Genomic DNA, 57,280 nt, shown 5'->3' on the forward strand with positions numbered 1-57,280 from the left:
TATCCCAACCAAAAAGGAATCCATCAAAACAGCCGAAACCGTTTCGACGGGGTTATGCATGGTATTTCATGCACTGGCTTTTAACACACTGTTGAGTTCTCAAGAAACGGACGCGTACACCGTCACCGTAATCTTTGCGATCCCGGCTTGGGGGCGTTCATTTCGTTCTGCGTTCTTTCGTTGTGTCTTAATTCTTTCAGCCGTTCAAGTCTCTGTCAAATTGACCGGACTTGCTCGACCTGCGGGAATTAAGCTCTGTCCTGTTTCCGGGACAACCCCTCTAACTTACCAGCCGATCCGAGTGCACGCGCACGTTCACCGAATCTTTGGTGTCTGGAGGTCGTCCCCGAGTGAGACCGGCGATGATCGCCGTCCTCGCGGGACTGGTGAACTCTATGTACGGCTCCGGGAACCGTCAAATCGATGGTTCTCCCGTCCCCTCGGGGTACGTACGGGGCGTGCGAGATCAACAGTTCCCCAGGGCACTCATCATCCTGGTGGGCATCGCCGGCGCGGTGATCGCCCTGTTCGGACTCCGCGAGGTGGCCTCCATCGCCGGGCCCGTCGTGCTGGCTCTGGTGCTGGTCATCGCCGTCTCCCCGGTGCGCAGCTGGCTCGACGCCAGGCGCGCGCCCGTCTGGCTCCAGGTCGCGGTGCCGTTCTTCATCGTGCTGCTCGTGCTGCTGAGCATGGCCGGCATCCTGACCATCTCGGCCACCCAGCTCGCCTCGCTGCTGCCCACGTACACCAGTCAGTTCGACCAGCTGATCGACGACTCTCAGCATTGGGCCACCACGCACGGCGTCAGCAACGACATGTTGAGCAAGGCGTTGCAGGCGTTCGACCCCGGCAAGATCCTCGGGCTGGCGCAGAGTCTGCTCGGGAGTTTGATCGGGGTGCTCTCCGGGCTGTTTCTCATCGTGGTGCTGCTGCTGGCCATGTGCCTCGACGCGCCGGTGACGTCCAGAATTCTCACCAGCGGTGAAGGGAGCAGGCCGCAACTGGTGACGGCGCTGGCCACGTTCGCGCACAAGACGCGGCGCTATCTCATCGTCTCGACCGTCTTCGGGCTGATGAACGCGATTCTCGACGTGATCGCCCTTTCGCTTTTGGACGTGCCGCTGCCGTTGCTCTGGGGCGTGCTCGCGCTCATCGCCAACTACATTCCGAACATCGGCTTCGTCATCGCCCTTCTGCCGCCCGCCATGCTCGCGCTGCTGGACGGCGGTGTGCAGACGATGGTGCTGGTCATCGCCGCGTACATCGTGATCAATGTCGTCACGCAATCGTTCATTCTTCCCAAGTTCTTGGGGGACGCGGTCGGGCTCTCGACGACGATGACGTTCATCTCGCTGATCGTCTGGACTTTTGTGCTCGGCCCGCTGGGCGCCATTCTCGCCATTCCGCTCAGCCTGCTGACGCGGGCATTGCTGATCGACAGCGACCCGAGCGCCACATGGGCGCAGGCGCTCGTGTCGGGCAAGCGCTCAAACGGGTGAGACGAGCCGGCGCAGCGACACCCCGCTCAGTCGTTTGACGTCGTGTGACAGGTGCGCCTGGTCGGTGTAGCCGGCGGTGACCGCCACCTCGGCCAGCGGGACCCCGGCGCGGGCCAGCCTGAGTGCGCGCTGGAAGCGGACGATGCGCTGGAGGGTCTTCGGCGCGTAGCCGAACGCCGTCACGCTGCGGCGCTGGAGCTGGCGTTCGCTGAGGCCGAGGGACCAGGCCACGTCGGCGACCGTGCGGCCCTTGCGCAACGCGGTGGCGATGGCGGGGGCGGCGGGGTCGAGGGGGGCCGATCGCATCAGGCGTCCTTGGATGGCGGATCGCATGACGTCGAGACGGGATTGGATGACGTTCTCCAGGCGGGCGGAGGCATCTTCTTCCATGACGCGGTCTGGGCCCATGATCCGGCCTGGGGCTGTTATCCGGCCTGGGGCCGTGATCCGCGTGGCTTCTATGCGCCGGCCGGTGCCAGGGTCTGCCGAGGTCAGGCGCATGCCCCCCGAGCTCACGTCAGCGCTGCTGCCGCCCTCCGGGCTCACGCGAGCGTCGCCGGGACCAGCGGTCGCGCGAGTGCGCCCGGGGGCAGCGGCCTCGGGGACAGCGATCACGGGAGCGCCTCCGGGGGCAGCGCTCGCCTGGCTGCCTCCGGTGGCAACGGTCTCGCCTTCGCCGCCGGGGGCGAAGCTCGCGTGAGTGCCGCCCGGGACAGCGCTCGCCTGGCTGCTTCCGGGAGCAGCGCCCGCATGCGTGCTGCTCATCGTCCCGCTCAGGTGAGGGGCCGCTGTGGGCGGGCGGGTTTGGGCGGCCCTTGTGGCTGCGCTCGCGGTATGGCGGGGGGCGGCGGACGTGGCTGACGCGAGGTCAGGGACGGCAAGGCCGGCGAGCTCCAGGCCGGAAGGTGACAGATCCCTATGGTCCGGGCTGGAACGGGTCAGGTCGGGGAGGGTTAGGTCGTGGAAGGTCAGGGCGGAGAGGGGCACGTCGCTGAGGGCCGAGGCTGGTTGGTCGAGGTCCAGGTCGGGGAAGGAGGCGTGCAGGTCTGGGAGGGCGAAGAGCGGGGCGCGCTGGTCGCGTAGCTCCTCCACCGGCACCCCCAGGAGGTCTCCCACCGCACCCGGTCTGAAGCGGATCCCCACGAACAGGTCTCCGGCCGCCATCGGCGTCGGCATGGGCCCGGTGTCGGGACCGGCCACGAACAGGCCGTCGGGGCCCCAGATGAGGTCGACGCAGGCGTCGGGCACCACGAGCTGGCTGCTGGCCGTCTCGCTCACCTGGTGCCACACGCAGGTGACGCGGCCCGCGAGGTCGGGGTCGGGCGGTCGTTCCGCGTACATGCCTCCAACGTACGCGACCCCGCCGACAGAACCCCGCTGACAGAACCCCGCCGGCAGGACTACGTCACCCTGGCAGGCGCCCGTACGCGCGCAGTGTCTTGAGGCGCGCCACGGTGAGGTAGCCGCCCCATTCGTGCGCCACCACCGGCGTCCAGACCGTCCAGTTGGGCCCCCATCCGCCGTCCTCCGACTGCGTGGCCAGGACCGCGTCGAGATGGCGATCCAGCACGTCCTGCGTGAACAGCGGCAGCCGCAGCGGCTCGGCCGCGAAGTCCAGCGGGAAGTGCACGGGCCCGCTCTCGTACGGATCGAAGGTGACCGTCGCCAGGATCGCCTCCCGCAGCCGGGCGAACTCCGCCTCCGCCCGCTCCCGGTCGGGCACCAGGTCCAGGAACGTCACCACCGCCCGCGCCTCGTACGGGCTGGTCTCCTCCAGCGCGGCGATGCGCGACCAGCAGAAGTTCGTGGCGGCGGCCAGCCAGGGATGCGTGCTGCCGTTCTTGTGCAGCAGCCCCGCGAGCGACGCCGTGGGGACGAGGTTGCCCGGCGGGTCGTCGACCGTCTCCCACCAGGGCGCCCTGGGCGTGTCCCGGACGGAGGGCAGCACGAACGGCACGCCGCCGCCGGGAGCGCTGACCCGGGCCAGGTAGTCGCACGCGGCCGGCACCATCGGCGAGTCGAAGGCGCCGAACTCGTCCAGGATCCAGAACGCCACCTCGACCGGCTCCGGCTGACTGCCCGCGCCGCGCAGGTCCGGTTCGAGCGCGTTGCCGAAGCCTCCGTCCGAGGGGTTCTGGTACGGACGCAGCGCGTCGAGCACCCGGTCCCGCGAGCCGCCCTTGAAGAGGGCCTCGAAGCGGAGCCTGTCGATCAGCCGTCCGTTGCGCCAAAGGTAGTCTTCCGCCCGGTCGAGCACGTCCATGTCGGTCAAGCCTCTCGGAGAGCCGGTTGTCACGGCGAAGCTATCCCCTTCCGCGCGCCCGGTTCTTGTAGGAATCGGACGCGCGGCGAGCACGGATGCGTCGGCAGAGCCGGTCAGGGTGTGGCCAGGGCCTCCGTGGGTGACATCCGGGCCGCGCGCAGCGCCGGGTAGAAGCCGGCCAGGCCGCCGATCACCAGGGTGGCGAGCACACCGCCGAGCATGGCCCAGACGGGCACGATCGCGGGCCAGCTCTGGAAGCTGGCGTACGTCGCGGTGACGCCGATCCCGAGCAGCACGCCGCCGATGCCGCCGATGGCCGACAGCAGCAGCGACTCGGCCAGGAACTGAACGCGGATCTGCCCCCGCGTGGCCCCCAGCGAGCGGCGCAGGCCGATCTCCGCCCGGCGCTCCAGGACCGAGATGACCATCGTGTTGGCCACGCCCACGCCGCCGACCAGCAGCGCGACGCCGCCGAGGCCGAGCAGGAGCGCGTTCAGCGTGGCGTCGGTGGCCTGTTTGGCGGCCAGCACGTCCGACGGCCTGGAGACCTCGACCTCGTTGGGCTTCTCCGGGTTCGCGGTGGCGGCGAGCACATCGCGTACGGCGACGACCGACGCCTCCTGCGCCCTGGCGTAGATCGTGGTCGCGTAGCCGTCGAAGCCGAGCCGCTCTTCTGCGACCGGCCAGCCGACCAGGGCGGCCGTGTCCAGCTCAGGCGCCAGCGGCGCGGCGGCGAGCACGCCCACGACGGTGAACCACTGCCCGCCCAGCCAGACCCGCTGCTCGGGGCCCGCCTCGACGACGCCGAGCCGGTCGGCCGCCTTGGCGCCGAGCACGGTGGCCGGGTAGCGGTGGGTGGCCTCGTTCAGCCAGGTGCCGCTGACGACGGTGGCGCCGACGTCCTTCGGCAGGTCGAGGCGGGCGGCCGTGACGGAGACGCTGCTGGTCTCGGCGGCCGGGATGTGGTCGTTGCGGTAGATCTTGGCGGGGGTGGTGCCGGTCGCGGTGACCGCGGTGACGGGGCCGACCTCACCGATCATGCCTTCCGACTCGGCGGGCAGGTGCGAGGACTCCCCGAACAGAGTCTGGCCGGGCGACACGGTGAGCAGGTTCGTGCCGAGCGCTTCGAGCTGCCGGTTGAGGTCCTCCTGGCTGGAGGCGGAGATGCCGACGACGCCGAGCATCGCGGCGATGCCGATGGCGATCCCGAGCGCCGACAGGAACACCCGTAGCGGCCTGGCTCGCAGGCCCGATCCGCCGACCCTGACCACGTCGCGGGGGCGCATCCGGGCGGAGGCCAGGGCCGGGGTCTGGCCTGGACGGGCGGCGGCGCGCTGCTCGCCGCCGGGGTCGCGGCTGGGGTCACGGCCAGGAGTCGGGCCGGGAGTCAGGACTTTCGTCATGGCCACACCACCTCATCCGTCTTCGCAGCGCGACCACCGTCCGTCTTCGCAGCGCGACCACCGTCCCTCTCTGAAGCGCGACCACCGTCCGTCTCCGGCGCCTGCCCGCTGCTCGCCTCCGGAAGGACGCGGCCGTCGAGCATGTCGATCTGCCTGGGCAGCGAGGCGGCGATGTCGCGGTCGTGGGTGATGACGACCACGGTCGTGCCGGCCGCGTTGAGCTCGCGCAGCAGCTCCATCACCCCTGCCCCCGAGCGGGAGTCCAGGTTGCCCGTCGGCTCGTCGGCCAGCAGCAGCCGCGGGCCGCCGACCACGGCGCGGGCGATGGCGACCCGCTGCCGCTCGCCGCCCGACAGCTCGTGCGGCCGGTGGCCGAGCCGGTGCCCGAGCCCCACCCGTTCCAGGGCGTCGTACGCGCGCAGCCGCCGCTCGCGCAGCGACGGGCCCGCGTACAGGAGGCCGTCGGCCACGTTGTCCAGCGCGGGCACCCCACCGGCCAGGTGGAACTGCTGGAAGACGAAGCCGATGAGGTTCGCGCGCAGGGCGGAGAGCTGCCGGTCGGTGAGCGAGAGCACGTCGTGCCCCGCGATGCGGACGGTGCCGCCGGAGGGCCGGTCGAGGGTGCCGATCATGTTGAGCATGGTCGACTTGCCCGACCCGGACGGCCCGACGATGCCGACGAGCTCGCCCGCGTCGATGCTCGTCGTGACCCCGCGGAGCGCGGCGACCTCGCCGTACTCCTTGCTGACGTCGCGCAGTTCGACGATCACTTGGGCACCGCCACGGTCGTGCCTTCCTGAACGCCGGTGACCTCGACCTGGCCGTCGGCGAACATGCCGGTCTCGACCGCGGCGTAGCGGGTGGCGCCGCCCTCCACGACCTGGACGCCGTAGCCGCCCTCGGCCAGCGCGAACAACGCTCCGACGGGTACGGCCAGCACGTCCTTGCGCTGCTCGGACACGATCGTGACGTCCACGGGCGCGGCGTCGAACGACTTCTTCAGCCCGCTCACCGACACCGCGACCTCGACCGTGGTGGCGGTGTCGCTGCCGCTGGTGGTCTCGGTGGCGACCTTGCCGACGCGCGTCACCTTGCCGTTCACGGTGCTGCCGTCGGGCAGCTCGACGGTGGCCTTCATCCCCTTCTTCACCAGGTGCTCGTCGGCCACGTCGAGGTTGACCAGCACCTCGCGGGTGGTCCCGGTGGCGGTGAGCACGGCGCCGGTCGCGGAGTCGCCGAGCGCCTTCTTGAGCTCGGCGACGCGGATGCGGCCGTCGTTGACCACGACGTCGCCGGGCTGGACCTTGCCGGTGACGTCGAGGCCGAGGTCCTCCTGCCAGTCCTCGACCGCTTCCCTGGTGGCCCAGGTGAACTCGTCGTCCACGTCGAAGCCGGTGTAGCCGAGCTGGTCCAGGTTGCGTTCGAGCAGCTTGACGTCCTTGCCGGAGACGCCGTCCTCAAGGGTGCGGTAGAGGGGCATGGTGCCGTACAGGAGGGGGCGGCGGTCGGCGTCCACGCTGTAGACGCCGTGCCCCCTGGTGATGGTGGCGCCCTCGCTGGGGAGCCAGGTGATGGTGCCCTGGGTCTTGCCGGCGACGGTCAGGGGGGCGCCGTAGCCGAGCGTGCCGTCCACGGTCTTGGTCTCGGTGAGGGTCGTCCTGGTCACTTTGGCGGTGGCCGGGGGTGTGCGGGTGGCGGCGGCCGTACCGGTGCCGTCGCCGCCGAAGCCGACGGCGGCGGCCGCGACCGCGGCGGCGAGCAGCGCGGCGCCGCCCGTCCAGGCCAGGATCCGCAGCTTGCCGCGGCGGCGTGGCGGCAGGGGTCGCAGGGCTCGCTCGTCCCGTTCCTTGAGTTGCGTCACCTCGCGGCTCCCGACTTGGGGTACTTCTTGCCGCAGATCTCGATCGCCTTCTTGAACTGGGGGTCGTCGCGGCTGAAGTTCCGGGCGGTGCCGCTGGGGAAGGAGCCGTCGGGGTTCGGGTCGGGCATGTCGACGCCGTTCTCGCGCATGCACTGGGCGAGCAGGCGCATTTGCTCGATGTCCTCCGGCTTGAAGTCCTTGCGCTCCTTGAACGGCGCGTAGGCGCGGCAGGCGTCCATCGCCTTGCCGACCTTGTCCTTGTCGAGGTCCTTGCCGATCGCTTTGAGTCCGCCGCCGCCGCTGGGGTCGGGGTCCTCCATGGGCACGCCGTGCTCGCGCATGCACTTGGCGAATTTCCTGCCCTGCTCCTGCGGGTCCGCGGTGGACGTCGCGGTAGGTGTGGCGCTCACCGAGGGCGGGGCCGAGCTGAGCGCCGCGGAGGCGACGCCGGTGCCGCTCTGCTGGGCGCCGCAGCCGGACAGCGCGGCCAGGCCGGTGAGCAGGGCCGAGGCGATGAGTGTTCTTCTCATGCTCCCGACTGTGGTCGGCGCGCTTCAAGGGGAGCTGGGAGCCGCCTCGACATCAGGTAGGAGTACGCGGAAGGTGGCGCCCTGGCCGGGCGCGGTGTCCAGCTCGACGCGTCCGTCGTGGGCGCGGACGATGGCGGAGACGATGGCCAGGCCGAGCCCGGCCCCTCCGACGGCCCTGGACCTGCCCTCGCTGGCCCGGTAGAGGCGGTCGAACAGGTACGGGATGTGCTCGGCCGGCACCCCGGGACCCGTGTCCGACACCTCCAGCACGGCCAGGTCGCCGCTCCTGCCGACCTTGACCGTGACGGCGGTGTCGGGAGGCGTGTGGACGAGCGCGTTGCCGACGAGGTTCGCGGCCACCTGCCGGAGCCGGGCCTCGTCGCCGACGACGGAGACGGGCGCGAGCCTGCCGTCCAGCCCGGCCACTTTGACCTGCCGGTCCGGCACGCGTACGCGGGCGTCGCGGATCGTGTCGGCGGCCACCTCCAGCAGGTCCACGGGCGCGCGGTCGAGCGGGCGTTCCTCGTCGAGCTGGGCCAGCGTGAGCAGGTCGTTGACGAGCACGCCCATCCTGGCCGCCTCGTCCTCGATCCTGCGCATCATCTCGCCGGTATCGCCGCCGCCTCTGCGGTGCAGCTCGGCGAAGCCGCGTACGGAGGTGAGCGGGGTGCGCAGCTCGTGCGAGGCGTCGGCGAGGAAGCGCCGCATGCGGGCCTCCGAGTCGGTCCTGGCGGCGATCTCGGACTGGAGGCGGTCGAGCATCACGTTCATGGCCTTGGCCAGGCGGCCGGCCTCGGTGTGCGGGTCGGGTCCCGTCACCCGCCGGGCGAAGTCGCCGCGGGTGATCCGGCCGGCCGTGGCCTCCATCCTGGTCAGGGGGCGCAGGCCGAGCCGTACGGCGGCGTCGGCGGCCAGGCCGAGCAGGAGCAGCACGAACGCGCTCACGGCGGCGGCGATGGCGATCGCGGAGTTCTGGGTCTGTTCGAGCTCGGCGAGGGACTGGGCGAACACCCAGGTGGTGCCCTTGGGCCGCTCGATGGCGCGGATCCGCCACGAGGCCCCGGTGGTGCCCGGCACGGTGTAGGACACGCCGATCCTGGGCTCGCCGACGTCCGGGCCCGGCTGGCTCTTGTCGGTGCTCTTGAACTGCAGCGATCCGCTCGCGTCGTAGATCATGACCTGCTGGATGGCGGCCAGCCGCTTGGTGATCAAGTCGGAGATGTCTCCGGTGCGCTGGGGTTTGACGGTGAAGTCCTGGAGGCTCTTGAGGGTGGCGATGTTGGTGATCTGGGCGAGCTGGGTGTCCACGCGCCCCATCAGGTTGTCGCGCAGCAGCATGACGCCGACGACGTTGGAGAGCACGAGCGCGAGCGTGGTGAGCCCGAGTATGGCCATGACCAGCCGGGTGCGCAGGGTCCAGGTGGCGGGCTTCACCGCGGGGTCCGCAGCGTGTAGCCGACGCCGCGCACGGTGTGGATGAGCTGCGGCTGCCACTTGTCGATCTTCTTGCGTAAGTAGTAGACGTACGACTCGACGATGCTGGAGTCGCCGTCGAAGTCGTAGCGCCACACGCTGTCGAGGATCTGCGCCTTGCTCACCACGCGGCCCGCGTTCGTCAGCAGGTATTCGAGCAGGTTGAACTCGGTGGGCGACAGATCGACCGGCACCCCGGCCCTGCGCACCTCATGGGCGTGCACGTCCAGCTCCAGGTCGGCGTAGCGCAGGACGCCGGAACCCTGGGCGTCGGTGCGGCTGCGGCGCAGGATGGCGCGGATGCGCAGGACGACCTCCTCCAGGCTGAACGGCTTGGCCACGTAGTCGTCGGCGCCGAGCGTCAGCCCCTGCACGCGGTCCTCGACGCGGTCGCGGGCGGTCAGGAACAGCACCGGGATGCGCTCCTCCAGCCGCCTGGCGACCTCGAAGCCGTCGAAGTCCTCCAGCATCACGTCGAGCACCACGATGTCGGGCCGGAACTCGCGCGCGGCCGTCACCGCCTCCGCGCCGGTCTGCGCGGTCCTGACCTCGAACGAGACCAGTCGAAGCGTCTGCGAGAGCAGGGCGCGGATGTTCGGCTCGTCGTCCACGACGAGCACCCTGGCCGGTCGGTCCATGATTAATGGTCTACCTGAGCCACCTCAAAGCCGCCTCAAAGCCCCGCGCCGGATATTCGATTGCTCCGCCGATCGGCGCTGACCTACAGTGACCGGCATGTCATGCATGTTCACCTGCCAGGTCTTCATCCGCATCCGCCACAGCCGGGCTCTGGCCCGCTAGCGGACGCGCACACCTGAGGCTGAGCGTCCGCAGGCGCGCCCAGGGCCCTTCGAGACTCATTCATCTCGAGGACCCGAAAGGGCAGTGCTGTGGCGCAGAATTTCGCGCACGGAAACTATTCACACACCCAGAAGAACGCCAGGAACAGCGGCGGCGGTCGCACGCCCAGAGACCGGGCCAGACGCACGCTCTCGCAGAATTTCCTGGCCGACAGCCATGCCGTCGACCTGATGGTGAAGGCCGCCGCTCCGGCTGGGCTCGTGCTGGAGCCCGGCTCCGGCGCGGGCGTGCTCACCTTGGCGCTGGCCGAGGCGGGCGCGCAGGTCGTGGGCTACGAGGTCGATCCGCGGCTGGCCGGCCTGCTGGCCTCGCGCACGCGCAGCGATCCCCGCATCGACGTGGTCAGAGGCGACTTCACGGCCGCGCGGGCGCCGCGTGAGCCGTTCGCGGTCGTGGGCAACATCCCCTACTCGATCACGTCGAAGATCGTGGACTGGTGCCTGCGGGCGCCGGCCCTGACCTCGGCGACGCTGCTCACGCAGCGGGAGTACGCCCGCAAGCGCGCGGGCGACTACGGCCGCTGGAGCCTGGTCACGGTGGAGTCGTGGCCGTGGTTCCACTGGCGGCTCGGCGACACGATCGGCAGGGAGAGCTTCCGGCCCGTCCCGTCCGTCGACTCGGCCATCCTGCGCGTCCAGCGCAGGCCGGAGCCGCTCGTGGACGACCGCCGCTCCTACCAGGAGCTGGTGGAGCTGGGCTTCGGCGGGGTGGGCGGCACGGTGCGCGCCTCGCTGAGGAAGCGCTACGACGGGGTGGACGCCGCGCTGGCGGCGGCCGGGATCGACCGCGACACCGTCGTCGGCTACGTCCACCCCGACCAGTGGATCACGTTGTGGCGGCGCCTATGCCGGTGACGCGGCCCTGACTTTCTCCGCCGATCCCACGGAGGGGGCCAGTCCTGGGGCGGTCGCGAGGCGGCGGCCCCAGGGCATGGCCAGCGCCAGGATCGGCAGCAGCACGATGGAGGCCCGCGACCAGTCGGAGTGCAGGCCCCACCAGGTGTTGGTGTCGAACTGCGTCATGTAGAGGTAGCCGTAGCCCGCCCAGAGCGACACGGCCACGATGGCCGGCCAGGCGAACCTGGTGGGCCTGGCGATCAGGAACGGCATGAACCACAGCAGGTATTGGGCGCCGAGCCGCGGCGTCATGACCATGAAGACGAGCAGGATGGCCGTGGTCATGTCGATCGGGTCGGCGCGCCGCCACCAGAGGATGACGGCCACGACGCTGACGTAGATCAGGTTGGTGCCGAACGAGGCCAGGTCGGGCCGCAGGGCCCAGTCGCCGCCGGTGAACCAGGGTGTCCAGCCGTATTCGCCGACGATCGGCCTGATGTCCTGGATGGTGTGGATGACCTGCGGGATCTGCTCCAGCGACGTGCCCGCGAAGACCGGCAGCGTGACGAGGAAGAAGACCGGCACCAGGCCGGTGAGGAACATCGCGGCGACTCTCGACCGCAGGTTGGGCAGGAGCAGCAGCATGCCGGGGATGAGCCAGATGGGCCAGCTCTTCGCGCACAGCGCAAGGCCCATCAGCAGCCCGGTCAGCGCGCCGCGCTTGAGGTCGGCCCGGTCGCCGGGGCCGGGCAGCAGGGCTCTGTGCAGCATGCCGCCGGGGCCGAGCACGCGCTTGACCGAGGTCTGCAGCCCGTACGCGGCCACGCCCCTGCGCACCTTGGCGACCACCTCGGTCGTCATCCCGGCCCGGTCGGGCCGGCCGGGGCCCCTGGCGACGACGAACGCCGCCACGCCGAACACGAGCGCGACCGGCTCGACCTGGCCATGGACGCAGGCGATCAGCACGGCGAGCGGGCTGAGCGCGTACTGCAGGGCGCGCAGCGACGCCTTCGGCCCGCCGGCCAGCTTGGCGACCAGCGGGATCAGCACGATGTCGGCGACCACGGTCACGAGGCGCCCGGCGTATTCCCACGGGATGCCCAGCCAGAGCAGGATGCCGTAGACGTAGGGGATGGTCGGCAGGAAGTGCCAGCCGCCCTCGCTGGCCAGCACCGGGTCCTGGCCACGGAGCACGGCCTCGCCCGCGGGCTTGAAGCTCTCCATGAAGTCGACGGGCTGCCACGAGTCGATGGCCGAGGTGTACATGATCAACACCCGGACGACCACGCCGACGAGAATGGCGACTATGAGCGGAGGCCGCCAATCGCGCCATTGGGCGATGAGAGCGAACACGACACCGGCGACGAGGACTATCCCCGTGAGAACTGCGTAATCCATGGCGGCCCCTAGCCTGCCGTACCAGTGAGACTGCCGCCACCTGGGCTTCCAATTCTTATCCCCGACATGCCGACACGTATCCCCATACGAGATCACCGTCTGTGTTGAACTTTTTCCATGGGGGGATCGCAGGTCAACCAGGCACTGGTCAGGCTCTACTTCGAGGTGAGAGATGGGCTGCGCGACCCGGTCGCGGCATGGGCGAAACTCACAGGCAACTCACAGCAATATCGCCATGCCAGAGGGGAGCGGCGGGTGCCGCTCGACGACGTCACGGCGGCCGAGCTGACGGCGGCCGCGATCGTGCACACCGCTTCCGCGCACGGCGCGGAACGGGTGGCGGCGCTGTCCACCTCGCCGCTGGCGCGGCTCGTCGGCGAGCTCGGCGGCGCGGTGCTGACCGAGCATCCGTGCGCGCCCGAGCAGGTGCTGGGGCCGCGGTTCGCCGGTCCTGGGGCCGACGACTGGGCGCGGGCGGCCTACGTGCTGCTGTGGGGTGAGAACAACCGGCTGGTACGCACGGCGGACACGCCCTGGGTGATCGCCGGTCGCTACAAGGGTCAGAAGGTGGTCGCGATCGGCACCCACCCCACCCGGCTGTCGGACGAGACGCTGGTCGTGCGGCCGGGCACGGACGGGGCGCTGGCCATGGCCATGGGGCACGTGCTGCTCAAAGAGTTCTTCCTGGACAGGACGCCGTTCACGGAGCACGCCGTGGCGCGTACGGACCTGCCGTTCCTGGTGCGGCTGCGGCCGCGGGAGGAGGCGTACGTGCCCGGCGGGCTGCTGGGGCGGGTCAGCGATCGGCTGAGCGTGTACGGCGGCGAGGCGGTCGAGGTGCTGCTGCCGCGCTTCGACTTCGGGCCGGGGGTGCTGCGGCGGGGCGTGCCCGTGCTGCGTGACGGCGACGAGCTGGTGACGACCGTGTTCGACCTGCTCCTGGCCGTCTATGGGGTGGGCAGGCCGGGGCTGCCCGGCGTCTGGCCCACCGGGTACGAGGATCGGCAGGCGCCGTACACGCCGGCCTGGCAGGAGTCGTACACCGGGGTGGCCGCGTCGCGCACGCTGAAGATCGCCAGGGAGCTGGGCGTGACGGCCGAGAAGACCGGCGGGCGCTGCGTGATCGTCCCCGGCCGGTTGGAGACGCCGCACGCCGACACCGCCTACCGGGCCATGCTGGCGCTGCTGGTGCTCACCGGGTGCGGCAGCGGGTGGGCGCAGGCGGTCGGCGCGGGGGTGCCGCTGGTGCCGTACCTGTGCCTGCACGCGTGCGGCGAGGATCGCTCGGACGTGGGCGCGCTGAGCTGGGCGCTGTCGGAGGGGCTGTTCGAGCGCAGGACGGCCCGCTCGGTGCTGCTGGAGGCGGTGCGCGACGGGTGGCCGATGGCGCCGTCGCCGCGCGTGCTCGCCCTGCCGCGGCCGATCTACCCGCTGCCGCCCGAGGTGGACCTGCTGATCGGCCCGGACGAGCACTGCGACCTGTCGCCGCCCGACACCGAGCTGGTGGCGCAGGCGGTCGCGCGGCTGGCCGGGCCCGCCGCCCCGGTGGCGGCGGGCGGCGGGCTCGGCGACGAGCGGATGCGGCTGCTGGTGGACCACGCCTGGATGCACGAGTACGGCGAGGCGCTGCCCACCTACCGGCCGCCGGGCCTCGGCATCCCGATCAAGCCCACCCAGCTCGTCAGGTTCACGTGAGCGCGTTCAGGTAGGCCCGATGGCTCCTGGAGAACTCCGATCCGTTGAACCTGTCCCAGTTGATCGACCAGGTCATGAGCCCGCGCAGGTTCGGGTAGACGCCCCGCGGCCGGTACGTCCCGCAGTTGGTCCCCTTGGCCAGGCAGTCGAAGGCCTTCTGCACCTCGGCCACGGTGGTGAAGCCGTTGCCCGCGTTGGGCGAGGCGGGCAGGCCGATGGCCACCTGGTCCTGGCGGAGCGCAGGGAACACGTTGGCCGGATTGCCCATGATCGGGAAGCCGGCGAGCAGCATGTCCGTCATGGCCACGTGGAAGTCGTGCCCGCCCATCGTGTGGTACTGGTTGTCCAGCCCCGTGATCGGTCCCGAGTTGTAGTCCTGCACGTGGAGCAGGGTCAGGTCGTCGCGCATGGCGTGGATGACCGGCAGGTAGGAGGCGCTCCTGCTGTCGGCGGCGCCGTTCGGGCCCGGGCCGTAGAACTGGTAGCCGAGCTGGACGAAGAACGTCTCCGGAGCCATGGTGAGCACGAACTTGGCGCCGTACCGGCTCTTGAGGGTCTTGAGCGCCGAGATCAGGTTCACGATGACGGGCGTGGTCGGGGCGGCGAGGTTGGTGTCGCCCGGGTTGAGGTAGAGCGAATGACCCTCGAAGTCCACGTCCAGGCCGTCGAGGCCGTACCTGTCGATGATCGCGGCGACCGACGTGACGAACGTGTCGCGCGCCGCCGTGGTGGTGAGCTGCACCTGGCCGTTCTGGCCGCCGATCGAGATCAGCACCTTCTTGCCCTGGGCCTGCTTGGCCCTGATGGCGGCGATGAAGTCGGCCTCCGGCTCCACGTTGGGGCATTCCGCGGCCGGGCACTGGCGGAAGCGGATGTCGCCGGAGGTGACCGAGGTCGGCTCGCCGAAGGCCAGGTTGATGACGTCCCATTCGCCCGGCACGTCGGCCATCCGGATGTAGCCGGACCCGTTGGCGAACGAGGCGTGCAGGTAGCCGACCAGCACCCGCTTGGGCAGCTGGCCGCCGCCCCCGCCGCCGCCGGTGGTCGTGGTGCCGCTCGCCTCGGCGGAGTAGGCCGAGCAGTTGTTGGCGGCGTCGCAGGCGCGGACCTTGAAGCGGTACGTGGTGGCCGCGCTCAGCCCGGTCGCCTGGTGGGACGTCCCGGTGACGGTGACCGGGGAGCCGCCGTCGCGGGAGACCTCGTACCTGGTGACGCCCACGTTGTCGGTGGCGGCCGGCCAGGTCACGGTGAGCGAGCCGGAGGTCGCGCCGCCGGTGGACGGGGTGCCCGGCACGGCCGGGGCCTGGGTGTCGGGGGTGCCGCCAGGGCCGTCCAGCGCCACGTCGTCGGCCAGGTAGGCGCCCTGGCCGTACCAGCCGTTGACGTGCACGGTCACCGACGTGGTGGCGGCGCCGGTGGTGAAGGAGGTCTTGAGCTGGGCCCACTGGCTGCCAGGGGAGCCCCAGGTGCTGGCGCTGACGCCCGTGCCGGTGGCGCCGAGGAAGACGTAGCCGCCCTGCACCCAGGCGGAGAGCTGGTAGGCGGTGCCGGGCTGGACGGTGATGGTCTGCTGGCACCTGGCGTAGTCGCCGCCCTGCGGGGTGGCCCGCAGGGCGCTCGCGCCGCCGTGCACGGGGGACGACACGGCCTGGGCTCCCGACGTCGCGCTGCACGTCCAGCCGCTCAGGCCGGTCTCGAAGCCGGGGTTGGCCAGGATGTTCGCGGCGGCTGCCGGGGCGGCCTGGAATGCGGTGAGTCCTAGGGCGAGCACGGCCGTGGCCGCGAGTCCTCGGAGGTTCATGGGGTTCCTCACGCTCATGCCGAGGGGGCCCGCCCCGGATCGGGGCGGGCCGCCTTTCACGATGGGGTCAGAAGCCGGCGGTGGTCCTGGTGAACTCCCAGTCGGTCTGGGCGATGCCGCTGCAGTTCGACACCACGCCGCCGCCCGGGCAGGGGCGGTCACGGTTGACGGCCCAGTACGCGAGCCTGGTCAGGCCGTGGGAGTTGGCCCAGTCGCGGATCTGGGTCCAGGTCGCGGGCGAGGTCAGCTCCTGCTGGTCGGACAGGCCGTTCATGCCCGAGATGCCCATGTGCGCGTACGCCTGGGCGTCGGTCCAGCCGAAGGCGCTCTTCAGCGCGTTCTTCAGGCCCTCGGAGGCGTTGACCGTGTCCTGGTACATGTTGGTGCCGCCGAAGTCGAACGGCATGATCGTGTAGTTGTCGATCGGCACGGCGAGCGCCTTGGACTGGTTGATGAGCCGGATGCCGGCGGCGGTCGGGCCGGTCTTGGAGGTGCCGAACGTGACGACGACCTTGACGTTCGGGTTGTTCTGCTTGACGATCTTGAGGCCGTTCAGGATGCGGTCCTGGACGGTGTAGTTCTCGAACTCGTCGGTGTTCTCGATGTCGAAGTCCACGACGGCGGGGCCGACGGCGTTGATGACCTGCTGCACCGCGGTGGCGAACGCCTGCGGCGTGGCGCAGTTGGGGCCGAGCTTGTTGCCCGACCAGCCGCCGAAGGAGATCTGGACGCTGCCGCCCTTGGACTTGATCGTGTTGATCGCCTGCTGGTCGGCGCCGCCGGTCAGCGCGCGGCTCCCGTCCCAGGCCGGGTTGCAGCCGCCACTGGCCAGGATGAACGCCATCGTGAACGAGCGCACGCCGGTGGCGTCCATGACCGTGCCCGGGTTGGGCGGGTTGCCCCAGCCCATGTAGAGGTAGGGGGCTCCGGGCATCTTGGTGGGGTTGCTGCAGCCGGTCGTGGTCGCGGTGGCGTCCCGTCCCGCCGACTCACCCACCGAGTTGTACGCCTTCACCGTGTAGGTGTGCGTCGTGCACGCGCCGAGCCCCGAGACGGTGGCGCTGGTGCCGGTGACCTGGGCGCGCTGCGTCGAGCCCTCGTACACGCGGTAGCCGGTCACCGTGCCCGACGACGCGCCCCAGCTCAGCGCGATGCTGGAGCTCGTCACCGAGGTGGTCGCCGTGCCGGGCTGGCCGGGGGCGCCGGTGCCGCCGGAGGTGGTGGCGGTGACGGAGTTGCTCACGCCGGAGAGGTTGCCGGCCGCGTCGCGGGCGCGGACCGTGTAGGTGTAGGCGGTCGAGGCGGCCCGGCCGGTGTCGGTGTAGGTGGTGCCGGTCACGGTGGTGACCAGCGTGCCGCCACGGTAGACGTCGTAGCCGGAGGCGCCCACGTTGTCGGTCGAGGCGTTCCAGGCCAGCGCGACGCTGCTGGCGGTGACGCCGGTCGAGCGGAGGTTGCCGGGCACGGAGGGCGCCGTGGTGTCGGTGCCGCCGCCCGAGCCGGCCTTCCAGAGCGCGGGCACGTTCGGCGGCGCCCAGTCGGGCTGGGAGGTGTGGGCCTGGAGGCACACGTAGTCGACGCCGTTGTAGGTGACGACCGCGCCGGTGGCGTAGGCCGTCCATGGGGCCCAGGCGGCGGCGAGCTGGAGCTGGGGCGTTTCGCCGAACGCGGCGGGTGCGCCGGAGGCGAGCCCGGCTCCGGTCAGGGTGAGGGCCAGTGCCGCCGTCAAGGCGGTTAATCTGCTGCGAAATTTCATGGCATTCCCTGGAGGTGGGGCTTGACGGTCTTGGAGAACGACCAGTTGTTGCTGGCGTCCCAGTTGATGGACCAGGTCATCGCGCCCCTGATGTCGGGGTAGGCGCGCGGTGGCACGAAGGTCCCGCAGCTGGTCCGTTTGGCCAGGCAGTCGAGGGCCTGGTTGACGAGGGCGGGTGAGACGACGCCGCCGCCCGCGGCTCCCGGTCCCGCGGGCAGGCCCAGCGCCACCTGGTCGGGGCGCAGGCCGTTCTCGAGCTGGATGCAGGCCAGCGCGGTCATGAAGTTGACCGAGCCCTGCCCGTAGGCCTGGGCCTGGTCGCAGCCGAGCATGGAGCCGGAGTTGTAGAACTGCGTGTGGACGACGGTGAGGATGTCCTTGATGCTCAGGGCGAGTTTGAAGTACTCCATCCCGGTCGACTGCATGTCGATGGTCTGCGGGGCCATGGTGATGATCAGCCCGGAGCCGGCCTTCGAGCGCAGCGACCGCAGCGCCTGGGCCATGTAGGTGGCGTTGAGGCCGTTCTCCAGGTCGATGTCCACGCCGTCGAAGCCGTAGCTCTGCATGAGCGCGTACACCGTGTCGGCGAACTTGGTCGCCGCCGTCGTGCTGGCGACCTGGACCCGTCCCGCCTCGCCGCCGACCGACAGGATGACCTTCTTGCCGCGCTGGTGCAGGGCCTGTACGTCGGCCTTGAACTGGGCGTCGGTGTAGCCGCCCACCGCCGTGGCCAGGCCGGGGTCGAGGGTGAAGACGACCTCGCCCGCGGTGGCGGTGGCCTCGCCGAAGGCGATGGCGATCAGGTCGTACTCGCTGGGCACGGCCGACAGCTTCAGCTCGACGGCGGGGTTGACGAAGTTGTGCCAGTAGCCCGTGAGGAAGTGCTTGGGCAGGGTCCCGCCCGTGCACCCCGACGTGGTGAACGCGAACGGGTCGCTGGCGGGGCCGTCGCCCGCGGCGTTCGAGGCGGTGATCGTGACCGTGTAGGAGGTGCAGGCGGTCAGGCCGGTGAGGGTGTGGGCGGTGCCGGTGACGGTGGCGGTGAGCGTCCCGTTCAGCCGGACCTTGTACGACGTGGCGCCGGCCACGGCGGGCCAGCTCAGCGTGGCGCCGGTCGAGGTCGAGGAGGTCAGGCCGATCGAGGTGACCTTGCCGGGCACGCCCGTGCCGCAGCCGGTGGTGGTGGCCGTCACCGGGTCGCCGGCGGCCGACTCGCCCGCCGGGTTGTACGCCTTGACCGTGTAGGTGTGGCTCTCACAGGTGCCGAGCCCGCCGATCGTGGCCGCGGCGGCCGTGACCGTGGCCTTGACAGCGGTGCCCTCGTAGACGCGGTAACCGGTCACCGTGCCGGAGGAGGCGCCCCAGGACAGGGTGATGGCGTTGCTCGTCGTGGTGGCGGTGGCGGCGCCCGGCCGGCCGGGGAGCTCGACGGCCGAGCCGCCGCAGGAGGCCCCGTTGAGCGTGCAGCCGGTGATGCCGGGGAAGTTGCCCGGGCTGCCGTTGAAGCCGAAGCTCGCACTCGCTCCCGCCGCGAGCGTGGAGGCCCAGCCCGGGTTGGTGAAGGTGTAGTGCTGGCCGCTCCGCGTCATCACCGCGTCCCACGCGGACGGGATCGAGAAGCCGGCGGGGGCGTCGAACTGGACGTTCCAGCCGTTCATGGCCGTGGTGGTGCCGTTGGTGACGGTGACCTTGCCCTCGAAGCCGGAGCCCCAGTCCGAGACCTTGACGAAGGTCGCGGTGGCGCCGGCGGCGTGAGCGGGCAGGGCGTAGAGGCTGAGTGCGAGGGTCGCGAGCGCCAGGACAATCGCGCGAAGTCTCACGGATGCTTCCTTCGGGGGGTGGCGTGCCGTACGGCTTGCACCGGGGGGTGAGAGCGCAAGCCGTACGGCACGGCCTTGGGGGGGTGTCAGCGCAGACCGGTGGGAGAAGTGGGCGGCTTTGCAGAGCCTGTCAGGTTTTGTCCGGTTAGTGATTACTTTTAGTAAAGTTTCCTAAGAGTTGTCGCGATCGTAGCCCTGACACCCAGTGCTTACAAGACCCAATCCCATGACCCCGGACATGGCTCCGCCGCGCAAGATCGTGATCTTGCGCGGCGGAGTGCGGTGCGCTTTACGGTTGCTGGGTGATCCGGACGTCGTCGACGCCCGCCTCCACGAGGGAGGCCCCTGACGCGTCCGCCGCGTCCACGACGATGCGGACGGTCTGGCCCGCGAAGGCGTTCAGGCTCGCCGTGGCCGTGGCCCAGGCGCCGTTGCGGTTGGCGGCCGAGCCGGTCTGGTTCAGCACGGTGGCCGTGGTCGAGCCGACCACGCGCACCCTGAGGTAGTCGGCGCTGGAGGCGTTGGAGCCGTGCGCCAGGTACCACGAGAACGACAGGTTCAGCGCGCCCGTGGTGGGCAGAGTGATCAGCGGCGACTGGATCGAGGTGATCCCGCCGTCGATGTCGAAGTCACCGGCCGCCGCGCCCGCCAGCCGTCCCGTCACCAGGTCATTGGCGCCGCTCACCGTGGTGCCGAGTTGCTTGGCGCCCGAGGACGTGGTGGCCTCGGGGTCGCCGCGCTCCCACAGGCCGGTGGTGGCGGTGTCGGCGCCGGCCGGGTTCGCCGCCCAGCCGGTGGCCGTCTCGAAGGTGTCGGAGTAGACCGTCACCGGCGGCGTGCCGGTGCCGCAGTATTGAGCCTCCTTGCCGATGATCCGGTAGACGCAGTCCGAGTATTCGAGGAAGCGCAGGACTGCCTCCCTGTTGCGGGTGGTCTGCGGGACGATCTGCTCGTCCGGCGGGTAGAAGCCGGGGCTGGATCCCGTCGGGTACATCTCGAACGTGAAGCTGAAGATCTTGTAGACCCCCCAGAGCCAGTCGTCGATGGTCCCGTCGGTGATGTAGAGGTCACTCCCCTGCTGGGGCGTGTAGTTGTTGGTGGAGGCCATGTTCTGGCCGAGTGTGGCGTGGGCGTCCCGGTCGTCCTGGGTCAGGCCGGGCGCGGTGTCGTTGAAGGTGTAGCCGTAGGGCCACAGGACCAGCTCGCTGTAGGTGTGCCAGTCGATGTGCGACTTGAGCTGCTGCACGCCGCCGATGATCCGGCTGCGCACCCAGTTGGCCGCCGCCTTGACCTCGGGCGTCGACTCGGCGCTCGCGCCGCGGTAGGTCTCGCTGGAGGTCGTGCCCGACGAGCCGCCGCAGCAGCCCCAGTTGTAGGCCCAGTTGCGGTTCATGTCCGTGCCGACGGCCGACGAGCCGGAGTTCGGCTGCCTGTTCTTGCGCCAGGAGCGGTAGGAGCCGGTGGCGATGTCGTACTCGCCGCCGTCCGGGTTGAGGTCCGGCATGATCCAGATCTCCCTGGAGTTGACCAGGTTCGTGATTCTGGCGTCCGTGCCGTAGTTGTCGGTGAGCAGGTGCATGAGGTAGAGGGACATCTCGACCGTGAGGTGCTCACGGGCGTGCTGGTGGGCGGTGAAGAGCACCTCGACCTCGTTCTCGTCGGCGCCCACGTTGTCGCTGATCTTGATCAGGCGGAGCTGCCTGCCCTCGTACGAAGTGCCGTACGAGGCTTGGCTCATGATGCCCGGATGCGCCGCCACCAGGGTGTTGATCTCGGCGTTCATCTCCGCGTAGTTGTGGTACTGCGAGTCCGCCGGCGGGAAGTCAAACGCGTCGACGGACGGGGGTGTCGGGCGCGGCACCTCCGCCACCCGGTAGCCGAGCCGCTTGATGGCCGAGACTTCGGCTTCCGTGGCCGTGACCAGGACCGATGCCTTGGCCACCTCTTCGATGGCCGCTCCTGTGGCGGCCACCGAGCTGCGCTGCTGCGCGTTCGCCGGACCCTCGACGCGGTACTGCCTGTTGGGCGGTGGCTCCGCGGAGGCACCCGCGCCGGTCATGCCGGTCAGGGTGATCAGGCTGAGGGCGGCAAGCAGGATGACAAATCGGTGTTTCACCTAGTCCTCCTCAGGCGCTCGGGCTCGAGTGGTGCCGGCGCCTGAACCGAGACTGAAGACGATGCCGGTCCTAGGAAAGGCCCAAATTTCCGGGCATGCGGATCAGGGTCGCTTCGAGCGGCTTCCGCACCAGATCGGGCACCTCGGCGTCGCCGGCCGCGTACCCGACGGGGAACAGGATGTAGGGCCGCTCACCGGCCGGCCGCTCGCAGATCTCGCTGAGGAAGGCCATCGGGTTGGGCGTGTGGGTGAGCGTGGACAGGCCCATGGCGTGCAGCGCGGCGATGAACAGGCCGCAGGCGATGCCGACGCTCTCGTTGACGTAGTAGTGCCTGATCCGGCCGTGGCCGGGGCGCACCGCGTATTTCTCGGCGAAGCAGACGACCAGCCACGGCGCCACTTCGAGATAGCCCTTGTCCGAGGTGGTCTCCAGCGGCGCCAGCGCCGCCCGCCACTCGGGCGGCAGCCGGCCGCCCTCGTAGTTCTGCCGCTCCTCGCGCTCGGCCGCCGCGCGCACGCGCCGCTTGGTCTCCTGGTCGCCGATCGCCACGAACGTCCACGGCTGCTGGTGCGCCCCGGAGGGCGCGGTGCCGGCCGTCCGCACGGCCAGCTCAATGCACCGGTACGGCACCGGCTCCGCGCTGAACGAGCGCACGCTGCGCCGCCGGTCCGAGAACCGGTAGAACTCCTCGCCACGCCTGACCATCTCGGCGGGCTCGTAGCGTTCTGGCGAGTAGGGGACGAAGGGGTGCCGGTGCTCCATAAGATCCGAAGTCTCGGCACGGTTGGCTGATCTGACAACACCTGCCCTTCCATGCTGTCAATCTGCAAGATCAACGGACGATGGGATGACGAATATGCCGGCACGCCGCCGTGGGCTCGACGACCTGGACCTCCGTGTGCTCCGCCTCGTCGCCGAACGTCCGCGCAGCGGCCTGCTGGAGCTGGCCCGCCTGCTGGGGGTGGCGCGGGGGACCGTACAGGCCAGGCTCGACCGCATGACCGCCGACGGCGTGATCACCGGCTTCGGCCCGAACCTGTCCCCCGCCGCGCTCGGCCATCCGGTGCAGGCGTTCACCACGCTGGAGGTCGAGCAGGCCGCCCGCGAGCACATCTCCAGAACGCTTGAGGCCATCCCCGAGCTGCTGGAGGCGTACGTCGTGACCGGGCCCGGCGACGTGTGGTGCCGGATCGCGGGGCGCGACCACGAGGACATCCAGCGGATCATCGACGTGATGCTCAGGATCCCGGGCGTACGCAGGAGCACGACCGTCATCACGCTGTCAGCCGTGGTGCCCCACCGCGTCCTGCCGCTGGCAGCGGCTGACAGGCCGGTGACAGGTCGATACCAGGGCGCCCCCGCACCGTTGGAGGCATGACACACGCGATCGAAGCAGAAGGGCTCGTCAAGAGGTACGGGCGCAAGAACGCGCTCGACGGCATCGACCTGACGGCGCGAACCGGCGGCGTGCTCGGCGTCCTGGGACCCAATGGCGCGGGCAAGACCACGGCGGTGCGGATCCTGGCCACCCTGGTCGCCCCCGACGCGGGCCGCGCCCTGGTCGGGGGGCACGACGTGGTCCGCGAGGCCGCGCGGGTCCGCGAGCTCATCGGCCTGACCGGCCAGTACGCCTCGATCGACGAGAAACTGACCGGCACCCAGAACCTGGTGCTGATGGGCCGCCTGCTCGGCCTGTCCAGGGCGTCGGCCAGGGCCAGGGCCGCCGAGCTGCTGGCCCGCTTCGGCCTGGAGGAGGCGGCCGGGCGCGCCGCCGCCGGATATTCGGGCGGCATGCGCCGCCGCCTCGACCTGGCGGTCAGCCTGGTCAGCAGGCCGCAGATCCTCTTCCTCGACGAGCCCACCACGGGGCTGGACCCCCATGCCCGCGCCGAGCTGTGGGACGTGGTCAGGGAGCTGACCGCCGACGGCGTGACCGTGCTGCTGACCACCCAGTATCTGGAGGAGGCCGACCAGCTCGCCGACGACCTGCTGGTGATCGACCGGGGCCGGGTCGCGGCTGCGGGCACCCCGGCCGAGCTCAAGGCGCTGGCGGGCGGCCACCGGCTCGACGTCAGGCCGCTGCACGCCGCCGACGTCGAGAAGGCCGAGGCGATCCTCGGCACGCGGGCGGCCGACGGCCTGCTGACCATGCCGGTGCACGACCTGGCCGTGCCGCCCGATGTGCTGCGCAAGCTGGACGACGCGGGCGTCGTGCTCGCCGAGCACGCCCTGCGCCTGCCCTCCCTGGACGACGTCTTCCGCACCCTGACCGGAGCCTCCCGATGACCACCGCACTCTCCCAAGGGCTGACGCTGGCCTGGCGCAGCCTCATCCCGTTGAAGAACAGCCCAGGCCAGCTCATCAGCCTGCTGCTGCAGCCGGTTTTCATGATCGTTGTGTTCGTCTACCTGTTCGGCGGGGCGGCGGGCGGCGATCGGGCGGGCGCGGTGGCGTACATGCTGCCCGGCGTGCTCGTCCAGGTGGCCCTGATGGCGACGATCACCACCGGCATGAACCTGTCCACCGACATCGGCAACGGGGTGTTCGACAGGTTCAGGACCATGCCGATCGCCAGGTCGGCGCCGCTGGCCGGGCGCATCATGGCGGACCTGCTGACGCTGCTGATCACCATCGCGATGTCCCTGGCCGTGGGGTACGCCGTCGGCTTCCGCATCCAGACGGGACCGCTGGCCGCGCTGGCCGGGATCGGCCTGGTGCTGCTCATGGCCATGGCGCTGAGCTGGGGCTCGGCGTGGATCGGGCTGGTGGCCAAGTCCGTCACGTCGATGCAGGGGATCGCCACGGCCGTGCTGCTGCCGCTCACGTTCGGCAGCAGCGCGTTCATCCCCGCCACCGACATGCCGGGCTGGCTGGCCTGGTGGATGGGCGTCAACCCCGTCTCCCACCTGGCCGGCGCGCTGCGCGGCCTGATGATCGGCGGCCTGCACCCGTCCGACGTGTGGATCACCCTCGGCTGGACCGCCGCGTTGCTCGCGGCCTTCGCCCCCACCGCCCTTCGCGCCTACAACAGGAGAGTCCGATGATCGAGACCACCGAGACCATGACCACCCGTGACGGCGTCGAGCTCGTGGCCACGCTGTGGCGGCCCGCCGCGACCGGCCGCTTCCCCGTGCTGCTCTCGCGCACCCCCTACGGCCGGGGTCCCGCCGGGCCCGGGTTCCACCTCGACCTGCCCAGGCTGGTGGCGGCCGGGTACGCCGTCGCCGCCCAGGACGTGCGCGGCACCGGGGCGTCGCAGGGCGGCTTCCGGTTCATCAGCGGCGAGGCGGCCGACGGTTACGACGCGGTCCGGTGGGCCGCGACGCAGCCGTGGTCGGACGGGAACGTCGGCATGTTCGGCGACTCGTACCTGGCCATCACGCAGCTGCTCGCCGCCCAGGAACGCCCCGAGGGGCTGCGGGCCATCGCGCCGCACGTCTCGCCCAAGAGTCTGTACGACTGCGTCTACCAGCCGGGCGGCGTGCCCAATCTGAACGTCATCCTGACCATCTGCCTGGTCGTGCTCGCCACCGGGGAGCTGGACCGCCGGATCGCGCTGGGCACGGCCACGCCCGGCGACAAGGAGGAGTACCTGGCCGCCCTCGGCCTGCCCGACCGGGTCGATGAGGTCCTGGGCGCGCTGTTCGAGCGGCTGCCGCTCAGTGACCAGCCGCTGCTGAAGGACCTCGTGCCCTACTACTCCTCGTGGATGGGCACGCCCGATCCCGGCGATCCGCTGTGGCGGGACGCGATCGTGCGGCATGCGGAGATCGAGGTGCCCGCGCTGGTCGGCACCGGCTGGTACGACTACTTCCTGGACGCCTCGATCGAGCACTACGAGGGGTTGCGCGGGGATTCGCGGCTTGTCGTAGGGCCTTGGGCGCATTTTTCGGCCGAAAGGGGGATCTGCGGGCGTGACTACGGCGACCAGGCGAGCCAGGAGGCGATCGACTGGACCGGCGTCCATCTCGACTGGTTCGACCACTGGCTGCGCACGGGGCCGGCGGGCGACTCCCGGCCGCTGGGCGGCGGGTCCCGGTCGCTGGAGGGCCGGGCGAAGGTGCGGATCTTCGTGATGGGCGACGACGAGTGGCGGGACGAGGACGACTGGCCGCTCGCGCGGGCCCGGCTGGTGCCGTACCACCTCGGACCGGGCGGCACCCTCAGCACCACGCCGGAGCCGGGCGGCGCGGGCGCGTTCGCCGGCGACCCCGGCGACCCGGTGCCGACGGTCGGCGGCGCGGTCATGGCGTTCGACGCCTACGGCCCGCTGGACCAGCGGCCGCTCGACGCGCGCGGCGACGTGCTGCGTCACCAGAGCGAGCCGCTGGCCGCGCGGGTGGAGGTCACCGGGCGGGTCGAGCTGGTCGCACGCGTCTCGTCCACGGCGGGCAGCGCGGACGTCACCGCCAAGCTGATCGACGTGCACCCCGACGGGCGTGCGGAGCTGCTGACCGACGGCGTCGTCCGGGTGACGGGCCTGGTCCCCGGCGAGGTGCGCGAGGTCACGGTGCCGGTCGGCACGACCTCGAACGCGTTCCTGCCCGGGCACCGGATCAGGATCGACGTGGCGGGCTCGAACTTCCCCCGGTTCGGCAGGAACCCGGCCAAGGGGACCACCACGGTGCACGGCCCCTCCTACGCCGTGCTGCCGATCATCTCGTAGAGCTCCCGTCGCGGCTTGGCCGCGCCCTCGGCGGCGAGCTCCGCGTAACGCTCTTCGCCGAGGGCGGCTCTGGCCGCCGTCACGCCCTCGGCGGTGTCGATGTCGATGTCGTGCGGGTCGAGCGCCGACGACGCGCCGAACAGGACCGCGGCCCGTTCCTGGTCTCCCCCGGCCTGCGCGGCCAGGGCGAATCCGGCGTACACGACGGACGTCAGCGACCGGTCGGCGTCGAGGTCGCCGAGTGCCTTCAGGGCCTGGCGGTGCTGCTCCAGGGCCGCGTCCAGGTCACCGGCGAGTGCGAGCGCCCGGCCGTACGCGGTCCTGACCGCGACGGCGAGTTGCGCGATCGGCGGCGCCTGCGCCATCACGCCGAACAGTCCGCGGTAGATCTCCAGGGCCCGCTCCACGTCGCCGATCCTGCAGGCGTAGGCGGCCTCGCCCATCCCGAGCTGCACCAGCGAGAACGGGGTCGTGTCCGCCGCCACGCCGGCCCGCGCCCTGGCCAGGTCGTTCGCCGCGCCCGCCAGGTCGCCGGTCCTGGTGCGCAGCATGGCCAGCCTGATCAGGGTGGAGATCGCCTCGTCGGCGTTGACCCAGTGGTCGGTGAGCGACCACGTCTCGGCGATCAGGTCGTCCGTCGGCACGCCCTTGGCGACTCGGATGGAGGCCAGCCCCAGCAGCGCCTCGCTCAGCCCCCACCGGTCCCCGAGCTGCCTGAACCCGGCCACCGCGCGCTCCAGCCGCTCCTCGGTGCGGTTGCGGTCGCCGATCATGAGGGCGGCGCTGGACAGCCAGAGGTCGTCGCTCTCGGCGAAACGCTCGAGCAGCTCGGCCGCGTAGTCGTCGCGGCCCGCGGCGGCGGCCATCACGGCCTTGCTGATCCGCAGCAGCGGGTGCAGCGGCCCCTCCCGCTCGGCCAGGCCGACCAGCTCGTCCATCCGATGCGAGAGCAGCAGCATGGCGGGCCGGTCGGAGACCAGGGAGGCGAACACGTCCACGCCGTAGGCGAACAGGCACGCCGTGTACGCCCTCGCCAGCCCCGGCGGCGGCGTGTCGCCGACCAGCTCGATCACCTGGGTGGCCCAGCCGACGCTCTCCTGCCGGTAGCCGCACATCCACCAGTACCAGGTGAGCGCCGCGCACAACCGCAGCGCCGTGTCGACGTCCCGCTCGTCGATGGCCCAGCGGAGCGCCGCGGCGAAGTCGTCCCGCTCGTGCGACAGCCGCTCCATCCAGCCGAGCTGCGCGGCCGTCCGCAGCTCGGGGACGGCCCGCTCGGCGAGTTCGAGCAGGTACGCCGCATGCCGCCGCCGGTACTCGGCGAGCTCGCCCGCCTCCTCCAGACGTTCTGCGGCGTAGGCGCGGATGGTCTCCAGCATCGAGTAGCGGCCCTCGGGCGAGACCTGGACCAGCGACTTGTCGACCAGCGCGCCCAGCACGTCCGCCGTGCTCGCGCACACCGACTCCACGGCCTCCAGCGTCGCGCCGCCGGCGAACACGGCCAGCCGCCTGGCCAGTACCAGCTCCCGCTCGTCGAGCAGGTCCCAGCTCCACTCCACCACCGCCCTGAGCGTCTGCTGGCGCGGCAGGGCGGTCCTGCTGCCGCCGGTGAGCAGCTCGAACCGGTCGCCGATCCGGTCGGCGAGCTGCTGCGGGGTCATGGTGCGCAGGCGCGCCGCCGCCAGCTCGATGGCCAGTGGCATGCCGTCCAGCCGGCGGCACAGGGACACCACCGCGGCCACGTTCTCGTCGTCCAGCGCGAACCGCGGACTGGCGGCGGCGGCGCGGTCGAGCAGCAGCCGGACCGACGGGTAGCCGCCGGCCTGCTCGGGACGCGCGCCGACGGGCGGCGGTTCGAGCGGCGGGATGGGGGCGAGGTGCTCGCCCGGCAGGTTCAGCGGCTCCCTGCTGGTGGCCAGCACCCTGAGCTCCGGGCACTCGGTCAGCAGTCGCTCGGCCAGCATGGCGGCGGCGTCCACGAGGTGCTCGCAGTTGTCCAGGACGAGCAGCGCGGGGCGGTCGGCGAGCGCCTCGGCGACCTGCTCGACCGGGTCCTTGAGGTCCTCCTGGCGGTGGTAGGCCGGGCGGTCGTCGCGCAGGCCGAGGGTGTCGCGCACGGCGCCGGGGACGTCGGCGGGGTCGCTGATCGGGGCCAGCTCGATCAGCCAGGCGGCGCCGAGGTCGCTCTTGAGCGCCACCTCCGTGGCCAGCCGGGTCTTGCCCGCGCCGCCCGGGCCGACCAGAGTCACGATCCTGGCCCTGGCCAGCAGGGCGGCGAGCTGCTCCTGCTCGACCTCGCGGCCGATGAAGCTGGTACGCGGCGCCCGCACGTTCCCACGCGACCCCCGGCCCCGGCCGTCGCGACCCTGCCCGTCCCGGCCCTGCCCGTCGCCTCGCTGCCCGTCGCCCCTCAGCCCGTTGTGGATCTGCTGGTCGCGGGCCCTCGGGTCGCGCTCGCCGGCCGGGAGGGCGGGGCGCAGCTCGCCCGACAGCACGGCCAGATGGGCGGCGCGCAGCTCCGCCCCAGGATCGACGCCCAGCTCGCCGGCGAGCTTGCGACGAGTGCGCTCGAACAGCTCCAGCGCCTCCGCCTGCCGCCCCGACACGGCGAGCGCGCGCATGGCCAGCGCGGCCAGCCGCTCCCGCAGCGGGTTCGCGGCCAGCTCCGCGAGCAATTCGACGGGCAATTCGATGGGCAACGCGGCCGCCGCCAGCCGGGCCTCGGCGCGGGACTCGACGGCGGACAGCCGCTCCTCCTCCAGGGCGACGGCCGCGTTCGCGAGCGGCGGCACCGCGGTCAGGTCGGCCAGCGCGCGCCCGCGCCAGAGGGCCAGCGCCGCGTCCACCCCGTCCGGCGTCCGCGCCAGGCGCCGGAACAGCAGCGCGTCCACGGAGTCCGCGGGCACGGCGAGCGTGTAGCCCCCGGGCCTGCTCTCCACCACCTCGTACGGCCGCAGCGCCACCCGCAACCGCCTGACCAGCGTCTGCAGCGCGTTGGCGGCGTTGGCGGGCGGCTCGTCCGGCCAAAGGGCGTCGATCAGCCGCTCGGCCGTGACGGTACGCCCGGCGTCGATCGCCAGCACGCCCAGCAGCGCACGCAGCCGGAAACCGCCGACCGCGATCGGCCCCCCGTCGCCCTCGACCTCCATCGGCCCCAAGATGGATATCCGCACATGTCCCATCCTGCCGTGCCCAGCCGGCCGCCGGTGGCACGGCCCGCACGACCACCCCTAGCCATGCGGACCGCGCACTCACCTGACGCGGCGAGCCCACACGCCTGCCGGCGCCGCCAGCCACGGCGCTCGAAGGCGGACCCTCCAAATTCATAGTAAACCAATAGGGATTATAGGTAAAGCTCAGACTTGCACGAGAGTGATGACGCCCGCACCGAGCAGGGCCACCGCCCACATGCGATCCACGTTGAACCAGGCCCTCCGGAGCACGGCCAGCCCGGCCACCTTGTACACGATCACCGCGATCCCCCCGGCCACCAGGAACATGGCCAGCGTGTGGAAGGCCGCCACGCCCAGCCCGCCGGACACGGCGTGCCCCGCGTGCCCCTCGGCGCTCAGCCCGGTGAACACCGGCAGCAGCATCAGCCCCGCGCCGTGCGCCGACGACATCAGGAACGACCAGCCGGCCAGCTGCCACAGGGACAGCCGCATCCCCACCCAGCGGAAATGCCTGGACGACAGCAGCCGCCACAGGCCGAACCCCACCAGCACCACCCCGCCGGCCACCGAGAGCACGGTCCCGGTGACCAGTGAGCCGGTGCCGGCCACGACGAGCGCCACCAGGGCCACCGACGCCAGGTGGCCGAGGGCGATCATCGGTATCGACTGGAGCAGCCGGTCGATGCTGCGCTCCTGCAGGCCGCGGGCCACGGCGAAGAGCCAGCCCATGGCCGGGTTGAGACCGTGGAAGGCGCCCAGCAGGAGCACCGTGGCAAGGGTCACGGATAACAGTAGGAGTCGGAGGAGGCGTCGCCGCCCTGAAGGCGCACCTGGTGGGGGCGCAGGCCGCGGAAGTCGTCGCCGTGCGGGAAGAAGCGGGTGTCGAAGGTGAACGAGTCCGCGTCGATCTTGGCCATCCAGGCGCCGACGCCCTCGGGGTAGAACTGGTCGTCCCAGGAGCCGTACAGGGAGTTGGTCAGGTAGACGCGGCGGCCGTCGCGGCTCACCTCGACCATCTGCGGGCCGCCGCGCGGTGCGAACCCCGGGTCGGCCGGGTGCGGCGTCCGCCGGACGATCCCGCCGACGCGCAGCGAGCCCAGCTCCACCGGCTCGTACGGATCCGACACGTCGTACTGCTTGATCTCGCCGGTCCCCCAGCAGGAGACGTACAGGCGCTGGTCGTCCACCGAGAGCGCGATGTCGGTCACGAGGGGCGGGACCGCGCCGAACGGCTGGAGGAGCGGCGGGAGGAGGTCGGCCGCCGCGGGCTCTGCGGGGATGGAGATGACCTTGCGCGCCTGCCAGCGGCCGTCCTCGTGGAACCAGAGCCAGACCGACGCCGACAGGTCCTCCACGCTGGTGACCACGCCGACGAACCCGTACAGGCGGGTCGGGTCGTGGGCGGGACGCAGCTCCAGCGGCATCTGGTACTCGTCGCCCAGATCGACCTCCTGGAGGTGCGTACGCTTGCGAAGGTCCCAGAAGTGCAGCTTGTGGCCGTATTTGCGGCCGAGCAGCAGCTCCCCCACCACCCCGTCCTCGATCATCGACGGCGTCCCCCACTCCGAGGTGATCAGCACGTCCTGGTTGATGTGCCACCAGAAGTCGTAGGCGAGGTACTGCGGCCCCCTGTCCACCTCCCACTGCCCGACGACCTCGAACGAGGTGTGGTCGAGCACCGCGATGCCGCCGGGGCCGTCGCGGCCGTCGGCGCCGCCGATCGCGGACACGTACAGGCCCTCGGGGCCGCAGTGGACGGTGTGCGGGCGCGAGTAGCCGGCCCGGTTGGCCAGCGTCTCGGGTTCGATGACCTTGACCAGCTCCGGGCTGATCCGGTCCTTGGTGTCGTAGATGTGGATGCGCGAGGAGCGCAGGCCGGGCACGACGAGGTAGCGGCGCTCGACGTGCGGGTGCGGCGCGTTGGGGCACAGGGCGCTGCTGCAGGCGTTCCACCCGAAGTGGTGCAGTTCGTCGCCGGTGTTGGGCAGGTCGGTCCAGCCGATCACCGTGCCGTAGGCGGCGGAGGAGGGGTCGGTGTCGAGCACGGCCAGCGCGTCCGGCCGTTCGGCGGCCCGGTCGAAGGCGGCGACGTACGCGAGCTTCTCGGAGGGGGCGCCGGCCGCGTCCCTGGGTGAGGGATAGAACGTGGGGTCGGGAGTCCAGAGAGTCATCTTTCCAGATATAGACCGATTCCCTACACGGTCAATAGGTAATGATCTCTGCGGCCGGCCCACCCGGTTTACAGGCCCCCTCTTTCGTGATGGATTCAGGAAATGACGGTGCAGGGCACGTGTGATCCGCGGTTCGCCCAGGTCGCGGAGGAGTTCGAGACCAACCTCGCCGGCCGCGGCGAGGTGGGCGCGTCGGTGTGCGTGATCGTCGGCGGCGAGGTCCTCGTCGATCTCTGGGGCGGCCAGGCCGCGCCAGGCCGCCCGTGGGAGCGCGACACGATCGGCCACGTCTGGTCGTGCACCAAGGGCGCGACGGCCGTCTGCGCCCACCTGCTCGCCGCACGTGGCGAGCTCGACCTCGACGCGCCGGTCGTGCGCTACTGGCCCGAGTACGGCGCGCACGGCAAGGGCGGCACGCTCGTCCGCCACCTGCTCAGCCACCAGGCGGGGGTGCCCGCGCTGCGTGAGCCGCTGCCGCCCGGCGCCTTCTACGACTGGAAGCTGATGGCCGACCGGCTCGCGAACGAGGAGCCGTTCTGGGAGCCGGGCACCCGGCACGGCTACCACGCGCTGACCTTCGGCTACCTGGTCGGGGAGGTCGTGCGGCGGATCAGCGGGCGCTCGCTCGGCACGTTCTTCCGCGAGGAGGTGGCCGAGCCGCTGGGGCTGGAGTTCTGGCTGGGCCTGCCGGAGGCGCAGGAGGGCAGGGTCGCGCCGACGATCCCGGCCGATCCGCCCGAGGAGCCGCCCGCCTTCTCCATCAAGGCGTTCACGGACCCCGCCTCGCTGCCCGCGCTGCTGCTGGCCCACGAGGGCGGCTACATGGCGTTCGGCGAGTCCGACAGCCGGGCGGCGCACGCCGCGGAGTCCGGGGCCATCGGGGCGATCACGAACGCGCGGGGCCTGGCCGGCCTGTACCGTCCGCTGTCGCTCGGCGGCGGCGAGCTGGTCAGCGGCGAGCACCTGGCGGCCATGTCGCTGACCGTCTCGGCCGGCGCGGACGCGGTGCTGCTCGTGCCGACGCGGTGGGCGCTGGGCTTCATGAAGTCGATGGACAACCGGCACCTGCCGCCCGCCGACAGCGAAGGTGTGCTGATGTCGGCGACCGCGTTCGGGCACGCCGGGATGGGCGGATCCGTGGGGTTCTGCGATCCGGCCGCGCGGCTGGCGTTCGGCTACACGATGAACAAGCAGGGCCCGGGGCTCGGCGTCAACCCGCGCGGGCAGGCCCTGGTGGACGCCGCGTACCGGGCGCTCGGCCACCGGCAGGTGTACGGCGGAATATGGCTCGCACCAGGGGACTAATCACGCGATACCGTGATATGTCACCGGTTCTTCCTCTGGAGCAAGCGGCATGTTCTTCGGTATCACCAATTTCTGGGCCTACGTGATCGGCGCCTTCCTGATCATCCTCCTGCCCGGCCCCAACTCCCTCTACGTCCTGAGCTTCGCCGCCCAGCACGGCGTCCGCCAGGGCTACCGGGCCGCCGCGGGCGTCTTCGTCGGCGACAGCGTGCTGATGTTCCTGGCCGCCGCGGGCGCCGCGTCCCTGCTCCGGTCGAACCCGCTGCTGTTCACGATCGTCAAGTACGCCGGAGCCGGCTATCTGGCCTGGATCGGCTTCGGGATGATCAGGGGCGCCTGGCGGGCCTGGCGTACCAGGCTCGACGTGCAGGAGACCTCGGAGGCGACCCTCGAACGCCGGCCGCGCCCGTTCCGCAAGGCCCTGACGATCAGCCTGCTGAACCCGAAGGCCATCCTGTTCTTCGTCTCGTTCTTCATCCAGTTCGTGGACCCGGCCTACGCCACGCCCGCTCTGTCGTTCCTCATCCTCGGCGCGGTCATCCAGGTCTTCAGTTTTCTCTACCTGACGGCCCTGATCTTCGGCGGCACCTACCTGGCCGCCCAGTTCCGCCGGCACAAGCGGCTCAGTGCCGGGCTGACCTCGGGCGTCGGCGCCGTCTTCCTGGGTTTCGGCGCGAAGCTCGCCACCACGTCACTCGGATGAAACCAGTACTCAAGGCCTAGATGGTTTCGTGTGAGCCAGATGGAACGTGTCAAAAGAGGCAGTCGCACCACACCTCCTCGGGTACGGTAGGCCACCGGCGTGCTTCCCGGGACTCCGGTGATATCGATCTGGTTACAGCGACCGGTCCATCCGGAAAGCCTTGTCCCCCGAACCCCGGGTAGACGCTGATCGTCGGCCTATCTGCGGAGCAGCCTTGAACCACACTCCGGTAACCCTCCCACGCCTCACCGCCCTCGCCCGGCAGGCGGCCCCCAGGCTGCTCGAAGGTGTCGTGGCACCGCTGGCGGTGTTCTACCTCGCCATGGTCGTACTCGGGTTCAAGGGTGCGCTCGTCGCCACCGTCACCTGGGTCTATCTCGGGGTGGCCTGGCGGCTCGTCAGGCGCGTCAAGGTGCCCGCCACGATGTACCTGGCCGCGTTCGCGATCACCGTCCGCGCTCTGGTCGGCTTCTGGACCGGCACGTGGATGTGGTTCTTCATCCAGCCCGAGATGGGCACCATCTGCATCAGCATGGTCTTCCTCGCCTCGGTCCGGCTGAACAAGCCGCTCGTGCAGAAGCTCACGCTCGACTACATCCACCTGCCCTCCGCGGTGCTCAAGCACGAGCGGGTGCGCAGGTTCTTCGCCAGGATCACGCTGCTGTGGGCGTTCGTGCTGCTGGCCAACTCCACGTTGAGCATCGTGCTGGCGGTCTACGAGTCGCTGGCGGGCTCGCTGGGCGCGTTCATGGTGCTGCGCACGTCAGCGGTGGCCGTGATCAGCGGTCTGGCGATCGCGTTCTCGATCTTCGCCTTCAAGCGCGTCCTGCACCGGCTGCACGTCTCCCACACCTGATCTCCCCGCTGATCTCTCTACCAGCAGGAACGCGCCGCACATCCCCATGACCAGCCCGGTCAGCAGGCCGAACAGCTCCACGAAGTCCGCGATGCCCCCGGAGCCGGAGCCGAGCGGCCCGCCGGCCGATCTGAGGATCATCGCGTAGAGGCCCCAGCCGAACAGCACGCCGGAGCCGAGCCAGGCCACGACGAGCGGCCGCCAGAACGGGCCGCTCGCCCGCCGCCGGACCAGGGCGAGCAGCGCGAGCGCCCCCGCGATGGTCAGCAGGCCCTTGAAGCCGTCCTGGAGGGCGGCGGTGAACGGCTCGGACACCGTCCAGGACAGCCTGATCACGCCGGTCGCCCCCGCCACCAGCAGCGCGCCCCAGGCGACGACCTCCTGGAACGACCTGGTCGCGCTGGTGAAGGGGTGGCCGAGCCGGGTGGTGAAGACGGCGGGCCACCGGTCGCGTGCGTAGAGGGCGAAGGCCGCCATGAGGCCGCAGCCCTGCCCGACGAACCCGCCGTAGACCATCAGGTAGACCCACGACGCGATGGGACCGCCGCTGAACACCGCGGCCCCGCCCGCCGCCAGCGCCACCGGGGCCGTGACGACCACCACCGACAGCAGGCCCGTGCCCACCCACAGGGGCAGCAGCACGAGCCAGGCGGGCAGCCGCAGCCCCCACCGCATGCTGAACGCCAGCGCCAGCACCAGGCCCACGGCGTCCATGCCGAAGGTCATCGCGTTGAGCCCGGTCATCGCCGGGTCGCTCATCAGCTCCGGATCGGCGACGCCGAGTGAGCTGCCCGTCAGCCAGAGGATCTTCAGCGTGAGATAGGGCAGCATGGCGGCGATCGCGACGATCGCGGCGGTGACGCGGCCTATCCCTGGTCTCTGCTCAGTCATGCTCCGAGCGTCGCGTGCCGGGCGGCCGGCGTCCTCCCGAGCCGTGGGGATCCTCCTCCCCCGCAGGGGGGATGGTCACGGGCTCTGGGGGATGGTCACGGGCTCAGGGGGGATGGTCACGGCCAGCTCGAAGCCGTTGCCCGCCGGTCCCGCGGTCAGCGTGCCGCCCGCGAGGCGTACCCGCTCGCGCAGGCCCGCCAGGCCCAGGCCGCCGGGCGAGGCGGTGGGGCGGGAGCGCGGCGGCCCGTTGCGCACGGCGACGCGGTGCGGCGCGAGCGAGACCGTGACGGGCGCGCCCGGCGCGTGCTTGGCGGCGTTCGTGAGCCCTTCCTGTACGACGGCGCGGGCCAGGGCGGGCACCGGCCCGGGCGCCGACTCCAGGGTGATCGGCATGCCGGAGTCCCTGGCCCGCCGCACCAGCTCGGTGACGTCCTCGTCCACCGGCGCCAGCGGCGGGGCCTCGGCGTCCTCGCGCAGCAGGCCGATGATCTGGCGCAGCCGCTCGGTGGCCTCCGCCGCCGCGACCCGCAGCTCCCCCGCCGCCTTCGCCTGCGCCGGAGCCAGCCCCGGGGTCACCTCCAGCCCGGCCGCCCGGACCGCGATCAGGGCCAGGTCATGGCCGAGCGAGTCGTGCATGTCCCGCGCGATCCTGGCCCGCTCCCGCAGCCTCGCCTGCGCCTCCGCCGACATCCTGGCCTGCCGCCGCTGCTGCAGCAGCTTGCGCCGCAGCAGCCCGAACAGGTACGGGACGAGGTACGTGCCGGCCAGCCCGGTGATCATGGACACCCACAGGCCCAGATCACCGCCCCTGGCCAGCACGACGCTCACGCCCACGACCGCGATCAGGCAGAACGCCGCCGGCGCCGGCCAGACCTTGGACATGCGCCGCCCGGTCAGGTAGGCGTACCAGATGATGAACGGCGACGTGGCCAGCAGCGGGAGGATCTTCACGTTGCGCCGGGGCAGCAGCCAGGTCAGGTCCACGGTCGCGAACCCCTCGCTGAACCGCCACGGCCCCAGCGGCACCAGCAGCAGCACCGCCGCCAGCGGCCAGCGCCGGCCGACCAGCACGGCCAGCGTGGCGAGCGCCAGTCTGGGCCCCGTCACCACGCCGAACGCGGCGGGATCCACGAAGGGATCGGGCCCCATCGCCGCGGCGCAGACGCAGAGCACGACCCAGAGCAGCACGTCGTAGACCACCTGGCGGCGGCTCTCCCGGCGCAGCCGGCGCAGCCGGCGCAGCCAGCGCAGATGCTTCACCGCACCGACGGTAGCGGGCGACGGGAGCCGAGGGCCCCGCCGGAAGTCACGTGCGGCCCCTGACGAAAGTCGGGGTGGGGCGGGGGGCGCCTGCACGGTGGAGGGGTGGGCCCGGGGCACCCGCACGGTAGAGGGGTGGGGCGGGGGGCACCCGCACGGTAGAGGGGTGGGGCCCGGGGCACCCGCACGGTAGAGCTAGCCCCACCTCGAAAGCGCCTACCTCCACTCCTGTGTCCCGCGGCCGCAAACGGTTTGATCGATGGTGTCACCCGGAGGTCGCAGCCCCGCCCCTGACGAAAGTAGGGGGTGGTGGGTGCCGATCGTCCGATGTGCCGTGACCTGCGGAGTTTCTACCTTCATGGGGTACCGGCCCTGACCCGTATCGGGGATGGGCCCGCGTTCGACCCGGGGCATCCCCGATGTCCCCGGGCCCCGTACGCCGACACGCTGTGTGAGTGCCCTAACGATCGGAGTACACGCTCATGTCGCACGCCATCCTCGACCTTGTCGAACAGGTGATGTCGTCGCCCTGGTTGTATGTCGCGCTGTTCGCCCTGGCACTGCTCGACGGGTTCTTCCCCATCGTGCCCGCCGAGACCTCAGTGATCACCGCGGCGGTCTTCGCCGCGTCCGGCGAGACGAACCTCGCCCTCGTGATCGTGGTCGCGGCCCTCGGCGCGTTCGCGGGTGACCACATCTCCTACCTGATCGGCCACAAGTCGGCGGGCAGGCTCCGCGGCAAGAAGGCGTTCATCTGGGCGCGCGGCGCGCTGGAGGAGCGGGGCGGCCTCGTCCTCGTGGTGGCCAGGTACATCCCCGGCGGGCGTACCGCGACCACGCTGACCATGGGCGCGGTGGGGCATCCGCTGCGCTCGTTCACCTTCTTCGACGCGATCGCGGCGAGCTCGTGGGCGGTGTACTCCGGGCTGATCGGCTTCTTCGGCGGGATGGCCTTCGAGAACGACCCGATCAAGGGCCTGCTCCTCGGGCTGGGGATCGCCCTGTCCGTCACGGCGCTCGTCGAGGTCGTGCGATGGGCCAGGAAGCGACGCGCCATCCAGCCTTCTCCAGAACGCCTTCCCGTGGACACGTCCGTTTGACCCTGCCTGGTAACCATCCGTCTGGAAAGGAGTGCGCATGACTGTGCTGGCCGCGGTAATCGCCCTGGTCGGTTCGCTGTTCTTCGCGCTCGGGGCCGCTCTGCAGCAGTTCGAGGCGGCCGGCACCGGGAAGCCGGGGCTGCTCGCCCTGATGCGGAAGCCCCGCTGGCTGTTCGGGGGCGTGTCCATCCTGGCGGGTGGCGGCCTGCACATCGTCGCTCTGGGGCTCGGCCCGCTGACCATCGTCCAGCCGATGGGCGTGGCCAGCCTGCTGTTCGCCCTGCCCATCGCGGCCACGCTGCACGGCCGCAGGCCGTCGCGGCGGGAGCTGTCCGCGGCCGGGGTGGTGGCGGCCGGGCTGATCGGCCTCGTGCTGCTGGTGCCCGCGTCCGACGGCCCCACCCACCTCAGCCCCAGCGGCGTGTTCACGCTGCTCGGCGTGTCCGGCATCGCCGCCGTGCTGCTGTGGGCGGGCTCGAAGGCGGCCTCGCCCACCGGCCGGGCGGCGCTGCTGGCGACCAGCTCCGGCGTGCTCTACGGCGCGACGGCGACGCTCGTCCGCGTCCTGGTGGACGGTGCGTGGAACTGGTGGTACCTGCTGGCGCTGCCGATCCCCGCGCTGCTGGCGCTGATGATGCTCCAGCGTGCGTACGCCGTCGGTCACTTCGGCGTCTCGTTCGCCTCCCTCCAGATCGCCGACCCGCTGACGGCCGTGGCGTTCGGCGCGCTGCTGCTCGGCGAGCCGCTGCCGACCGGGGTCGCCCCGATCGCGGCGGCGGCGCTCACCGCCGCCGGCACCTTCGCCCTGGCCAGGACCAGTCCGCTGGAGGCGCATCGCGAACCTGCCTGATGTTCCCTGTTCTTCTTCTGCGCTCTTTCTTCCGGCCCTCCCCCGGCCGGGTCCCCTTGTGAATTTGGAGTCACCGTCATGGCCATGCCCCTGCATACCGTCACAGACCACGTCACCCTCGCACCGGCTCCCGAACGCCCCCGGCGGGTCCTGATCTCGACCGACACCTATCCTCCCGACGTGAACGGCGCCGCGTACTTCACCCACCGCCTGGCCACCGGCCTGGCCGCGCGCGGCAACGAGGTGCACGTGGTCTGCCAGTCCGAGCTGGGCCCGGCCAGCGCCGACGTGGTGGACGGCGTGGTCGTGCACCGGCTGCGCTCGGCCCCGCTCCTGGTCCACCCGACCATGCGGGTCACCGTGCCGACCAGGCTGGACCGGCTGGTCGCCGGCATTGCGCCCGACGTGCTGCACACGCAGGGCCACTTCGTCGTCGGCCGGGCCGCCATCGCCGCCGCCCGCCGTGCCGGGGTGCCCATCGTGGCCACCAACCACTTCATGCCCGACAACCTCTTCCAGTTCGGCCACATCCCGGACCGGCTGAGGGCCAAGGCGGGCCGCCTGGCCTGGCGCGACTTCAGCCGGATCTTCAACCGGGCCGTGCACATCACCACCCCCACCCCGCTGGCCGCCAGGCTCCTGGCCGAGCAGGGCTTCACCAGGGAGGTGGAGGCGGTCTCCTGCGGGATCGACCTGACCAGGTTCCACCCGCACGCCGAGCCCAAGGCGTGGGCGCGCAGGATGTTCGACCTGCCGGACCGGCCCACGGCGATGTTCGTCGGCCGCCTGGACGAGGAGAAGCGCCTGGACGAGCTGGTCCGCGCCCTGCCGATGGTGCTCAACGAGACCGACGCCCAGGTGGCGCTCGTCGGCAAGGGCAACCAGCGGGCGGAGTTGGAGCGGCTGGCCAAGCGCATCGGGGTGAGCGACCGCGTGTTCTTCCTCGGCTTCGTCGCCGACGAGAACCTGCCCCAGGCGTACGCCGCCGCCGACGTGTTCGCCATGCCGGGCGTGGCCGAGCTGCAGAGCATCGCCACGCTGGAGGCCATGGCGACGGGCCTGCCCGTGGTGGCCGCGGACGCGATGGCGCTGCCGCACCTGGTGGACGGCAACGGCTACCTGTTCCAGCCGGGCGACGTGGTCTCCCTGGCCAGGCACCTGACGGACATCCTGACCGACGACGTCCTGCGGGCCAAGCTCGGCAAGGCCAGCAGGGAGCTCGCGCTGACCCACGACGACCAGTCCTCGCTCGCCCGGTTCGAGCGCATTTACGATGAGGTGGCTCGATGACCCCACTGCAGAGCGTCTGGGGCACCGTCGCCGGCACGGTGGTGTCCGTGTGCGCCCTGACGTACGCGCAGGTGGCGCTGCCCACGCAGCCGCTGCTCAGCGACTACGCGCTGGTGTCGGGCGGGCTGCCGCCCGTACTGATCGGGATGCTGGCACTCGCGGGGGCGTGCCTGAGTCTCGCGTACGGCCTGGCGGCCGGCGATCCGGTCCGCACCGCGGCCACCCGAGTGCTGCTGCTGGCCGGGGCGGCCGGCCTGATGATGAGCGCGATCTTCCCCACCGACCCAGGCTCGTCCCAGGTCGGCTCGCTGACCGGCGAGATCCACCGCTGGGCGGCGGCGATCGTCTTCACCTCGCTGCCGGTCGCCGGCTGGACCCTGGCCCGTGGCCGCGCGGCGGCACCCAGGTGGAACGCGGTCAAGGCCATGAGCGTGACCTCCGCGGTGACACTGGCGGCGTACCTGGCGGCGCATCCGGCCACCTTCACCTCGCCGCTGATCAACGGCGCGGCCTACTACGGGCTGCTGGAGCGCGCCGTAGTGCTGGCCGAGATGGTGCTGCTCACCGTCATGGCGCTGGCCGCCACCGAGCGGCAGCCGGCCGTACGGGCCGATGCGGCCCCGTCGGCGCCCGCCGGGGACGGGCAGCGGCCGGCGCCCCACGACGACGACCGGCAGGAACGACTCGCCGCCTGACACACTTCGACCGCCGGCGAAAGGACCGCGTTCTAGCGTGAAGCCATGCACACCAGGGGACTCATCACCAGACATGCCGAAGCCCAGGCGGTGCTCGCCGACACCAGGTACGTGCCGCCTCCCGTACGCCAGGACGGCCAGGAGGGAACGCTCGCCTGGCTCCGCGCGCGGGTGTCCAGGTTCAGCACCGGGCAGGCGCACGCCGAGCGGCGGCGGCTGCTGACCGAGCGGCTCGCCACGGTGGACACCACGGTGGACGCCGCCGGGCTGAGAGCCGCCGCCCGCGCCATGACCGAGGAGCGCGGCGGCGACTGGCGCGGCGTGCCCACGGCCGTGCTCGGAGCCGCGCTGGGCATCTCGGACACTTCAGCCGTACCCGCCGCCGCCGCCGGATACCTGTCCGGCGAGGAGAGCCGGGAGGCCGACGCCGCCGTCGCCGAGCTGATCAGGCTGGCCGACCTTCCCGCGATCACCCTGCTGCTCCAGGGACACGCCGCCGTGGAGGGGCTCATCGAGACCGCGCTCAAGCACGCCGAGCCCGGCGACGACATCGATGCCCTGCTGGCGGAGACGCTCAGGCAGGATCCGCCGCTGAAGGCGACCCGCAGGCTCGACACGCGGACCGGCGACGAGGTGACGATCGACCTGGTGGCCGCCAACCGCGACCCGGAGGTGTTCCCGGATCCCGCGCGTTTCGACCCGGCACGCGGCCGCGGTCCGCACCTGACCTTCGGCTCCGGCGTACGTCCCTGCCCGGCGCCCGCCCACGCGCTCGCGCTGGCCGCGGGCGTGCTCGACGCGCTGCTCGGCGGGAGCCCACGATGAACTTCAGTGACCGGCGGGAGCCTCCGATGAACGTTAGTGACCTGCGGGATTCCCCGGCGAGCTCCAGCGACCTGCGGGAATTCCCCGCGAGCTTCGGTGAGCTGCACCGTCCCGGCGACCCGCTGCTGCTGCCCAACGCCTGGGACTACGGCTCCGCCGCCCTGCTGGCCGCGCACGGCTTCCCGGCCATCGGCACGACCAGCCTCGGTGTGTCCGCCGTGTACGGCAAGCCGGACGCCGCCGGCGCGACCAGGGCGGAGACGATCGAGCTGGCGGAGGCGATCAAGGACCTCGGCGTCCTGGTCACGGTGGACATCGAGGGCGGCTTCAGCGACGATCCCGCCGAGGTGTCGGACCTGGTCGCGGGCCTGGCCGCGCTCGGCGTGGCCGGCGTGAACCTGGAGGACGGCCGCCCCGACGGCACGCTGCGCCCGGTGGAGCTGCACCAGCGGATCATCGAGGCGGCCAAGGGCCACGGCGTGTTCGTCAACGCCCGTACGGACACGTGCTGGCTCAAGACCGGCGACACGCGGGAGCGGGTGAGCGCGTACGAGCACGCGGACGGGATCTTCGTACCCGGGCTGAGCGACCTGACGGAGATCGCCGAGATCGCCGCCGGCACGCCGCGGCCGCTCAACGTCCTCTACCAGCCGGCCGGCCCCACCCTGGCGCAGCTCGCCGCGGCCGGGGTGGCCAGGGTGAGCACCGGCTCGCTGCTCTACCGGGCCGCGCTCCAGGGCGCACTGGCGGCGGTGCTGGCCGCCCGCGGGGAACAAGCACCGCCAGTGCCGACATATGCGGAAATCGCCGCGATGCTGCCGCAGCCGCGATAATCAAGACATGCGCTTCCAGATCCTCGGGCCCACCAACGTGCTGGGCGAGGACGGCGAGCCGATCGTGCTCGGCGGCCCCCGGGTACGCGCCCTGCTGACGCTGCTCGCCCTGCACGCGGGCCGCATCGTCGGCGCGGAGCAGCTCGTGGACGGCATGTACGGCACCAGGCCCCCCGAGGGGGTCGCCAACGCGCTCCAGTCGCAGGTGTCCAGGCTGCGCAGGGCGCTGGGCCGGGACGTGGTGGAGTTCCACCCGGCCGGATACCGGCTGGTGGCCGACCCGCAGGACGTGGACGCGCGCAGGTTCGAGCTGCTCGCCCAGGCGGGCCGGCAGTCGCTGGCGGGCGGCGACCCCGGGCAGGCGGCCGCACTGCTCCGCGAGGCGCTGGAGCTGTGGCGGGGCGCGCCGCTGACCGACGCCCCGCACGCGGAGGCCGCCGCGACGGCGCTGGCGGAGCTGCGGCTGAGCGCGACGGAGGACCGCGTGCAGGCGGACCTCGACCTGGGCGGGCACCGCGAGCTGGTCGCCGAGCTGACCCAGCTCGCCGCCGCCCACCCGCTGCGCGAGCGGCTGCGCGCCCAGCTCATGAGGGCCCTCTACGGCAGCGGCCGGCAGGCGGAGGCGCTGACCGTCTACGAGGAGGCCAGGAAACTGCTGGACGACGAGCTGGGCGTGGAGCCGGGGGCCGAGCTGGCGGCCGCGCACCTGGCCGTGCTCAGGGCCGACCCGGCGCTCGGCTCCCCCGTGCCTTCCGCGCCTTCCGCGCAGCGGTCCAGGCAGTGGTCCAGACAGTGGTCCAGGCAAGGGCTGCGGGCCCAGCTCACCAGCTTCGTGGGCCGCGCCGACGAGCTCACGCAGCTGGGCGACCGGCTGCGGGCGAACAGGCTGGTCACCTTGATCGGCCCGGGCGGCGCGGGCAAGACGCGGCTGGCCGCCGAGGCGGCCGAGCAGGCGCCGGGCGACGTGTGCTTCGTGCCGCTCGCCCCGGTCACCGACGGCGCCGACGTGGCCAGGGCCGTGCTGGCCGCGCTCGACATCCGCGACGCGATGCTGCACCACTCGGGCAGGCCCGTCGTGGACCCGGGCACGCGGCTGCTCACCGCGCTGGCCGACCGCAGCCTGCTGCTGGTCCTGGACAACTGCGAGCACCTCGTGGCCGCCACGGCCGAGCTGACCGACCTGCTGCTGGCCTCCTGCCCGGGGCTGCGCGTGCTGGTGACCGGACGTGAGGCGCTGGGCATCACGGGCGAGTCGATCCTGCCGGTGTCGCCGCTGCGGCTGCCGCCGCCCGACGCGGGCGACCCGCTGGACTATCCGGCCGTCCGGCTGTTCGCCGACCGGGCCGCCTCGGTGCAGCACGGATTCGCCGTGGACGCGGGCAACGCGGCGCAGGTCGTACGCATCTGCCGGGCGCTCGACGGGCTGCCGCTGGGCATCGAGCTGGCGGCGGCGCGGCTGCGTACGCTGTCGGTGTCCGACATCGCGGCGCGGCTGGACGACCGGTTCAGGCTGCTGACGCGCGGCAGCCGTACGGCGCTGCCCAGGCACCAGACGCTGCGCGCGGTCGTCGCGTGGAGCTGGGACCTGCTGGACGAGAGCGAGCAGCGGCTGGCCAGGCGGCTGTCGGTGTTCGTGGGCGGGGCGCGCCCCGAGGCGGCCGAGCGGGTGTGCGGGCTGCCGGAGGAGGTGTTGTTCTCGCTGGCGGAGAAGTCGCTGGTGGAGTACGTCGACGGCCGGTACCGGATGCTGGAGACGATCAAGGCGTACTGCGCGGAACGGCTCGCGGAGTCGGGCGAGGTGGCCGAGCTGCGCGACGCGCACGCCGACTACTACCTCGACCTGGTCGTCATGGCCGACCCGCGGCTGCGCACCGCCGAGCAGCTGGAGTGGCTGGCCCGGCTCGACGAGGAGAGCGACGACCTCAACGCGGCGGCGCGCTGGGCCACCGAGTCGCGGCGGCTGGAGCTGGGGCTGCGGCTGTTCGCCTACAGCGCCTGCTACTGGTGGATGCGCGGCAACCGCGTCACCAGCGCGAACCTGGCCGCCGAGCTGCTGGCCGCGCTCGGCACCACCCGGTTCGAGGGGCTGGAGGAGGAGTTCGCCATGTGCGTGCTCATCACCGCCTGGACCGGGCCCATCGACGACGAGACCCGCGAGCGGCTGGCGGAGGTGCACAGCCTGCTGCCTGTCACGTACATGCCTCAGCGGGTGGAGTTCCTGATGATGCTCCTGTCCATGCTGACGGGGCCGCCCAGCGACTTCGAGGAGACCTACGGCCTGCTCATGGAGCTCTCCCGCACCTTGCCGCCCTGGCAGCGGGCGCTGTCCTACAGCGGCGCGGGGTTCGTGCAGCAGGCCATGGGCAACATCGACGAGGCGGTGGCCCAGTTCGAGCTGAGCAGGGCCGCGTTCAAGGCCATCGGCGAGCGCTGGGGCACCGCGCTGGTGCTGTCCGGGCTCGGCTCCCTGCACCACGAGCAGGGCGACTTCACCGCCGCGTACGCGCTGGCCGACGAGGCGGTGGCGGTGGCGCGCGAGCTGGACGCCAAGACGGAGATCGCGGAGAACCTGTGCCGGCGCGGCGACGCGCTGTTCGGCCTGGCCGACACGGCGGGCGCGCAGGCCGAGTACGTGCTCGCGGCCGAGCTGTCGCGCAGGAACGGCTCGGTGGAGATCCTCGCCTGGGCGCATTGCGGCATGGGCGTGGTGGCGCTGTCCTGCGGCGACGTGGACGAGGCGCGCTCCTTGCTGACGCGGGCCCGCGACGAATGCCCGGGCGACTGGTACAGCACCAGGGACATCCGCGTCCGCATCGACGCCGCGCTGGCCGAGGTCAGCAGGACGGTCAGCGGACGGTAGGCCGCCCGTCAGCCACCTTCCGGACAGTGGGCGGCATGAAGAGCAAATGGTCCTGCCTGGCCGTCGCGTGCCTGGCCACTCTCCTCCTCTCGCTCGACCTCACGGTGCTGCACCTGGCGCTGCCCAAACTGGTGACCGATCTCGGCGCCAACTCCACGCAGCTGCTCTGGATCGGCGACATCTACGGCTTCGCGCTGGCCGGCCTGCTCGTCACCATGGGGAACCTGGGCGACCGCATCGGGCGCAAGCGCCTGCTCCTGATCGGCGCGGCCGCGTTCGGCGCCGCCTCGGTGGTGACGGCGTACGCGCCCAGCGCCGAGCTGCTCATCGTGGCCAGGGCGCTGCTCGGCGTGGCCGGCGCCACGATCATGCCGTCCACCCTGTCGATCATCCGCAACGTGTTCACCGACCCGGGCGAGCGGACCGCGGCCGTCGGCATCTGGAGCGGGATGAGCGCGGCGGGCTTCGCCGTGGGGCCGGTCGTCGGAGGTGTGCTGCTCGACCACTTCTGGTGGGGCTCGGTCTTCCTGATCAACGTGCCGATCATGGCGCTGGTCCTGGTCGCAGGGATCCTGGTGCTGCCCGAGTCGCGCAACCCGGACGCGGGCCGGCTGGACCTGCTCAGCGTCGTCCTGTCCTTCGCCGGTGTCGTGGCGGTCGTCTACGCACTCAAGGAGGCCGCGCACAAGGGCGTCGAGCACGCCGACGTGCTGGCGGCGGGCGCGGGCGGGGCGGCGCTGCTGGCGTTGTTCGTGTGGCGGCAGACGCGGCTGGCCGAGCCCCTGATCGACGTCCGGTTGTTCGCCAGGAGGGCCTTCACCGCCTCCATCCTGACGAACCTGCTGGCGATCTTCGCGATGTCGGCCATGATGCTGATGTTCGCCTGGTACCTGCAGCTCGTGCTCGGCTGGTCGCCGCTCCAGGCGGGGCTGGCCCAGCTCCCCGGCGGCCTGAGCGGCGCGGTGGGCGGGGTCCTGGCCGCCCGGCTCATCGGGCCTCTCGGCAGGAACGGCGTGGTGGCGCTCGGCCTGGCCATGAACGCGGCCTCGTTCCTCTTCTACACCACGCTCGGAACCGAGCTGAACTACCTCACCCTGCTGCCCGCCATGGTGATCGGCGGGATCGGCGTCGGGTTCGCCTTCACGGTCAACAACGACAACGTGCTGGCCACCGCGCCCGCGCAGCGCGCAGGGGCGGCGGCGGCCGTCTCCGAGACGGCCTTCGAGCTGGGCGGGGCGCTCGGCATCGCGATCCTGGGCACCGTGCTGAACAGCGCCTACCGGGCGAACTTGCGGCTCCCCGCCGGGGTGTCCGGCGAGGCCGCGCAGGAGTCGATCGCCGGCGCCGTGGGCGTGGCGGGCGGGCTGCCGCCCGAGCAGGCCGGCGAGCTCATGCGGGCGGCGCGGACGGCCTTCGTCGAGGGCGTGCACCTGACGTCGTTCGTCACGGCGGGCCTGCTGGCCGTGGTGGCGCTGCTCGCCCTGGCGGGGCTGCGCGGCGTGCCGAAGGTCATCCCGGAGGAGGTCCTCACGCGAGCCCACTCCTGACCGCCGGCCCACCCGCTCGCGCCTGCCCGCCCTCTTGTGCACGCCCGCCCCTGACGCGGGCGCGCGCTCGGCGGTCAGCTCGCGTGCTGGGCGGGCACCGGCTCCGCAGTGGGGAGCAGTGCCGGACTCGGGGCCGGACTCGGGGCCGGACGCAGGACCTGCGGCGGCGTCTCGGCAGCCGGGCGGAGGCTGCGGAGCCGGCTCAGCACCACGACGGCGGCCACGCCCGTCGCCAGCGGGGCGACCACGAACGCCAGGGAGGGTCCCACGTGGTCCACGAGCTGCCCGGCCGTCGCGGAGCCCGCGGCCATGCCGAGCCCGATGGCGCCGTTCAGCCCGGTGAACGCCTCGGTCCTGACCTCGGCGCGAACCAGCCCGTCGATGAGGGTGTAACCGGTGATCACGACGGGGGCGATCACCAGGCCGGCGAGGGCGGCGGCGCCGTACAGGAAGGGGATGGAGCCGGCGAGCGTGAGCACGCTGGTCGCGAGGGCGAGCAGGGCCAGGCCGGCGACCAGCCGGGAGCGCGCGGGGACGCGCCAGCGGACGGCGCCGTACAGGAGCCCGCCGAGCATGCTCGCCCCCGAGAACACGCCGTAGACCGGGCCCGCGGCGGCGGACGCGCCGAGTGCGGCGGTCAGCGAGGTGACGCCCACCTGGAGGCTGCCGAAGACCGACCCCATGGCCAGGAACGCCGCCGCCAGCGGCCCCACTCCGCGCGAGCGCAGCACGCCGCCCGCCGTGGGAAGGCGGACCGGGGACGGCTCGGGCGCGCCCGTCCTGACCGCCGCGAACGTCACGGTGCCCGCCACGATCAGCACGAGCGCGGCCAGCAGCGCCACGACCGGCGAGTACGCCGTGGACAGGCCGACCAGCAGCACGGGAGCCAGCGTGAACGTCAGCTCGTCGGTCACCGACTCCACCGCGAACGCCGTGTTGAGCCGCCGCGTCCCGCCGAGCCGGTGCGCCCAGCGGGCCCTGACCATGGCGCCCACCTGCGGGCTCGACGCCCCGGCCAGCGCGGCCACGGCCACCAGCAAGGGGATGCCTGCGTGGGCGGTGGCCAGGGCCAGCAGGCCGCCCAGGGCCAGCGCGTGCACGGTCACCTGCGGCAGCAGCACCTTGGCCTGCCCGTGCCGGTCGGCCAGGCGGCCGGTTCTGGGGCCGACGACGGCCTGCGCGATCGCGGCCGCCGCGGCGGCGATCCCGGCCGGGCCGTAGGCGCCGGTGGACCACTGCACCAGCAGCAGGATGCCCATCTGGGTCATCGCGAACGGCAGCCGGGCCACCAGCGCGGGAGCGAGGAATCGCCAGGCGCCGGGTGTGGCCAGCACGTCGAGGTAGGACTTCAAGGGTCTCCGTCCAGGTCATGACGGAGCCGTCTCCCGGTAGGAGCGCACCGTCGTGGTGGGCTTCGACCGGGGTGATACCGGCACGTGGCCGGCCGCCGAGCGGTCAATCAAAACGCATTCGAATCAGTCAAACGCGCCGAAGTCCCATCTTATTGCCTCGGCGGTGGCATGACTTAATTCACTCTCCGTTGACTTCAACGTCGTTGAGATTTACCTTCAGAGATAGGAGGCGGTCATGGATGTGATCCGGACATTTGCAGATATCGAGGGTTCGATGCTCGCCGAAGTCGGCGGCAAGGCGGCCAACCTCGGCGTGCTCACCAGGGCCGGGCTGCCGGTCCCGCCGGGGTTCTGCGTCACCACGGAGGCCTACCGCAGGATCGCCGCCGGGCTCGGCGACGTGTCCGACCCGGCGCGCGCCCGCGAGCACATCCTCGGGACCCCGATCCCGGACGACATCGCCCGCGCGGTGGTGGCCGCCCTGGCCGCCCTGCCCGCCGGTCCGGTCGCGGTCCGCTCGTCGGCCACCGCCGAGGACCTGCCGTACGCCAGCTTCGCCGGCCAGCAGGACACCTTCCTCAACGTGGCGGGCCCCGAGGCGGTGCTCGACGCCGTACGCCGGTGCTGGGCCTCGCTCTGGACCGACCGCGCGGTGGCCTACCGCGACGCGAACGGCATCGACCATGGCTCGGTCCGCCTGGCCGTGGTCGTGCAGGAGATGGTGCAGTCGGCGACCGCGGGGGTGATGTTCACCGCGAACCCGATCACCGGCCGGCGCCGGCAGGCCGTCATCGACGCCGCTCCCGGGCTCGGCGAGTCCGTGGTGTCGGGGGCGGTCAACCCCGACCACTTCACCGTGGACCCGGACACGGGCCGGGTGCTGGAGCGGCGGCTCGGCGACAAGCGGCTGGCCGTACGCTCCCTGCCGGGCGGCGGCGTCGAGCACGTCACCGGCGAGCGGCTCGACGCGGCGTGCGTCACCGACGCCCAGCTCCGCGAGCTGGCCGCGCTCGGCGCGCGGGTCGAGTCCCTGTACGGCGCGCCGCAGGACACCGAGTGGGCCTTCGACGCCTCCGGGCGGCTCTGGCTCACCCAGGCCAGGCCGATCACGACGCTGTTCCCGCTGCCGGACGAGCCGCACGACGGGCTGCGCGTCTACTTCAGCTTCAGCGTGGCCCAGGGGGTCTTCAGGCCGTTCACGCCGATGGGCATGGCGGCGGCGCGGGCCATGTCGTCCGGGGTGTCGGAGCTGTTCGGCAACCCGGTGGCGGCTCCGCTGGCGGGTGCGCCGGCCTTCACGGAGGCTGCGGGACGGGTGTTCATCGACGCCACGGGCGTGCTGCGGAGCCGGGTCGGGCGGGCGATCGTACCGAGGGTGTTCGACCTGATGGAGGCCAGGTCGGCGCGGATCCTGCGCGGGCTGTTCGACGACCCGCGGCTGAGCGTCACCAGGACGTCGAGAGGGCCCTTCGTGCGCCGGCTGCTCAAGGTCATGGCCCGTCACAGGGTGCCGATCACGTTCGTGCGCGCGCTGGCCGACCCCGAGGGGGCCGAGCGCCGCGTACGCCGCCAGTCCGCCGCGCACCTCGCCACGCTCGCCGCACCCGCCGGCGCGAGCGTGGCCGAGCGAATCGATCACGTGGCGACGGCGCTGGTCAAGCACGTCACGCCGACCGCACCCCGGGTCTTCCCCGTGGCCGCTGCCGCGCTGCCCATGCTGCTGCTCGCGTCGCGGCTGCTGAAGGGGCGGGCCACGTCCGCCGAGCTGCAGGTCGTGCTGCGCGGCGTGCCGCGCAACGTGACCACGGAGATGGACCTGGAGCTGTGGGCGCTGGCGCAGCGGCTGCGGCGCGACCCCGAGGTGGCCGCCCGCTTCCTGCGCGAGCCCGCGGAGGTGCTGGCCCGCGAGCCGCTGCCCGCCCCGGTGCGGGACTTCCTCAGCACGTACGGCCATCGCGCCGTGGCCGAGATCGACCTGGGCCTGCCGCGCTGGTCGGAGGACCCCACGCACGTCATCGGCATGATCGCCAACTACCTGCGGCTGGAGGATCCGGCGCTGGCCCCCGACGCGCTCTTCGCCAAGGGCGTGGCCGAGGCCGAGGCCATGATCGAGGAGCTGGCGGGGCGGACCCGCGGGCTGCGGCGCCGGCTGGTGCGCTTCGCGCTGGGGCGGGCCAGGGAGCTGGTGGGGGTGCGGGAACTGCCGAAGTTCCTGATCGTGCAGATCTTCGCGGAGCTGCGGGCGCAGTTGCTCGGGGTGGGCGGGGAGCTGGCGCGGAAGGGGCTGCTGGCGGGGGCCGAGGACGTGTTCTTCGTGACCCTGGTCGAGGCCAAGTCCGGCAAGGACCTGCGCGGCCGGGTCGCCGAGCGGCGCGAGCGTTACGAGCGGGAGCTGCGGCGCAGGCACCTGCCCAGGGTGCTGCTGTCCGACGGCACGGAGCCTGAGGCGGTGGCCTCCGGCGGGGCGGCGGCCGAGGGCGCGCTGACCGGCTCCCCCGCGTCTCCCGGGCAGGTCACGGGGATCGCCCGGGTGGTGCTCGACCCGGTGGGGGCGAAGCTGGTGCCGGGCGAGATCCTGGTGTGCCCGTCCACCGATCCCGGCTGGACGCCGCTGTTCCTGACGGCCGGCGGGCTGGTCATGGAGATGGGCGGGCCGAACTCGCACGGGGCCGTGGTGGCCCGCGAGTACGGCATCCCGGCCGTGGTCGGCACCCCGGACGCGACCGACCGCGTCCGCACGGGCCAGACGATCACGGTGGACGGCACGTCGGGCACGGTGACCATCCACGACGACACCCCACCCGACGCCCAGGACGCTGTCGCCGTCACGCCAGACGCCCAGGACGGCCCTCCGACCACGGAGGACGCCGGCGCGACGCCATCGAGCCGGGTGTCCGAACCCGCCACGTGACCACAAGGCGCCAACGGGAACCGCCCGACCCGGCGCACGGCGGGGACGCTCCGGGACGTCGACCGGGTGGGGCGGTCAGGGGATGGGGTTGGTGGGGCAGGGGCGGGTGGTGGTGGGGGTGAGGGCGTCGAGGCGGGTGCCGATCATCCGGGACACCCGCTCGATGGTCTCGATCCCCGTCCCCTCCCCCGGCTGCTGATCCGTCTGCACCGACAGGAGCAGGTCCCGCCCGGGCCCGGCCACCCGCCCGTAGCTCGTGACGGCCCACGTGTTGTGGATGAACGGCCGCGGCGTCCACCCGTTCTTGAGCGCCACCCGATCCCCCGGCCTGGCGGCCGCGCTGACGCCCCAGGACTGGTCCTTCTGCACCCGCCCCATCAGCCCCAGCACCAGCCCGCGATCGGCGGCGCCGAGCCCCTTACCACCCCTGACCAGCACCTTCAGCAGCCGGATCCGATCCGCCGGGCTGGTGTTCGTGCCGCCCCAGAATCTGCTGGGCCCAGGCGTGGTCTCCCGCAGCCCCACCCGCCGGTAGAACCCGCTCATGGCGTCACCGCCCCCGACCCGCGACCACAGCGCGTCCGCCGCGCTGTTGTCGCTCTCCTTGATCATGCGGGCGGCCAGATCCCGCTCGCCCTCGTCGAGCCCGCCGGAACGCCGGAGCAGCAACGCGGTCAGGATGTCCACCTTGACGCCGCTCGCGGTGATCATGTCGTGCTCGTGCTCCCCCTGGCCGAACGTCACGCCGCTCACCAGGTCCAGCACGCCGTAGACGACCCGTCCCGGCCGGCCGCGTACATAGCGGGAGATGTCGCGTTCGAGCCGGGCCCGAGCGACATCCCCGGCCAGCGCGTCCGGAAATTTCAGGACACATCGCGCCACTCTGACCGGCGCCTTCACCGCGACGGGCACGACCGGCACCCGCTCGGTCCCGCACCCCGTCAAGAACGCCAGCCCGGCCAGAACGACCCTGCCGATCCATGGGCCCAACCTCTTAGCACGCACGCGCCAACCCCCGTGATCTCGTCGGGGGTCGTACGGAGCATGCCCGGCAAGGCCGCCGGCCTCATCCGACCAGGCCCTTTCCTGGTCAGACCTTCAGCACCACCTTGCCGACGGTCACAGGTGCTCGCGCAGGAAGTCGTCGGCCGCGTCCACGGCCTGGGTCACGTACGGCTCGCGATCGTAGAGGTCGATGTGCTGCTTGGCGTCCACCCAGACGATCCGCTTGGGCTCGTCCAGCCGCCTGAACGCCTCCTCAGCCCCCTCGGGCGAGCAGAACCGGTCGACGACCCCGTGCACGATCAGCGCCGGCTTCGGGGACAGGAAGTCCGCCCCCATCATGTTGTCCACCGTGACCAGCTCGCGCACGCTGGCCCTGGTCACCTCGTTCCGCCAATGCGGCGACGCGCCACGCTCGGTCCCGTAGTACGCGTACGGCTCGTCGCCCGGCATCGCCGCCTCACCCCGCTCCGCCACGGCGGCCACGTACTCGACGGGCCCGCCCTGGTCCTGCCGCTCCAGCACCTCGGCGAACCCGCTCAGCACCGCCTGGTAGTCCATCCCCGACCGCATGGCGTAGGGGTTGTTGTACGCCCCGGCGATCCCCGCAAATGCCCGCACCCGAGGGTCAAAAGCAGCAAATTTCATGGCATATCCGCCACCGAGGCAGATCCCGACCGCGCCGATCCGATCCGGATCCACCTCGGGCCGCGACCGCAGGAACGACACCGCCGCCCGCAGGTCGTGCAGCTTGCCCTGCGGATCCTCGTGCCGCCGCGGCTCACCGTCCGACTCGCCCCAGTTCCGGTGGTCGAAGGCGAGGGTGACGTAGCCCCGCGCGGCCAGCCGAGCCGCGTACAGGCCGGTGACCTGATCGCGCACGCCGGTGAACGGCCCCGTGAGCACCAGCCCCGGACGCGGCCCCACGCCCTCGGGCACCCGCAGGTCCCCGGCGAGCGTGAGGCCGTCGATCATGAACTCAACTCTCATACGCCCAAGTGTGCGTCACGAGTCGAACCCGAGCCCCATCCGATCGAGCGTGCGCAACCACAGGTTGCGCTTGCCCTGATGCTCGTCGGCCTGGGCGATGGACCACCGGGTGAACTGGATCACCCCCGAGCGCACCGGCTCCGGCGGGAACGGGAGCGGCTTCTCCTTGACCATCCGCAGCTCGGTCCGCTCGGTACGCTCGCCCGACAGCAGGTCCAGCATGACGTTCGCGCCGAAGCGGGTGGCGCCGACGCCCATGCCGGTGTAGCCGGCGGCGTAGGCCAGCCGCCCGCCGTGCGCCTGCCCGTAGAAGGCGCTGAACCGGCTGCAGGTGTCGATCACGCCGCCCCACCTGTGGGTGAAGCGCACCTGGGAGAGCTGCGGGAACGTGTCGTAGAAGTGCCCCGCGAGCTTGACGAACGTCTCGTCGCGCTGGTCGTACTCGGGCTTGACCAGGCCGCCGTTGTAGTAGACGGCGTCGTAGCCGCCCCACAGGATCCGGTTGTCGTCGGTCAGCCGGTAGTAGTGGAACCGGTTGCCCGAGTCGCCGACGCCCTGCCTGTTGCCCCAGCCCACCGCGGCGAGCTGGGGCCCGGTCAGCGGCTCGGTCATCAGCGCGTAGTCGTACACCGGGACCACGAAGTGCTTGAGCCGCCGCAGCAGCGGCGGGAACACCCCGGTCCCGAGTGCCACCCGGCGCGCCGCGGCGGAGCCGTACGGCGTCCGCAGGGTGATCGTCGTGCCGTCGTCGTGCAGCGAGCGGACCGGGCTGCGCTCGTGCACCCGCACCCCGAGCCGCAGGCACGCCTCCCGCAGCCCCCATGCCAGCCGGGCCGGGTCGAGCATCGCGCAGCCGCTGCGCTCCCACAGCCCGCCCAGGTAGGTCGGCGAGTTCACCTCCGCACGGACCTGCTCCCGATCGAGGGGCACGTAGTCGAGCCCGAGCTCGGAGATCAGGTCCAGGTGCTCGTTCAGCCCGTCGAGCTGCCACGGCTCGGTGGCCACGTGCAGCTCTCCCGTGCGCTCGAACGAGCAGTCCACGCCGTAGCGCTCCAGCGTGCGCTCGATCTCGTCCACGTTCGCGACGCCCATCCGTTCCAGCCGGTCGATCTCCTCCGGCCACCGCTCCAGGCCGTTGGCCAGGCCGTGGGTGAGGGTCGCCATGCAGAACCCGCCGTTGCGGCCGGTGGCCGCCCAGCCGATCCTGCGGCCTTCGAGCAGGACCACGTCCAGCGAGGGGTCACGTTCCTTGGCCATCAGAGCCGTCCACAGCCCCGAGAAGCCACCGCCGACGACGACCAGGTCGGCACTGGTGTTCCGGTCGAGCCGCGGCTGCGGCTCGGGTCTGGCCGGGCTGTCCAGCCAGTACGGCTTGCGCTCCGCGTCAGCCAGCGCCTTCAGCGGATCCACAAATCCCACTTCCCTACGATGAAGTTCGTTTATGTGTATTGCGGGATCGCAAAGAGGTGATCACGCGCGGGTTCCCCCCGCCGGAATCCGATCTCGCCTCCCCGTTCTTTGCCAGACGTCTTTAGCCGGACGGTTTTTGCCAAGGCGAATCCCCTCCGCGGCCTGCGGAAGGGATGGCCGGTTGACCGCCTTTCAGACGCGACGGCGGGCTGCGACCGCGTTGGCGATCGCGATCAGCACACCGACGCAGAAGATCAGCGTACCCATGACGTTGACCTGCGGCGGAATGCCGGTCTTCACCGCGCCGACGATCCACAGCGGGAACGTGACGGTGGAGCCGTTGACGAAGCTGGTGACCACGTAGTCGTCGATCGACAGCGCGAACGACAGCATCGCGCCCGCCAGCACGCCCGGCATGATCGCCGGCAGCGTCACCTGCCTGAACGTCCCCCACGCGGTCGCCCCGAGGTCCCTCGCCGCCTCCTCCAGCGACGGGTCCAGCGTGACGACCCGCGCCCGCACCGTCACGACCACGAAGGACAGCGAGAAGAGCACGTGCGCGACGATGATCGTGTTCGCGTCGCGCGGCACGCTGCCGGAGACGAACAGCGACAGCAGCGACGCGCCCATGACCAGCTCGGGCGTGGAGATGGCGGCGAAGACCAGGAAGTTCGTGATGCCCTTGCCGCGGAAGCGGTGGCGGCCGATCGCCAGCCCGAGCATGGTCCCGATCACGACCGTGATGACCGTGCTGACCAGCGCGATCACCAGCGAGTTGCGCAGCGCCACGGTCAGGTCGGAGATGTCGAAGAGCTCCGCGTACCACCTGAGCGTGAAGCCCTGCCAGGAGGTGTTGGACTTGCTCTTCTTGTCGTTGAACCCGAACAGGATCATCACGGCGATCGGCGACGACAGCCAGACGATGATCAGCCAGGTGTAGCCGTGCAGCAGCCGGTCGCCGAGCCTGGCGCCCCTCATCGGGCCGCCGCCTCAAGGACGTTCTCGGTCCCGAGCGCCCTGGCGTAGACGAAGATCCCCACCAGCAGCACCGCCATCAGCGTGAACGACAGCGCGGACGCGGTCGGATAGTTGAGGTTCGTCAGGTATTCGGTCTGGATGATGTTGCCGATCATCGTGTTCTCGGTGCCGCCGAGAATCTGCGCGTTGATCGGGTCGGCCGTGGCGGGCACGAACGTCATGAGCACCCCGGCGAACACCCCCGGCAGCGACAGCGGCAGCACCACCCGGCGGAAGGCGCCCAGCCTCGTCGCGTACAGGTCCTGGGCCGCCTCCACCACCCGCGGGTCCACCCGCTCCAGCGCCACGTAGATGGGCAGGATCATGAACGGCAGGAAGTTGTACGTCAGCCCGCCCACCACGGCGAACGTCGTGGCCAGCACATGGAAGTCGTCGGGCAGCAGCCCCCAGCCCTTCAGCGTCCCGAACAGCAGGCCGTTGTCGGAGAGCAGGAAGTTCCACGAGATCGTCCGCAGCACGAACGACACGAAGAACGGCAGCAGCAGCAGGAACAGGTACATGGACTTGCGATTGCCGCCCTTGAAGGCGATCCAGTACGCCACCGGGTAGCCGATCAGCAGCATGGCGACCGTCGCGAGCCCGCCGTACAGAAGCGAGCGCAGCAGCTGGGTGCTGTACCTGCCGAGCGCGTCGCTGTAGTTGGAGACGCTGAACGTCATGGCGAAGCCGTCGATCGCGTTGCCGGTCTGCAACGACACCGACGCCATCGCGACCATGGGCACGACCAGGAAGATCGCCAGCCACATCCAGCTCGGCAGCGCCAGCAGGTAGGGGGTGAGCCGCCGCATCGCGCTAGGCCTGGGTGATGGACTGGAAGATCGGGTTGAACACCTGCTCCTGCTGGGTGGTCAGCTTGGTGTAGGTGCGCAGCTTGGCGTAGTCGGCCTCGGTCGGGAACATGAGCGGGCTGCCGACCATGTCCTCCAGGGCCTTCTTGTCCTCGCCCTTGGCCGCCTTGGCCTTCTCCTTGAGCAGGTCCTGGACGGCCGGGACGGGGGTGACGTACTGGATGAACTCATCCAGCTCGGCCGCCACGGCCGGCTGGTAGAGGTAGTCCATCAGCATGAGCGCGTCCACCGGGTTCGCGGCGCCCTTGGGGATGAGCATGTTGTCGGTCCAGATCGTGCCGCCCTCCTCGGGCACCACGAACTTGACGGGCTCGCCGGCGAGCTGGCGCTGGAAGACGTCGCCCGACCAGGCCATGGTCAGCCAGACGTCGCCCTTGGACACGGCGTCGATATACGACTGATCATAATATTTCCGTACAAGTCCGGCCTCGCGCTGCGCCTTGAGCTTCTCCCCGGCCTTCTTCCAGTCGGCCTCGGTCGACTTCTCCGGGTCGATCCCCAGCGCGAACATGCCGAAGTTCCCGATCTCCTGCGCGTCGGCCATCATGCCGACCCGCCCCTTGTACTTGGGATCGAACAGCGCCTCGATGCTGGTGATGTCGTCCTTGACGTACTTGGTGTTGTACGCGATGCCGGTCACCCCGGAGGTGTACGGAACCGTGTACTGGTTACCCGGGTCGTAGGCGCGTTCCTTGTACTTCTCGCCGGCGTTGGCCGAGAAGTTGGGCAGCTGGGCGTGGTCGAGCGGCACCGCGTACCCGAGCTCGATCATGTGCTGGAGCTGGATGCCGTTGGTCATCACGACGATGTCGTAGCCCAGCGACTGCCCGGCGCGCAGCACGGGGTCGGCCTTGCCGAAGAACTCCGCGTTCTCCTGGATGACCTCTTTGTACTCGTAGGAGATGCCGGTGGCCTGCTTGAACGCCTCCAGCGGGGCCTTGTCCTCCGGCATGTACTCGGGCCAGTTGGCGAACACGAGCTTGCCGTGCTTGGTCTGCTTGGACCAGAAGTCCTTGACGGCGTCGGGCTTGGGCGGCGCGGCCTTCTGGCCCTGCACGCCGCAAGCGGCCAGGGCGAGCCCGGCGGCCGAGTAGCCGGCGAGCCTGAAGACGTCACGACGGGTGCGGAGAAGATGGTGACGGGGGATCATGGGGTGCTATCAACTTCCAATCACGTACGAGTGCTGCGCCTGCCAGGACAGCCACACGGAGTCGCCCCGCTCCGCCGTGGCCGTCGCGTCGTTCGCGTTCTGCTGGAACACGGTGATCTCGGCCCCGTCAGCGAGACTCACCGCATAACTGTTGTAGGTGCCCAGGTAGACGACCTCGGCGACGCTTCCGCGCACGGCGCTCAGCCCGGCCCCGGGCTCGTCCGTGCCGATGAGGATCTTC

At 71.5% G+C, this 57,280-nt stretch carries 46 protein-coding genes (1 of these 46 cut by a window edge); 19 read left to right on the top strand and 27 right to left on the bottom strand.

What is annotated here, in order from left to right; all coding sequences use genetic code 11:
* Positions 1–362 precede the first annotated feature (362 nt).
* Positions 363–1,499: an AI-2E family transporter gene (locus ABEA43_RS44435; RefSeq protein WP_345571972.1), complete on the top strand. Its 1,137-nt coding sequence runs from the start codon at positions 363–365 to the stop codon at positions 1,497–1,499.
* On the opposite strand, the gene ABEA43_RS44440 is transcribed toward ABEA43_RS44435, so the two are convergent.
* From ABEA43_RS44440 to ABEA43_RS44475, 8 genes are all read right to left on the bottom strand, one after another.
* A complete protein-coding gene (locus tag ABEA43_RS44440; RefSeq protein ID WP_345571974.1) occupies positions 1,488–2,840 on the bottom strand; it encodes a DUF6597 domain-containing transcriptional factor in 1,353 nt (450 codons plus the stop codon). The genes ABEA43_RS44435 and ABEA43_RS44440 overlap by 12 nt on opposite strands.
* 64 nt (positions 2,841–2,904) lie before the next feature.
* Complete coding sequence (locus ABEA43_RS44445) at positions 2,905–3,762, bottom strand: hypothetical protein (protein ID WP_345571976.1); 858 nt, start codon at positions 3,760–3,762, stop codon at positions 2,905–2,907.
* Between the two features lie 113 nt (positions 3,763–3,875).
* Complete coding sequence (locus tag ABEA43_RS44450; RefSeq protein WP_345572227.1) at positions 3,876–5,048, bottom strand: ABC transporter permease; 1,173 nt, start codon at positions 5,046–5,048, stop codon at positions 3,876–3,878.
* A 113-nt stretch (positions 5,049–5,161) separates the two neighbouring features.
* Positions 5,162–5,932 (bottom strand): ABC transporter ATP-binding protein, encoded by a 771-nt coding sequence (locus ABEA43_RS44455; RefSeq protein WP_345572228.1) that lies wholly within the window; start codon positions 5,930–5,932, stop codon positions 5,162–5,164.
* Positions 5,932–7,026 carry a peptidoglycan-binding protein gene (locus ABEA43_RS44460; protein ID WP_345571977.1) on the bottom strand — a complete coding sequence of 365 codons (1,095 nt, stop codon included), beginning with the start codon at positions 7,024–7,026 and terminating at the stop codon, positions 5,932–5,934. Before ABEA43_RS44460 ends, ABEA43_RS44455 begins: the two co-directional genes overlap by 1 nt.
* Entirely contained in the window at positions 7,023–7,556 is a 534-nt protein-coding gene (locus ABEA43_RS44465) for a hypothetical protein (protein WP_345571979.1), read from the bottom strand. The genes ABEA43_RS44460 and ABEA43_RS44465 overlap by 4 nt, the downstream gene beginning before the upstream one ends.
* A 24-nt stretch (positions 7,557–7,580) precedes the next feature.
* Entirely contained in the window at positions 7,581–8,990 is a 1,410-nt protein-coding gene (locus ABEA43_RS44470; RefSeq protein WP_345571981.1) for a sensor histidine kinase, read from the bottom strand.
* Positions 8,987–9,667, bottom strand: a complete 681-nt coding sequence (locus ABEA43_RS44475) for a response regulator transcription factor (protein ID WP_345571983.1) — start codon at positions 9,665–9,667, stop codon at positions 8,987–8,989. Before ABEA43_RS44475 ends, ABEA43_RS44470 begins: the two co-directional genes overlap by 4 nt.
* A gap of 252 nt (positions 9,668–9,919) precedes the next feature.
* Here ABEA43_RS44475 and erm point away from each other — a divergent pair, with 252 nt between their 5' ends.
* Positions 9,920–10,744, top strand: a complete 825-nt coding sequence (gene erm / locus ABEA43_RS44480; RefSeq protein ID WP_345571985.1) for an ErmE/ErmH/ErmO/ErmR family 23S rRNA (adenine(2058)-N(6))-methyltransferase — start codon at positions 9,920–9,922, stop codon at positions 10,742–10,744.
* Here the strand turns inward: erm and ABEA43_RS44485 are convergent.
* Positions 10,733–12,124: a hypothetical protein gene (locus tag ABEA43_RS44485; RefSeq protein ID WP_345571987.1), complete on the bottom strand. Its 1,392-nt coding sequence runs from the start codon at positions 12,122–12,124 to the stop codon at positions 10,733–10,735. The genes erm and ABEA43_RS44485 overlap by 12 nt on opposite strands.
* Before the next feature lie 117 nt (positions 12,125–12,241).
* Between ABEA43_RS44485 and ABEA43_RS44490 the strand changes: the two genes are divergently transcribed.
* Positions 12,242–13,819, top strand: coding sequence for a molybdopterin-dependent oxidoreductase (locus ABEA43_RS44490; protein WP_345571989.1), 1,578 nt, complete (start codon positions 12,242–12,244; stop codon positions 13,817–13,819).
* Here ABEA43_RS44490 and ABEA43_RS44495 read toward each other — a convergent pair.
* The 5 genes from ABEA43_RS44495 to ABEA43_RS44515 all read right to left on the bottom strand — a co-directional run bounded on the left by ABEA43_RS44495 (position 13,812) and on the right by ABEA43_RS44515 (position 22,075).
* On the bottom strand, positions 13,812–15,620 hold the full coding sequence (locus ABEA43_RS44495) for a chitinase (RefSeq protein WP_345571991.1): 1,809 nt from the start codon (positions 15,618–15,620) through the stop codon (positions 13,812–13,814). The genes ABEA43_RS44490 and ABEA43_RS44495 overlap by 8 nt on opposite strands.
* A 67-nt stretch (positions 15,621–15,687) precedes the next feature.
* On the bottom strand, positions 15,688–17,376 hold the full coding sequence (locus tag ABEA43_RS44500) for a carbohydrate-binding protein (RefSeq protein ID WP_425570486.1): 1,689 nt from the start codon (positions 17,374–17,376) through the stop codon (positions 15,688–15,690).
* A complete protein-coding gene (locus ABEA43_RS44505) occupies positions 17,373–19,196 on the bottom strand; it encodes a cellulose binding domain-containing protein (protein WP_345571996.1) in 1,824 nt (607 codons plus the stop codon). The genes ABEA43_RS44500 and ABEA43_RS44505 overlap by 4 nt, the downstream gene beginning before the upstream one ends.
* Before the next feature lie 289 nt (positions 19,197–19,485).
* Entirely contained in the window at positions 19,486–21,312 is a 1,827-nt protein-coding gene (locus ABEA43_RS44510; RefSeq protein WP_345571998.1) for a M14 family metallopeptidase, read from the bottom strand.
* 70 nt (positions 21,313–21,382) lie between these two features.
* Complete coding sequence (locus ABEA43_RS44515; RefSeq protein WP_345571999.1) at positions 21,383–22,075, bottom strand: nitroreductase family protein; 693 nt, start codon at positions 22,073–22,075, stop codon at positions 21,383–21,385.
* 94 nt (positions 22,076–22,169) lie between these two features.
* On the opposite strand from ABEA43_RS44515, the gene ABEA43_RS44520 reads away from it, so the two are divergent.
* Genes ABEA43_RS44520 through ABEA43_RS44535 form a run of 4 tightly spaced genes read left to right on the top strand, consistent with a single transcriptional unit; the run spans position 22,170 to position 25,979 of the window.
* Positions 22,170–22,691: an Lrp/AsnC family transcriptional regulator gene (locus ABEA43_RS44520; protein ID WP_345572001.1), complete on the top strand. Its 522-nt coding sequence runs from the start codon at positions 22,170–22,172 to the stop codon at positions 22,689–22,691.
* Entirely contained in the window at positions 22,688–23,599 is a 912-nt protein-coding gene (locus ABEA43_RS44525) for an ATP-binding cassette domain-containing protein (RefSeq protein ID WP_345572003.1), read from the top strand. The genes ABEA43_RS44520 and ABEA43_RS44525 overlap by 4 nt, the downstream gene beginning before the upstream one ends.
* Complete coding sequence (locus ABEA43_RS44530) at positions 23,596–24,357, top strand: ABC transporter permease (protein WP_345572005.1); 762 nt, start codon at positions 23,596–23,598, stop codon at positions 24,355–24,357. Before ABEA43_RS44525 ends, ABEA43_RS44530 begins: the two co-directional genes overlap by 4 nt.
* On the top strand, positions 24,354–25,979 hold the full coding sequence (locus ABEA43_RS44535) for a CocE/NonD family hydrolase (RefSeq protein ID WP_345572007.1): 1,626 nt from the start codon (positions 24,354–24,356) through the stop codon (positions 25,977–25,979). Before ABEA43_RS44530 ends, ABEA43_RS44535 begins: the two co-directional genes overlap by 4 nt.
* Here ABEA43_RS44535 and ABEA43_RS44540 read toward each other — a convergent pair.
* From ABEA43_RS44540 to ABEA43_RS44550, 3 genes are all read right to left on the bottom strand, one after another.
* On the bottom strand, positions 25,952–29,152 hold the full coding sequence (locus tag ABEA43_RS44540; RefSeq protein WP_345572009.1) for an AfsR/SARP family transcriptional regulator: 3,201 nt from the start codon (positions 29,150–29,152) through the stop codon (positions 25,952–25,954). The two genes, ABEA43_RS44535 and ABEA43_RS44540, sit on opposite strands and share 28 nt — an antisense overlap.
* 183 nt (positions 29,153–29,335) lie before the next feature.
* Complete coding sequence (locus tag ABEA43_RS44545) at positions 29,336–29,935, bottom strand: hypothetical protein (RefSeq protein ID WP_425570487.1); 600 nt, start codon at positions 29,933–29,935, stop codon at positions 29,336–29,338.
* Positions 29,932–31,323, bottom strand: coding sequence for a selenium-binding protein SBP56-related protein (locus tag ABEA43_RS44550; RefSeq protein ID WP_345572011.1), 1,392 nt, complete (start codon positions 31,321–31,323; stop codon positions 29,932–29,934). Before ABEA43_RS44550 ends, ABEA43_RS44545 begins: the two co-directional genes overlap by 4 nt.
* A gap of 102 nt (positions 31,324–31,425) precedes the next feature.
* On the opposite strand from ABEA43_RS44550, the gene ABEA43_RS44555 reads away from it, so the two are divergent.
* From ABEA43_RS44555 to ABEA43_RS44565, 3 genes are all read left to right on the top strand, one after another.
* Entirely contained in the window at positions 31,426–32,628 is a 1,203-nt protein-coding gene (locus ABEA43_RS44555; RefSeq protein WP_345572013.1) for a serine hydrolase domain-containing protein, read from the top strand.
* A 49-nt stretch (positions 32,629–32,677) separates the two neighbouring features.
* Positions 32,678–33,331, top strand: coding sequence for a leucine efflux protein LeuE (gene leuE, locus ABEA43_RS44560; RefSeq protein ID WP_345572015.1), 654 nt, complete (start codon positions 32,678–32,680; stop codon positions 33,329–33,331).
* A 214-nt stretch (positions 33,332–33,545) separates the two neighbouring features.
* Positions 33,546–34,187: a VC0807 family protein gene (locus ABEA43_RS44565; RefSeq protein WP_345572017.1), complete on the top strand. Its 642-nt coding sequence runs from the start codon at positions 33,546–33,548 to the stop codon at positions 34,185–34,187.
* Here ABEA43_RS44565 and ABEA43_RS44570 read toward each other — a convergent pair.
* Together ABEA43_RS44570 and ABEA43_RS44575 are read right to left on the bottom strand one after the other, a co-directional pair.
* Positions 34,095–35,078, bottom strand: coding sequence for a hypothetical protein (locus ABEA43_RS44570; RefSeq protein WP_345572019.1), 984 nt, complete (start codon positions 35,076–35,078; stop codon positions 34,095–34,097). The two genes, ABEA43_RS44565 and ABEA43_RS44570, sit on opposite strands and share 93 nt — an antisense overlap.
* Before the next feature lie 75 nt (positions 35,079–35,153).
* Positions 35,154–36,338 (bottom strand): sensor histidine kinase, encoded by a 1,185-nt coding sequence (locus ABEA43_RS44575; RefSeq protein WP_345572022.1) that lies wholly within the window; start codon positions 36,336–36,338, stop codon positions 35,154–35,156.
* Between the two features lie 482 nt (positions 36,339–36,820).
* Between ABEA43_RS44575 and ABEA43_RS44580 the strand changes: the two genes are divergently transcribed.
* The 8 genes from ABEA43_RS44580 to ABEA43_RS44615 all read left to right on the top strand — a co-directional run bounded on the left by ABEA43_RS44580 (position 36,821) and on the right by ABEA43_RS44615 (position 46,338).
* Positions 36,821–37,438 carry a DedA family protein gene (locus ABEA43_RS44580; protein ID WP_345572024.1) on the top strand — a complete coding sequence of 206 codons (618 nt, stop codon included), beginning with the start codon at positions 36,821–36,823 and terminating at the stop codon, positions 37,436–37,438.
* Between the two features lie 37 nt (positions 37,439–37,475).
* A complete protein-coding gene (locus ABEA43_RS44585; protein ID WP_345572026.1) occupies positions 37,476–38,288 on the top strand; it encodes a DMT family transporter in 813 nt (270 codons plus the stop codon).
* A 78-nt stretch (positions 38,289–38,366) separates the two neighbouring features.
* Positions 38,367–39,578, top strand: coding sequence for a glycosyltransferase (locus tag ABEA43_RS44590; RefSeq protein ID WP_486348731.1), 1,212 nt, complete (start codon positions 38,367–38,369; stop codon positions 39,576–39,578).
* Positions 39,575–40,273 carry a DUF998 domain-containing protein gene (locus tag ABEA43_RS44595; RefSeq protein ID WP_345572030.1) on the top strand — a complete coding sequence of 233 codons (699 nt, stop codon included), beginning with the start codon at positions 39,575–39,577 and terminating at the stop codon, positions 40,271–40,273. The genes ABEA43_RS44590 and ABEA43_RS44595 overlap by 4 nt, the downstream gene beginning before the upstream one ends.
* A gap of 45 nt (positions 40,274–40,318) precedes the next feature.
* Complete coding sequence (locus ABEA43_RS44600; protein ID WP_345572031.1) at positions 40,319–41,098, top strand: cytochrome P450; 780 nt, start codon at positions 40,319–40,321, stop codon at positions 41,096–41,098.
* Between the two features lie 26 nt (positions 41,099–41,124).
* Complete coding sequence (locus ABEA43_RS44605; protein WP_345572032.1) at positions 41,125–41,931, top strand: isocitrate lyase/PEP mutase family protein; 807 nt, start codon at positions 41,125–41,127, stop codon at positions 41,929–41,931.
* Between the two features lie 7 nt (positions 41,932–41,938).
* Entirely contained in the window at positions 41,939–44,791 is a 2,853-nt protein-coding gene (locus ABEA43_RS44610) for an ATP-binding protein (protein WP_345572033.1), read from the top strand.
* 35 nt (positions 44,792–44,826) lie between these two features.
* Positions 44,827–46,338, top strand: a complete 1,512-nt coding sequence (locus tag ABEA43_RS44615; RefSeq protein WP_345572035.1) for a DHA2 family efflux MFS transporter permease subunit — start codon at positions 44,827–44,829, stop codon at positions 46,336–46,338.
* Between the two features lie 74 nt (positions 46,339–46,412).
* On the opposite strand, the gene ABEA43_RS44620 is transcribed toward ABEA43_RS44615, so the two are convergent.
* Positions 46,413–47,690, bottom strand: coding sequence for an MFS transporter (locus ABEA43_RS44620; protein WP_345572036.1), 1,278 nt, complete (start codon positions 47,688–47,690; stop codon positions 46,413–46,415).
* A gap of 274 nt (positions 47,691–47,964) precedes the next feature.
* Here ABEA43_RS44620 and ABEA43_RS44625 point away from each other — a divergent pair, with 274 nt between their 5' ends.
* Positions 47,965–50,601, top strand: a complete 2,637-nt coding sequence (locus tag ABEA43_RS44625) for a PEP/pyruvate-binding domain-containing protein (RefSeq protein ID WP_345572038.1) — start codon at positions 47,965–47,967, stop codon at positions 50,599–50,601.
* A gap of 75 nt (positions 50,602–50,676) precedes the next feature.
* Here ABEA43_RS44625 and ABEA43_RS44630 read toward each other — a convergent pair whose 3' ends face one another.
* From ABEA43_RS44630 to ABEA43_RS44660, 7 genes are all read right to left on the bottom strand, one after another.
* A complete protein-coding gene (locus ABEA43_RS44630; RefSeq protein ID WP_345572040.1) occupies positions 50,677–51,606 on the bottom strand; it encodes a serine hydrolase in 930 nt (309 codons plus the stop codon).
* Between the two features lie 114 nt (positions 51,607–51,720).
* A complete protein-coding gene (locus ABEA43_RS44635; RefSeq protein WP_345572041.1) occupies positions 51,721–52,593 on the bottom strand; it encodes an alpha/beta hydrolase in 873 nt (290 codons plus the stop codon).
* A gap of 15 nt (positions 52,594–52,608) precedes the next feature.
* The gene (locus ABEA43_RS44640; protein WP_345572230.1) at positions 52,609–54,003 is read right to left on the bottom strand and encodes an NAD(P)/FAD-dependent oxidoreductase; all 1,395 of its coding nucleotides are present in this window, start codon (positions 54,001–54,003) and stop codon (positions 52,609–52,611) included.
* 192 nt (positions 54,004–54,195) lie between these two features.
* Positions 54,196–54,981 carry an ABC transporter permease gene (locus ABEA43_RS44645; protein WP_345572043.1) on the bottom strand — a complete coding sequence of 262 codons (786 nt, stop codon included), beginning with the start codon at positions 54,979–54,981 and terminating at the stop codon, positions 54,196–54,198.
* The gene (locus ABEA43_RS44650; RefSeq protein WP_345572044.1) at positions 54,978–55,829 is read right to left on the bottom strand and encodes an ABC transporter permease; all 852 of its coding nucleotides are present in this window, start codon (positions 55,827–55,829) and stop codon (positions 54,978–54,980) included. Before ABEA43_RS44650 ends, ABEA43_RS44645 begins: the two co-directional genes overlap by 4 nt.
* A 4-nt stretch (positions 55,830–55,833) precedes the next feature.
* Positions 55,834–57,039, bottom strand: a complete 1,206-nt coding sequence (locus ABEA43_RS44655) for a polyamine ABC transporter substrate-binding protein (protein ID WP_345572046.1) — start codon at positions 57,037–57,039, stop codon at positions 55,834–55,836.
* A 9-nt stretch (positions 57,040–57,048) separates the two neighbouring features.
* Positions 57,049–57,280, bottom strand: partial view of an ABC transporter ATP-binding protein gene (locus ABEA43_RS44660; RefSeq protein ID WP_345572047.1) — the end only. It continues 836 nt past the right edge of the window; only the last 232 of its 1,068 coding nucleotides appear in the window; the start codon falls outside the window, past its right edge; its stop codon occupies positions 57,049–57,051.

The sequence above is a fragment of the Nonomuraea rosea genome, from assembly GCF_039539705.1.
Taxonomy (GTDB): Bacteria; Actinomycetota; Actinomycetes; order Streptosporangiales; family Streptosporangiaceae; genus Nonomuraea; species Nonomuraea rosea.

What these genes read in the sequence shown, in the direction of transcription:
- ABEA43_RS44635 (WP_345572041.1), bottom strand. Translation starts at nt 52,593, where the DNA reads ATGAGAGTTGAGTTCATGATCGACGGCCTCACGCTCGCCGGGGACCTG.
- ABEA43_RS44520 (WP_345572001.1), top strand. Translation starts at nt 22,170, where the DNA reads ATGCCGGCACGCCGCCGTGGGCTCGACGACCTGGACCTCCGTGTGCTC.
- ABEA43_RS44645 (WP_345572043.1), bottom strand. Translation starts at nt 54,981, where the DNA reads ATGAGGGGCGCCAGGCTCGGCGACCGGCTGCTGCACGGCTACACCTGG.
- ABEA43_RS44435 (WP_345571972.1), top strand. Translation starts at nt 363, where the DNA reads ATGATCGCCGTCCTCGCGGGACTGGTGAACTCTATGTACGGCTCCGGG.
- ABEA43_RS44500 (WP_425570486.1), bottom strand. Translation starts at nt 17,376, where the DNA reads ATGAAATTTCGCAGCAGATTAACCGCCTTGACGGCGGCACTGGCCCTC.
- ABEA43_RS44625 (WP_345572038.1), top strand. Translation starts at nt 47,965, where the DNA reads ATGCTCGCCGAAGTCGGCGGCAAGGCGGCCAACCTCGGCGTGCTCACC.
- ABEA43_RS44655 (WP_345572046.1), bottom strand. Translation starts at nt 57,039, where the DNA reads ATGATCCCCCGTCACCATCTTCTCCGCACCCGTCGTGACGTCTTCAGG.
- ABEA43_RS44515 (WP_345571999.1), bottom strand. Translation starts at nt 22,075, where the DNA reads ATGGAGCACCGGCACCCCTTCGTCCCCTACTCGCCAGAACGCTACGAG.
- ABEA43_RS44465 (WP_345571979.1), bottom strand. Translation starts at nt 7,556, where the DNA reads ATGAGAAGAACACTCATCGCCTCGGCCCTGCTCACCGGCCTGGCCGCG.
- ABEA43_RS44550 (WP_345572011.1), bottom strand. Translation starts at nt 31,323, where the DNA reads ATGACTCTCTGGACTCCCGACCCCACGTTCTATCCCTCACCCAGGGAC.
- ABEA43_RS44585 (WP_345572026.1), top strand. Translation starts at nt 37,476, where the DNA reads ATGACTGTGCTGGCCGCGGTAATCGCCCTGGTCGGTTCGCTGTTCTTC.
- ABEA43_RS44485 (WP_345571987.1), bottom strand. Translation starts at nt 12,124, where the DNA reads ATGGATTACGCAGTTCTCACGGGGATAGTCCTCGTCGCCGGTGTCGTG.
- ABEA43_RS44615 (WP_345572035.1), top strand. Translation starts at nt 44,827, where the DNA reads ATGAAGAGCAAATGGTCCTGCCTGGCCGTCGCGTGCCTGGCCACTCTC.
- ABEA43_RS44590 (WP_486348731.1), top strand. Translation starts at nt 38,367, where the DNA reads ATGGCCATGCCCCTGCATACCGTCACAGACCACGTCACCCTCGCACCG.
- ABEA43_RS44535 (WP_345572007.1), top strand. Translation starts at nt 24,354, where the DNA reads ATGATCGAGACCACCGAGACCATGACCACCCGTGACGGCGTCGAGCTC.
- ABEA43_RS44495 (WP_345571991.1), bottom strand. Translation starts at nt 15,620, where the DNA reads ATGAACCTCCGAGGACTCGCGGCCACGGCCGTGCTCGCCCTAGGACTC.
- ABEA43_RS44570 (WP_345572019.1), bottom strand. Translation starts at nt 35,078, where the DNA reads ATGACTGAGCAGAGACCAGGGATAGGCCGCGTCACCGCCGCGATCGTC.
- ABEA43_RS44475 (WP_345571983.1), bottom strand. Translation starts at nt 9,667, where the DNA reads ATGGACCGACCGGCCAGGGTGCTCGTCGTGGACGACGAGCCGAACATC.
- ABEA43_RS44600 (WP_345572031.1), top strand. Translation starts at nt 40,319, where the DNA reads ATGCACACCAGGGGACTCATCACCAGACATGCCGAAGCCCAGGCGGTG.
- ABEA43_RS44580 (WP_345572024.1), top strand. Translation starts at nt 36,821, where the DNA reads ATGTCGCACGCCATCCTCGACCTTGTCGAACAGGTGATGTCGTCGCCC.
- ABEA43_RS44610 (WP_345572033.1), top strand. Translation starts at nt 41,939, where the DNA reads ATGCGCTTCCAGATCCTCGGGCCCACCAACGTGCTGGGCGAGGACGGC.
- leuE (WP_345572015.1), top strand. Translation starts at nt 32,678, where the DNA reads ATGTTCTTCGGTATCACCAATTTCTGGGCCTACGTGATCGGCGCCTTC.
- ABEA43_RS44445 (WP_345571976.1), bottom strand. Translation starts at nt 3,762, where the DNA reads ATGGACGTGCTCGACCGGGCGGAAGACTACCTTTGGCGCAACGGACGG.
- ABEA43_RS44440 (WP_345571974.1), bottom strand. Translation starts at nt 2,840, where the DNA reads ATGTACGCGGAACGACCGCCCGACCCCGACCTCGCGGGCCGCGTCACC.
- ABEA43_RS44650 (WP_345572044.1), bottom strand. Translation starts at nt 55,829, where the DNA reads ATGCGGCGGCTCACCCCCTACCTGCTGGCGCTGCCGAGCTGGATGTGG.
- ABEA43_RS44530 (WP_345572005.1), top strand. Translation starts at nt 23,596, where the DNA reads ATGACCACCGCACTCTCCCAAGGGCTGACGCTGGCCTGGCGCAGCCTC.
- ABEA43_RS44595 (WP_345572030.1), top strand. Translation starts at nt 39,575, where the DNA reads ATGACCCCACTGCAGAGCGTCTGGGGCACCGTCGCCGGCACGGTGGTG.
- ABEA43_RS44450 (WP_345572227.1), bottom strand. Translation starts at nt 5,048, where the DNA reads ATGCGCCCCCGCGACGTGGTCAGGGTCGGCGGATCGGGCCTGCGAGCC.
- ABEA43_RS44525 (WP_345572003.1), top strand. Translation starts at nt 22,688, where the DNA reads ATGACACACGCGATCGAAGCAGAAGGGCTCGTCAAGAGGTACGGGCGC.
- ABEA43_RS44490 (WP_345571989.1), top strand. Translation starts at nt 12,242, where the DNA reads ATGGGGGGATCGCAGGTCAACCAGGCACTGGTCAGGCTCTACTTCGAG.
- ABEA43_RS44555 (WP_345572013.1), top strand. Translation starts at nt 31,426, where the DNA reads ATGACGGTGCAGGGCACGTGTGATCCGCGGTTCGCCCAGGTCGCGGAG.
- ABEA43_RS44605 (WP_345572032.1), top strand. Translation starts at nt 41,125, where the DNA reads ATGAACGTTAGTGACCTGCGGGATTCCCCGGCGAGCTCCAGCGACCTG.